This is a genomic window from Sinomonas sp. B1-1, from assembly GCF_050474465.1.
GTDB lineage: Bacteria > Actinomycetota > Actinomycetes > Actinomycetales > Micrococcaceae > Sinomonas > Sinomonas flava.
On record NZ_JBCHVF010000004.1, the window covers coordinates 166,959 to 214,531 of the forward strand.

46 protein-coding genes and 1 riboswitch are annotated in these 47,573 nt (G+C 71.5%); of the genes, 33 read left to right on the forward strand and 13 right to left on the reverse strand.

Translation table 11 applies throughout. The annotated features are described in order from the left end of the window. Window positions 1-362 precede the first annotated feature (362 nt). The 9 genes from ACQ5BE_RS09345 to ACQ5BE_RS09385 all read left to right on the forward strand — a co-directional run bounded on the left by ACQ5BE_RS09345 (window position 363) and on the right by ACQ5BE_RS09385 (window position 12,464). Window positions 363-599, forward strand: a complete 237-nt coding sequence (locus tag ACQ5BE_RS09345; protein WP_430296760.1) for a hypothetical protein — start codon at window positions 363-365, stop codon at window positions 597-599. 116 nt (window positions 600-715) lie between these two features. Further along, complete coding sequence (locus ACQ5BE_RS09350; RefSeq protein WP_430296761.1) at window positions 716-1,570, forward strand: S1 family peptidase; 855 nt, start codon at window positions 716-718, stop codon at window positions 1,568-1,570. 38 nt (window positions 1,571-1,608) lie between these two features. Beyond that, the gene (locus ACQ5BE_RS09355; RefSeq protein ID WP_430296762.1) at window positions 1,609-3,072 is read left to right on the forward strand and encodes a glycosyltransferase family 87 protein; all 1,464 of its coding nucleotides are present in this window, start codon (window positions 1,609-1,611) and stop codon (window positions 3,070-3,072) included. 56 nt (window positions 3,073-3,128) lie between these two features. After that, window positions 3,129-4,142, forward strand: coding sequence for a sensor histidine kinase (locus ACQ5BE_RS09360; RefSeq protein WP_430296763.1), 1,014 nt, complete (start codon window positions 3,129-3,131; stop codon window positions 4,140-4,142). An 84-nt stretch (window positions 4,143-4,226) separates the two neighbouring features. Further along, window positions 4,227-4,342, forward strand: a riboswitch (SAM riboswitch). A 36-nt stretch (window positions 4,343-4,378) separates the two neighbouring features. Further along, complete coding sequence (locus tag ACQ5BE_RS09365) at window positions 4,379-5,719, forward strand: MFS transporter (RefSeq protein WP_430296764.1); 1,341 nt, start codon at window positions 4,379-4,381, stop codon at window positions 5,717-5,719. Then, window positions 5,716-7,086 carry an LLM class flavin-dependent oxidoreductase gene (locus ACQ5BE_RS09370; protein ID WP_430296765.1) on the forward strand — a complete coding sequence of 457 codons (1,371 nt, stop codon included), beginning with the start codon at window positions 5,716-5,718 and terminating at the stop codon, window positions 7,084-7,086. The genes ACQ5BE_RS09365 and ACQ5BE_RS09370 overlap by 4 nt, the downstream gene beginning before the upstream one ends. 46 nt (window positions 7,087-7,132) lie before the next feature. Continuing rightward, window positions 7,133-9,808: an ATP-dependent helicase HrpB gene (hrpB, locus tag ACQ5BE_RS09375; protein ID WP_430296766.1), complete on the forward strand. Its 2,676-nt coding sequence runs from the start codon at window positions 7,133-7,135 to the stop codon at window positions 9,806-9,808. A 36-nt stretch (window positions 9,809-9,844) separates the two neighbouring features. After that, window positions 9,845-10,366: an N-acetyltransferase family protein gene (locus tag ACQ5BE_RS09380; RefSeq protein WP_430296767.1), complete on the forward strand. Its 522-nt coding sequence runs from the start codon at window positions 9,845-9,847 to the stop codon at window positions 10,364-10,366. A gap of 115 nt (window positions 10,367-10,481) precedes the next feature. Further along, window positions 10,482-12,464 (forward strand): penicillin-binding transpeptidase domain-containing protein, encoded by a 1,983-nt coding sequence (locus ACQ5BE_RS09385; protein WP_430296768.1) that lies wholly within the window; start codon window positions 10,482-10,484, stop codon window positions 12,462-12,464. 415 nt (window positions 12,465-12,879) lie between these two features. Here ACQ5BE_RS09385 and ACQ5BE_RS09390 read toward each other — a convergent pair whose 3' ends face one another. Beyond that, window positions 12,880-13,113: a DUF3072 domain-containing protein gene (locus ACQ5BE_RS09390; protein ID WP_430296769.1), complete on the reverse strand. Its 234-nt coding sequence runs from the start codon at window positions 13,111-13,113 to the stop codon at window positions 12,880-12,882. A gap of 157 nt (window positions 13,114-13,270) precedes the next feature. On the opposite strand from ACQ5BE_RS09390, the gene ACQ5BE_RS09395 reads away from it, so the two are divergent. The 8 genes from ACQ5BE_RS09395 (at window position 13,271) to ACQ5BE_RS09430 (ending at window position 22,144) form a co-directional block, all read left to right on the forward strand. Continuing rightward, the gene (locus ACQ5BE_RS09395) at window positions 13,271-14,506 is read left to right on the forward strand and encodes an MFS transporter (RefSeq protein WP_430296770.1); all 1,236 of its coding nucleotides are present in this window, start codon (window positions 13,271-13,273) and stop codon (window positions 14,504-14,506) included. Between the two features lie 10 nt (window positions 14,507-14,516). Next, on the forward strand, window positions 14,517-16,070 hold the full coding sequence (locus ACQ5BE_RS09400; RefSeq protein WP_430296771.1) for a bifunctional phosphatase PAP2/diacylglycerol kinase family protein: 1,554 nt from the start codon (window positions 14,517-14,519) through the stop codon (window positions 16,068-16,070). Between the two features lie 120 nt (window positions 16,071-16,190). Further along, on the forward strand, window positions 16,191-17,183 hold the full coding sequence (locus ACQ5BE_RS09405; RefSeq protein WP_430296772.1) for an ABC transporter ATP-binding protein: 993 nt from the start codon (window positions 16,191-16,193) through the stop codon (window positions 17,181-17,183). Next, the gene (locus tag ACQ5BE_RS09410; RefSeq protein WP_430296773.1) at window positions 17,180-18,040 is read left to right on the forward strand and encodes an ABC transporter permease; all 861 of its coding nucleotides are present in this window, start codon (window positions 17,180-17,182) and stop codon (window positions 18,038-18,040) included. Before ACQ5BE_RS09405 ends, ACQ5BE_RS09410 begins: the two co-directional genes overlap by 4 nt. 29 nt (window positions 18,041-18,069) lie before the next feature. Continuing rightward, window positions 18,070-19,290, forward strand: a complete 1,221-nt coding sequence (locus ACQ5BE_RS09415) for a sensor histidine kinase (protein ID WP_430296774.1) — start codon at window positions 18,070-18,072, stop codon at window positions 19,288-19,290. After that, window positions 19,287-20,000, forward strand: a complete 714-nt coding sequence (locus tag ACQ5BE_RS09420) for a response regulator (RefSeq protein ID WP_430296775.1) — start codon at window positions 19,287-19,289, stop codon at window positions 19,998-20,000. Before ACQ5BE_RS09415 ends, ACQ5BE_RS09420 begins: the two co-directional genes overlap by 4 nt. A 72-nt stretch (window positions 20,001-20,072) precedes the next feature. After that, window positions 20,073-20,807 (forward strand): glutamine amidotransferase, encoded by a 735-nt coding sequence (locus tag ACQ5BE_RS09425; RefSeq protein WP_430296776.1) that lies wholly within the window; start codon window positions 20,073-20,075, stop codon window positions 20,805-20,807. A 38-nt stretch (window positions 20,808-20,845) separates the two neighbouring features. Beyond that, window positions 20,846-22,144 carry a M18 family aminopeptidase gene (locus tag ACQ5BE_RS09430; protein ID WP_430296777.1) on the forward strand — a complete coding sequence of 433 codons (1,299 nt, stop codon included), beginning with the start codon at window positions 20,846-20,848 and terminating at the stop codon, window positions 22,142-22,144. A gap of 15 nt (window positions 22,145-22,159) precedes the next feature. On the opposite strand, the gene ACQ5BE_RS09435 is transcribed toward ACQ5BE_RS09430, so the two are convergent. Beyond that, window positions 22,160-22,834: a DUF1345 domain-containing protein gene (locus tag ACQ5BE_RS09435; protein ID WP_430296778.1), complete on the reverse strand. Its 675-nt coding sequence runs from the start codon at window positions 22,832-22,834 to the stop codon at window positions 22,160-22,162. A gap of 61 nt (window positions 22,835-22,895) precedes the next feature. Beyond that, complete coding sequence (locus tag ACQ5BE_RS09440; protein WP_430296779.1) at window positions 22,896-23,594, reverse strand: hypothetical protein; 699 nt, start codon at window positions 23,592-23,594, stop codon at window positions 22,896-22,898. Window positions 23,595-23,981: 387 nt separating this feature from the next. Here ACQ5BE_RS09440 and rpsF point away from each other — a divergent pair, with 387 nt between their 5' ends. The 6 genes from rpsF to ACQ5BE_RS09470 all read left to right on the forward strand — a co-directional run bounded on the left by rpsF (window position 23,982) and on the right by ACQ5BE_RS09470 (window position 27,874). Further along, complete coding sequence (gene rpsF, locus ACQ5BE_RS09445) at window positions 23,982-24,287, forward strand: 30S ribosomal protein S6 (RefSeq protein ID WP_208710977.1); 306 nt, start codon at window positions 23,982-23,984, stop codon at window positions 24,285-24,287. Window positions 24,288-24,357: 70 nt separating this feature from the next. After that, window positions 24,358-24,963 carry a single-stranded DNA-binding protein gene (locus ACQ5BE_RS09450; protein ID WP_430296780.1) on the forward strand — a complete coding sequence of 202 codons (606 nt, stop codon included), beginning with the start codon at window positions 24,358-24,360 and terminating at the stop codon, window positions 24,961-24,963. 75 nt (window positions 24,964-25,038) lie between these two features. After that, on the forward strand, window positions 25,039-25,278 hold the full coding sequence (gene rpsR / locus ACQ5BE_RS09455) for a 30S ribosomal protein S18 (protein WP_026820365.1): 240 nt from the start codon (window positions 25,039-25,041) through the stop codon (window positions 25,276-25,278). A gap of 18 nt (window positions 25,279-25,296) precedes the next feature. After that, complete coding sequence (gene rplI, locus ACQ5BE_RS09460; RefSeq protein WP_208710975.1) at window positions 25,297-25,749, forward strand: 50S ribosomal protein L9; 453 nt, start codon at window positions 25,297-25,299, stop codon at window positions 25,747-25,749. A gap of 204 nt (window positions 25,750-25,953) precedes the next feature. Next, complete coding sequence (locus ACQ5BE_RS09465) at window positions 25,954-26,619, forward strand: FMN reductase (protein WP_430296781.1); 666 nt, start codon at window positions 25,954-25,956, stop codon at window positions 26,617-26,619. Between the two features lie 79 nt (window positions 26,620-26,698). Further along, the gene (locus tag ACQ5BE_RS09470; protein ID WP_430296782.1) at window positions 26,699-27,874 is read left to right on the forward strand and encodes a dipeptidase; all 1,176 of its coding nucleotides are present in this window, start codon (window positions 26,699-26,701) and stop codon (window positions 27,872-27,874) included. Between the two features lie 55 nt (window positions 27,875-27,929). Here the strand turns inward: ACQ5BE_RS09470 and ACQ5BE_RS09475 are convergent, their stop codons facing one another. Further along, window positions 27,930-28,664 (reverse strand): hypothetical protein, encoded by a 735-nt coding sequence (locus tag ACQ5BE_RS09475; RefSeq protein WP_430296783.1) that lies wholly within the window; start codon window positions 28,662-28,664, stop codon window positions 27,930-27,932. 472 nt (window positions 28,665-29,136) lie between these two features. On the opposite strand from ACQ5BE_RS09475, the gene dnaB reads away from it, so the two are divergent. The 4 genes from dnaB (at window position 29,137) to ACQ5BE_RS09495 (ending at window position 34,094) form a co-directional block, all read left to right on the forward strand. Further along, complete coding sequence (gene dnaB / locus ACQ5BE_RS09480) at window positions 29,137-30,525, forward strand: replicative DNA helicase (RefSeq protein ID WP_344300165.1); 1,389 nt, start codon at window positions 29,137-29,139, stop codon at window positions 30,523-30,525. Between the two features lie 84 nt (window positions 30,526-30,609). After that, window positions 30,610-31,776, forward strand: coding sequence for a GAF domain-containing protein (locus ACQ5BE_RS09485; RefSeq protein WP_430296804.1), 1,167 nt, complete (start codon window positions 30,610-30,612; stop codon window positions 31,774-31,776). Window positions 31,777-31,931: 155 nt separating this feature from the next. Then, on the forward strand, window positions 31,932-33,734 hold the full coding sequence (locus tag ACQ5BE_RS09490) for a flavin-containing monooxygenase (RefSeq protein ID WP_430296784.1): 1,803 nt from the start codon (window positions 31,932-31,934) through the stop codon (window positions 33,732-33,734). Between the two features lie 27 nt (window positions 33,735-33,761). Then, window positions 33,762-34,094 carry a hypothetical protein gene (locus ACQ5BE_RS09495; RefSeq protein WP_430296785.1) on the forward strand — a complete coding sequence of 111 codons (333 nt, stop codon included), beginning with the start codon at window positions 33,762-33,764 and terminating at the stop codon, window positions 34,092-34,094. 4 nt (window positions 34,095-34,098) lie between these two features. Here the strand turns inward: ACQ5BE_RS09495 and ACQ5BE_RS09500 are convergent, their stop codons facing one another. Genes ACQ5BE_RS09500 through ACQ5BE_RS09510 form a run of 3 tightly spaced genes read right to left on the reverse strand, consistent with a single transcriptional unit; the run spans window position 34,099 to window position 35,643 of the window. Then, complete coding sequence (locus tag ACQ5BE_RS09500) at window positions 34,099-34,461, reverse strand: VOC family protein (RefSeq protein WP_430296786.1); 363 nt, start codon at window positions 34,459-34,461, stop codon at window positions 34,099-34,101. Between the two features lie 58 nt (window positions 34,462-34,519). Next, entirely contained in the window at window positions 34,520-35,113 is a 594-nt protein-coding gene (locus ACQ5BE_RS09505) for an N-acetyltransferase family protein (RefSeq protein WP_430296787.1), read from the reverse strand. Next, window positions 35,113-35,643: a dihydrofolate reductase family protein gene (locus ACQ5BE_RS09510; protein WP_430296788.1), complete on the reverse strand. Its 531-nt coding sequence runs from the start codon at window positions 35,641-35,643 to the stop codon at window positions 35,113-35,115. The genes ACQ5BE_RS09505 and ACQ5BE_RS09510 overlap by 1 nt, the downstream gene beginning before the upstream one ends. A gap of 243 nt (window positions 35,644-35,886) precedes the next feature. On the opposite strand from ACQ5BE_RS09510, the gene ACQ5BE_RS09515 reads away from it, so the two are divergent. Beyond that, window positions 35,887-37,323: an amino acid permease gene (locus ACQ5BE_RS09515; RefSeq protein ID WP_430296789.1), complete on the forward strand. Its 1,437-nt coding sequence runs from the start codon at window positions 35,887-35,889 to the stop codon at window positions 37,321-37,323. Window positions 37,324-37,370: 47 nt separating this feature from the next. Here the strand turns inward: ACQ5BE_RS09515 and ACQ5BE_RS09520 are convergent, their stop codons facing one another. Together ACQ5BE_RS09520 and ACQ5BE_RS09525 are read right to left on the reverse strand one after the other, a co-directional pair. Then, window positions 37,371-38,663 (reverse strand): glycosyltransferase, encoded by a 1,293-nt coding sequence (locus ACQ5BE_RS09520; RefSeq protein WP_430296790.1) that lies wholly within the window; start codon window positions 38,661-38,663, stop codon window positions 37,371-37,373. Continuing rightward, complete coding sequence (locus ACQ5BE_RS09525; protein WP_430296791.1) at window positions 38,663-39,265, reverse strand: TetR/AcrR family transcriptional regulator; 603 nt, start codon at window positions 39,263-39,265, stop codon at window positions 38,663-38,665. The genes ACQ5BE_RS09520 and ACQ5BE_RS09525 overlap by 1 nt, the downstream gene beginning before the upstream one ends. A gap of 91 nt (window positions 39,266-39,356) precedes the next feature. Here ACQ5BE_RS09525 and ACQ5BE_RS09530 point away from each other — a divergent pair, with 91 nt between their 5' ends. The 3 genes from ACQ5BE_RS09530 (at window position 39,357) to ACQ5BE_RS09540 (ending at window position 41,777) form a co-directional block, all read left to right on the forward strand. Beyond that, window positions 39,357-40,706, forward strand: coding sequence for an MATE family efflux transporter (locus tag ACQ5BE_RS09530; protein ID WP_430296792.1), 1,350 nt, complete (start codon window positions 39,357-39,359; stop codon window positions 40,704-40,706). 31 nt (window positions 40,707-40,737) lie between these two features. Then, on the forward strand, window positions 40,738-41,367 hold the full coding sequence (locus ACQ5BE_RS09535) for a hypothetical protein (protein WP_430296793.1): 630 nt from the start codon (window positions 40,738-40,740) through the stop codon (window positions 41,365-41,367). 65 nt (window positions 41,368-41,432) lie between these two features. After that, window positions 41,433-41,777 (forward strand): hypothetical protein, encoded by a 345-nt coding sequence (locus ACQ5BE_RS09540; RefSeq protein WP_255405398.1) that lies wholly within the window; start codon window positions 41,433-41,435, stop codon window positions 41,775-41,777. On the opposite strand, the gene ACQ5BE_RS09545 is transcribed toward ACQ5BE_RS09540, so the two are convergent. Beyond that, entirely contained in the window at window positions 41,774-42,319 is a 546-nt protein-coding gene (locus tag ACQ5BE_RS09545; protein ID WP_430296794.1) for a CGNR zinc finger domain-containing protein, read from the reverse strand. The two genes, ACQ5BE_RS09540 and ACQ5BE_RS09545, sit on opposite strands and share 4 nt — an antisense overlap. A 104-nt stretch (window positions 42,320-42,423) precedes the next feature. Here ACQ5BE_RS09545 and ACQ5BE_RS09550 point away from each other — a divergent pair, with 104 nt between their 5' ends. Both ACQ5BE_RS09550 and ACQ5BE_RS09555 read left to right on the forward strand, forming a co-directional pair. Then, complete coding sequence (locus ACQ5BE_RS09550; protein ID WP_430296795.1) at window positions 42,424-43,464, forward strand: EamA family transporter; 1,041 nt, start codon at window positions 42,424-42,426, stop codon at window positions 43,462-43,464. A gap of 10 nt (window positions 43,465-43,474) precedes the next feature. Beyond that, on the forward strand, window positions 43,475-43,747 hold the full coding sequence (locus tag ACQ5BE_RS09555) for a DUF2277 domain-containing protein (RefSeq protein WP_208710960.1): 273 nt from the start codon (window positions 43,475-43,477) through the stop codon (window positions 43,745-43,747). Between the two features lie 251 nt (window positions 43,748-43,998). Here ACQ5BE_RS09555 and ACQ5BE_RS09560 read toward each other — a convergent pair whose 3' ends face one another. The 3 genes from ACQ5BE_RS09560 to ACQ5BE_RS09570 all read right to left on the reverse strand — a co-directional run bounded on the left by ACQ5BE_RS09560 (window position 43,999) and on the right by ACQ5BE_RS09570 (window position 47,080). Next, window positions 43,999-46,404: a heavy metal translocating P-type ATPase gene (locus tag ACQ5BE_RS09560; protein WP_430296796.1), complete on the reverse strand. Its 2,406-nt coding sequence runs from the start codon at window positions 46,402-46,404 to the stop codon at window positions 43,999-44,001. Between the two features lie 3 nt (window positions 46,405-46,407). Further along, window positions 46,408-46,638 (reverse strand): heavy-metal-associated domain-containing protein, encoded by a 231-nt coding sequence (locus ACQ5BE_RS09565; RefSeq protein WP_344300183.1) that lies wholly within the window; start codon window positions 46,636-46,638, stop codon window positions 46,408-46,410. Between the two features lie 109 nt (window positions 46,639-46,747). Beyond that, window positions 46,748-47,080, reverse strand: a complete 333-nt coding sequence (locus tag ACQ5BE_RS09570) for a metal-sensitive transcriptional regulator (protein ID WP_430296797.1) — start codon at window positions 47,078-47,080, stop codon at window positions 46,748-46,750. Window positions 47,081-47,573: the final 493 nt, after the last annotated feature.

The window sequence follows — 47,573 nt, forward strand, 5'->3', positions numbered from 1 at the left end:
CGCGCACACCTGACGGCATCAGCCTCGCCGCGCTTCAGCCCTTCGCGCTTGGGGTCTCCGCGCGAGGCGGCACCCGGACAGGTGTGTCTGCCGCAGTTCCCGCGTTCCGTCCCGCGCCGTCGGGGCCGTTCTCACGGCCACCTACCTCCGCGCGGCCTGGGGCGGCAATTCCTCAGAATTACCCGGCCTTGAATTCCGCGCGGGCATTTTGAGCGACTTCTGCGCCCTTTTCCTGAGTATTTCTGCGCGCCCTACACGCTGTTCTTCTGCGGAATTGCCGACCCTTCTTCCATGCCGTCATCTGCCCTGCGTTGATTCCTGCTGCGCTGATTCCTTGATGGCCTCTTCGAAGGAGCTTCCCCATGCCCTCGCCCGCCCCCTCCATCACGTCGTCTCCCCTGGCGGACTCCGCCCATGCGGTGACCGTCGCGCCGCCGGCGACCGCTGCGCCGTCGTCCGTCCCCCCGATCCGGAAGGAGGTGAACAGCGTGTACCGACTCTTCCGCCACCTGCTGGGCCGCCGCATCGACGAGCGCCGCATCGAGCGTCACCGCGAGGACGCATGGCGCGCCATCGGCATGCCGATGCCCATCCACTGAGCGTGAGGTCCGGGTGCCGGATGTGAGCTGGATCTCACATCCGGCACTTGGCCGGTCCCGGTCTCGTCGTGAAGAATTCTCCCCGTGTGCGCACCGGCGCACGGGGATGGGGAATCATGCGCACCAAACTAGCCGCTGCCCTTGCGGCGCTGATCTCGGTATTCGCCCTCGTCGCGGGGGCAGCACCTGCCCAGGCGAGCACCGGTGGGACAAGCGACACGGAGCACACCGGGGTGGCCTGGATCGTGTCCTATATCCAGGGGCCGCAGGGGACGCAGCGGTCCCGCTGCTCTGCCGTGCTCGTCTCGCCGACGGTCCTGCTGACCGCCGGGCACTGCACCTACGGCGTGGTCGGGAAGACGTACGTGTCGTTCCGGTCCGAGATCTCTCAGGGGCCGACGACCGGACTTCCGCCAGCCGTGAATCCTGCCGTCGGCTACACCGCCGGCGAACTCGAGGGCCAGATCTCCGGCACGGCCCAGACGCACCCCGGCTACTCGCGGTTCACGGACCCGGACAACTGGAACGACCTCGGTGTCATCGTCCTGGACTCCCCGGTCACCCAGCCCGCCTACCCGCTCGCGGCCCTCGGAACGCTGGACGCCATCCGTCCCGGTGACGTGCCCAAGACGATCGTGAGGGCGGTGGGCTACGGCGACGTCATGGGGAAGCCGGATTCTGGCCCCCAGACGCCTACGCCGATTGCCTTCCCGATGGAGCGGCGCTACGTCGACATGCCACTGCAGGGGAAGATCGAGCACCAGATCGTCCAGGCCAACGGCAATGACAACGATGCGCGGGGCACAGGCGGCATCTGCTTCGGGGACTCGGGTGGACCCGTGTTCCTCAACGGGGAGGTCATCGGGATCGTCAGCTTCGGCAGCAAGAACTGCCGGTACACGGCCGGAATCCAGCGCGTCGACATCGCCGAGGCACAGGACTGGCTCGCCCGCGTGACGTCGGCGGTCTAGGGCGGAGGGGCCGTCTGGGGGCCGGTAGGCTCGGGGGCATGGAGTCGAGAACCGACGAGAAGCCCCCCAAGCCGTACCCGGTGATCTCGCCGACCCGCAACGACCCCCTCCTCCACACCCTCTCCGAGTCGATCGGCGGCCCCCTCGGGGACCATGCGGCGCCCGGCCTCGTCAAGAGCGGCTTCTGGACGCCCGAGCGCGTGCTCATCGTCCTGACCGCAGTGGCCGCCATCATCGGCGTCGTCATCAAGGGATACTGCCGGGCCAACGGCTGGAACACGCCCACCCACTTCTACGCCACGTGCTACTCGGACCTGCCCACGCTCTTCAAGGAGCGTGGGCTCGCCGAGGGCGTCCTGCCGTTCTTCACCCAGGACGCCCTCTTCGAGTACCCCGTGATCATGGGGCTCATCGCTGGGGCGACGGCGCTCCTCGTCCCCGGCTCGGGCGTCTCGGACGCGCGGGCCACCACCTACTTCGACATCAACGCAGCCCTCATCACCGTCATGTGGCTCGTCGCGGTCATCGCGACAGCCCGCTCCAACCGGCGGCGCCCCTGGGACGCAGCGATGCTCGCGATCGCGCCCGGCGCCATCCTCTCCGGATTCATCAACTGGGACATGTGGGCCGTCGCGCTCCTCGCGCTGGCCCTCCTCGCGTTCGCCCGGCACCGGCCGGTGTGGGCCGGGGTGTTCATCGGTCTGGGGACGGCCACGAAGCTGTACCCGATCGTCGTGCTCGGCGCCATCCTCGTGCTCTCGGTCCGTACGGGGAAGTACCGCCCGCTCCTGCTCACAGTCGCCGGAACGGCAGGGGCCTGGATTGCGGTGAACCTGCCGATCTTCCTCATGAACCCGCGCGGCTGGGGGTACTTCCTCGACTTCACCAGGGAGCGCCCGGCCGGTTTCTCCTCGATCTACTTCGCCTGGAACCTCATCGCCGAGCGGCTCCACTGGATCATGCTCGACGCCCCGGGCATCAACGCGATGGTCACCGTCTCGCTCGTGCTCCTGTGCGCGGTGATCGCCGTGATCGCGCTCCACGCCCCCAGGCGTCCGCGGCTCGCGCAGCTCGCGTTCCTCGTCGTGGCGGCGTTCATCCTGACGAACAAGGTGTACTCTCCGCAGTTCGTCGTGTGGCTCATCCCGCTGCTCGCGCTGGCTCGCCCCCGCTGGCGGGACTTCCTCATCTGGATGGCCATCGAGGCCGTCCACTGGGCGGCAGTCTGGATGTACCTCGGGCAGTGGACCAGCGGGGGACCGCCCCAGAACAACATCGACTCGCCCTACTATGTCGGCGCGATCCTCGCGCACATGGGCGCGCTCGTGTACCTGTGCGTCAAGGTCGTCATGGACATCTACAACCCCGCGGGCGACCCCATCCGCCGCAGCCGCCAGGACGACCCGCAGGGCGGCGCGTTCGACGGCGCCCCCGACGTCGTCACCCTCGACAGCCTGCGCAGCTGGTGGGAACAGCGCCGGAAGGCTCCTGTCCGTCTCTGAGGAAGCTCCGGGCGATGTCCCGAGCGCGCGCGGCGGCCGCCGGTAGGCTCGGGGCCATGTTCAGCCGCTCAAGCCCCCCAGCAACGGCAGCCCAGACTCCCCAGCCTTCCCCAGATCCCCCCGCGACGCCGGCCGAGCGGGTCCTCCGCTGGCTCCCCACGGCACTGCACGTGGCCTTCGCGCTCCTGCTCCTGATCGGGACTGTTCGCGCCCTGGCCCCGGACGCAGCCGGGGCCGCACCAGGCATTGTGCTTCCCCTCGCCGGACTCCTCGGGGCGGCGTACGCGGCCGGGACCGTGCTCCAGAAATGGCCCGCGAAGGGCCTCCCCTTCGAGCCGGCGCAGTACCGGCTGCACTGGCTCGCGGGGATGTGCGCGCTGTGGGCCGTGCTCGTGGCCGTCAGCGCGGAGTTCGTCTGGGTCGCCATCCCGTTGTTCTTCGTCCAGCTTCAGCTCCCGCTCCCGTCTCAGCCGGCTGACGAGCCGGTGCCGGGATCACAGCCCACCCCACGCGAGGAGCCCGCGCCACCCGCGCCCGTCGAGGCGACGCCTGCCGCCGCCCGGCGCACCGAACCCGCACCCAAGCCGCCGCGGGAGGAGGCCTCGGTCCGGCAGCCGGCCGCGCAGCGCCAGGACCCCCGCCTCGCAGAGGCCCTCCGGACGCTGTGCGAGCGGACCACCGCCGCATCGGCAGCGCGGGGAACGGGCCTCACCTGCCGCTTCGACCTCGAAGGGACCTCCCGCGCCCTGCCCGACGCCGCGGAGGACGCGTTCCTCAAGGCCGCCCAGGCGAGCCTCGCGAACGTCTGGCAGGACGCGCAGGCGAGCACCGCCGTCGTGCGCCTGGCCTACCTCGAGGACGAGGTGACGCTCGAGGTCCGCGACGACGGCGCAGGCTTCGACCCGACGGATGCGGCCGGGGGCGCGGCGCGCGAGAACGGGCTGCGCGTGCTGAGGGAGCGCGTCGAGGAGGCCGGCGGGGCCATGGCGGTCGCCTCGGCACCGGGCGAGGGCACGCGTGTCACCGTGAGCATCGGCACGCCCGGGACCCCCACTGCGGACGGCCACTGACCAGGACCCCGGCCCCGCAGTTTTGCGCTTTGTGACGAGGCGCTTTGCGGGGCCGCGGCGTGCCTCGGAACAATCCTGAAGAAGAATCAAGAGATCCGGTGGCAAGCCCTGGCTGGCCGGACGGCAACCCTCCTGCTGTAGCGGGGTGCTCCAGGTGAGGATTCGACGGCGCCGGCAGACCGGCGTCGTAAGTATGGCGCCCCGCGGAGCTGGACGCCGTGACACGAAGGACCTCCATGGCCACACAGCTGACCGCACCCGCCCGCGCCGGGCTCGGGGCGACGCTCCGCGCCAAGCGGCGCATCCTCGCCTCGGCGTTCGTCGGGACAACCATCGAGTGGTACGACTTCTACCTCTACGGCACGGCCTCCGCGCTCGTGTTCAACAAGCAGTTCTTCCCCGACGCCTCGCCGCTTGTCGGCATCCTCGCCTCATTCGCGACCTACGCCGTGGGCTTCGTGGCGCGGCCCCTCGGCGGGGTGATCGCGGGGCACCTCGGCGACCGGATCGGCCGGAAGGCGCTGCTCGTGTGGTCGCTCCTGACCATGGGCGTGGCCTCGACCCTCATCGGCGTCCTGCCGAACTATGCCGCGATCGGCATCCTCGCCGTGGCCGGGCTCGTGCTGCTGCGGCTCATCCAGGGCCTCTCCGCCGGCGCGGAGTGGGGCGGCTCCGCCCTGCTCTCCGTGGAGCACGCCCCCGCGGGACAGCGCGGCTTCTTCGGCTCGTTCACGCAGGTCGGCTCCGCCGCCGGCATGCTGCTGGCCACCGGTGCCTACGCGCTCGCCCAGGCCTTCCTCACCGCCGACCAGTTCCAGACCTTCGGCTGGCGCATCCCCTTCCTGTTCTCGGGCGCCCTCGTGCTGGTCGGGCTGTGGATCCGTCTCGGGGTGACCGACGCCGACGAGTTCACCGCCGTGCAGGAACAGGACCGCGTCGTGGCGCGGCCGGTGGTCCGGGTGCTCCGCGAGCACCCGCGCGGGATCCTCGTCACGGTCGGCCTGCGCCTGGTCCAGCCGGCCATCTACACCCTCATGACCGTCTACATCCTCGGCTACCTCAAGGACCGCCGCGAGGACACGGCGTCGGGGCTCACCGCCATCCTCATCGTCTCGGCGATCGGCCTCTTCTCGGGCCCGTTCTGGGGCTGGCTCTCTGACCGGATCGGCCGCAAGCGGATCGCCGTGGGCGCCGCAATCGGCGTCGCGGTGCTCATCTGGCCGTTCTTCTGGTTCCTGGACCACGGGAACCTCGCGTTCCTGCCCCTCGTCCTGCTCGTGGGGATGAACATCCTGCACGACGCCATCTACGGTCCTCAGGCCGCGTGGTTCGCCGAGCAGTTCCCCACCGAGCTGCGCTACTCGGGAGTGTCCTTCGGGTACCAGGTCGGCACCGTCCTCTCCGCCGCGATCACCCCGCTCGTCGCTGCCTCGCTCCTGCAGGCCGGCGGCGGTCAGCCGTGGCTCGTGTGCGGCTGGTTCGTGTTCCTCGCGATCCTCACCACCGCCGCCGCACTTGCTGCGAAGGACCCCGTCCGGGGACGCGCTGCCCAGACCGCACTCAAGGAGGCCTCGTGACCAAGCCGCTGCTCCTCAACGCTTTCGAGATGCTCGTGCCCGTGCACCAGTCGCCCGGGCTGTGGCGCCACCCCGACTCCGGGGCGCACCGGTTCGCCGAGCTCGGGTACTGGACGGACCTCGCGAAGGCACTCGAGGACGGCGGGTTCCATGGAATCTTCTTCGCCGACATCCTCGGCCAGTACGACGTCTACGGGGGCTCCGCCGACGCCGCCGTGCGCGGGGGCGTGCAGTACCCCACGCTGGATCCGCTGCTCATCGTCTCGGCCCTCGCGGCCGCCACGGAGCGGCTCGGCTTCGGGGTCACGGCCTCGGTCACCTACGAGCACCCGTACCTGCTCGCCCGCAAGTTCGGCACGCTCGACCACCTCACCGGCGGGCGCGTCGGGTGGAACATCGTGACCTCGTACCAGGAGTCGGCCGCCAGGAACCTCGGCCTCGACACCCAGATCCCGCACGACGAGCGCTACGACCGCGCCGAGGAGTTCATGGACGTGGTCTACAAGCTCTGGGAGGGCTCCGTCCACGACGGGGCGGTGCTCGCGGACGCCGCGGCCAACGTGTTCGTGGACCCTGCGGGGGTGCGGGGGATCGGGCACGACGGCGACGTGTACCGGGTGCCCGGGCCCGCGCTCGTGGGGCCATCCCCGCAGCGGACCCCGCTCCTGTTCCAGGCCGGCGCGTCGGCGCGCGGGCGCGCCTTCGCAGGGCGGCACGCCGAGGCCGTGTTCTTCGCCGCCTCCACCCCGGCCCAGGCGCGCAAGTACACGGACGGGCTCCGCGCCGAGCTGGCCGCGGCCGGGCGCGCCCCGGAGTCGGTCAAGGCCTTCAACATCGCCACCGTGATCGTGGCCGAGACCGACGAGGCGGCCGCGGCGAAGCTCGCCGACTACGAGGCGCACGTGGACACCGATGCGGCGCTGGCGCTGTTCGCCGGCTGGACCGGCCTGGACCTCTCCGGCCTCGACCAGGACGCGCCCCTGACGTACATCAGGAGCGAGGCCAACCAGTCCGCCCTCGCGCAGTTCACCCTGCTCGACCCCGACCGCACCTGGACCCTGCGCGAGGTCGCGAAGTTCGTCTCGATCGGCGGACGCGGGCCGGTGATCGTCGGTTCCCCGACGACCGTGGCGGACGAGCTCGAGCGCTTCGCCGAGGAGGGCGGCATCGACGGGTTCAACCTGACCTCGGCGGTACGCCCCGCGGACCTGCTCGAGTTCGCCCGTCTCGTCTCGCCCGAGCTGCGCCGGCGTGGCCTCCTCGCCGAACCCGCTCCCGGCGCGACGTTCCGCGAGGCTGTCCTCGGGAAGGGCCCGCGGCTCGCCGCGGACCATCCGGGTGCCGCCGCGCGCGTCCCGGTGGGCTGAGGCGGTAGCCCACGGGGCGTACTCGTGGGCGCGGCACAATGGAGCGGTGACATCTCCGGCGGCCCCGAAGCCCTTCGACCTCGCCCGCATCGGTGCCACCCTGCCGTTCGCGGGCTCGCTCGGGGAGCTCGAGGCGGTACTCACCCGGGACACGGGCGTGGCTGCCGTGGTCCAGGCACCCCCGGGGACCGGGAAGACGACGCTCGTCCCGCCGCTCGTGGCGAACCTCGGGCTGCGGGCCCCGGACCGGCCCACGCCCACGGCGCACGACGACGGGGCACCGCCGCGCGTCGTCGTCACCCAGCCACGCCGGGTCGCCGTCCGGGCGGCCGCCCACCGGCTCGCGGCGCTGGACGGAAGCCGCGTGGGGGACCGCTCCGGCTACACGGTGCGCGGTGAGCGGAAGGCCGGCGGTTCGGCCCTGGTCGAGTTCGTGACCCCTGGGGTCCTGCTGCGCCGGCTCCTCGCCGATCCCGGGCTCGACGGCGTGGCCGCCGTGGTGCTGGACGAGGTCCACGAGCGCGGGCTCGAGACCGACCTCCTCGTCGGGATGCTCGCCGAGGTCCGTCAGCTGCGCGGCGACCTCACCCTCGTGGCGATGTCCGCGACCGTCGACGCCCCGCGGTTCGCCGCGCTCCTCGCGGACGACGCCGGCCGCCCGGCCCCCGTCGTCGACTGCCCCTCGGCGCTGCACCCGCTCGAGGTGGGGTGGGCGCCGTCGACCGCTCCGCGGCTGGACGAGCGGGGGGTGACGCGCGCGTTCCTCGACCACGTCGCCGACACGGCGGGCGCAGAGCACGCCGCGGCGCGCGCGGCAGGGCGGGACGTGGACGCGCTCGTATTCGTCCCCGGCGCCCGGGAGGTGCGGCACGTGGCGGACCGGCTGAGATCGCGCGTGCGGGGGACCGATGTCCTCGAGCTGCACGGGCAGGCCCCTCCGGCGGAGCAGGACCGGGCGGTGTCGGGCCGAGGCCCGGGGGACGGGCCCCGCATCGTGGTCTCGACGGCGCTGGCCGAGTCCTCGCTCACGGTGCCGGGGGTGCGGCTCGTTGTCGACTCGGGACTGGCCCGGGAGCCCCGGCGCGACGCATCCCGCGGGATGTCGGGGCTCGTGACCGTCTCGTGCTCGCGGGCCTCGGCCGAGCAGCGGGCGGGACGCGCCGCGCGCCAAGGGCCAGGGTGGGTGGTGCGCTGCTACGACCAGCGGGCCTTCGCCGCAGCGCCAGCCCATTCGACGCCGGAGATCGCCTCGGCGGACCTGACGGAGGCCGCCCTCGTCCTCGCGTGCTGGGGAGCGCCCGGGGGGCAGGGACTCGCACTCCCGGACGCGCCCCCCGGCGCGGCACTGGCCGACGCCGTGGCGGTGCTGTCGGCCATCGGGGCCGTGGACGATTCCGGCCACGCGACGGGGTTCGGACGCACGCTGGCGCTCATCCCGGCTGACCCGCGCCTCGGCCGGGCACTGCTCGAGGGGGCTCCGCTCGTGGGCGCGCGGATGGCGGCAGAGGCGATCGCGATGGTGGCCCGCGACCTGCGGCCGCCGGGGTCCGACCTCGGCCGGCTCCTCGCCGCGCTGCGCTCGGGCCGCGACCCGCAGGCCCGTGCCTGGGCGCACGAGGTGCGGCGCTTCGAGCGCCTCGCCGGCCCCGGCGGTGACGCTGGCCCCGGGGGCGACGCCGGCCCGGCAGTGGCGGCGGCGACCGACGCCGAGAAGGCCGGCGTGGTCGTCGCGCTGGCATTCCCGGGCTTCGTGGCCCGGCGTGTGCAGGGTGACCGCGAGCAGTACCTGCTCGCGTCCGGCACGCGCGCAGGCCTTCCCGCCGGCAGCCCCCTCGCGGGGCACGAGTGGCTCGCCGTGGCCGACGCCGCGCGGGCGGCGGGCCGGGATGCGGCGGGGACGGGCGCCGTCGTGCGTGCGGCCGCCCCGATCACCCAGGAGGCCGCAGAGCTCGCCGCCGCGCACCTGCTCACCGACAGGGTCGAGGCGCGGTTCGAGAACGGCCGCGTCGTGGCACGACGCGAGCGGCGGCTCGGCGCGATCCAGCTCGCCTCCACACCAGTGCGGCCTGGGCGCGAGGAGGGGCACGCGGCGGTCGCCCGCGCGCTGGAGGCCCAGGGGCTCGGGGCGATCGGCTGGTCCGGCGGTGCTGCCGCGCTGCGCCGCCGGCTCGCACTCGTGCGCCGCGAGCTCGGCGACCCCTGGCCCGACGTGTCCGAGCCCGCCCTGCTGGCCCGGCTGGAGGACTGGCTCGCCCCGGAGCTCGACTCGCTGGCCGGCGGGGCGAGCGTGCGGGGGATCGACCTCGCAGAGCCCCTGCGCCGGCTCCTGCCCTGGCCGGAGGCTGCGCGCCTCGACGAGCTCGCACCCGAGCGGCTCGAGGTGCCCAGCGGTTCGCGCGTGCGGATCGAGTACCCGGAGGCTGCCGACGCGGGTGACGACGGAGCGGCCCGCTCTGGCCCCCAACCGGTCGTCGCGGTCAAGCTCCAGGAGTGCTTCGGGTGGGCCGAGACGCCGCGGCTCGTCGACGGGCGCGTGCCGGTGCTGTTCCACCTGCTCTCCCCGGCCGGGCGGCCGCTCGCCGTGACCGGGGACCTCGCATCGTTCTGGTCGGGGCCGTACGCGCAGGTGCGGGCCGAGATGCGCGGGCGGTACCCCAAGCACCCGTGGCCCGAGGACCCGTGGACGGCCATCGCGACGGCCAGGACCACGCGCCGCATGTAGCGGGTGCGGGTTCAGGCTCGGCGTACGATCGGGCCCATGGACGCGCCCCCCATGCCGGCCCGCACTCGGCCCGCCACCGCCGACGACTGGCCCCGCATCCGCGACATCTACGCGGCGGGGATCGAGGCCGGCGACGCCACGTTCGAGTCGGCACCGCCCGCCACGTGGGAGGCCTTTGCGGCGACCAAGGAGTTCGTGCTCGTCGCCGAAGGCTCCACGGACGGCCACACGGCGGACGTCCTCGGCTGGACGGGTGCCGCCCGGGTGTCCGCGCGCGAGGTGTACCGCGGCGTGGTCGAGCACTCGCTCTACGTGGACCCCGCCGCGGGGGGCCGCGGCGTGGGGACCCTGCTCATGGGAGCGCTCCTCGACGCCTCCCGGAACCGGGGGATCTGGACCGTCCAGGCCACCGTGTTCCCCGAGAACCTGCCGAGCCTCGCCCTGCACCGCAAGTTCGGCTTCCGGGAGGTCGGCCGCCGCGAACGCATCGCGCTCATGGCGCACGGCCCACTCGCGGGCACCTGGCGGGACACGGTGCTGCTCGAGCTGCGGCTGTGACGCGTGCGAAACTGCACAACTCGCAGCAGCGACGCCGTTGAACCACGTCGATGCGGCCGCGAGTTGTGCAGTTTGTGACGCAGAGCCGCCGAGCCGGGCACCCTAGGCTGTGGCCATGGGGAATTTCCGTGTGGCCGCTCTCGTCCTCGCCGCCGCGCTGACGGGCGCGGTCCTCACCTCGTGCGATGACGGCCGCCAGACCGGTGCCAAGCAGGCCGCGGGAGAGCTCGCGGCGGCGCTCTCCGCGCTCGACGTCTCGCACGCTCCCCTGAAGGGGACGGACCCCGCGGCGGCCCAGGAGAAGGTCGAGTCGACGGTGAAGGGGCTCGGCGAGGCCAAGCCGACGGTCACCGCCGGCGATCCGAAGCTCGACGGCGACAAGGCCAACGTTGTGCTCGACTACTCGTGGAAGCTTGCCGGGCAGGAGTGGTCCTACCAGACGACGGCGCAGCTCGCCCGGGAGGGGGACCGGTGGCTCACGCAGTGGAAGCCGGACCTGCTCGCGCCCCAGCTCGGCGAGGCCGAGGTCCTCACGCTTGCAACCACCGCCCCGCCGCGCGCGGACATCCTCGGCGCTGGCGGAACTGCCCTCGTCACCGCCCGCCCGGTCCTGCGGGTGGGGATCGACAAGGCGAAGGTCCCCGCCGAGGGCCAGGCCGACGCCGCAGCCAAGCTCGCCGCCCTCCTCAAGGTGGATCCGGCCGAGTACGCGAAGCAGGTCGCCGCCGCAGGGGAGAAGGCGTTCGTGGAGGCCATCGTGCTCCGCGACGAGGCGGGGCGCACCCCCACTGACCTGGAGATCGCCGCCGTCCCCGGGGCGATCACCGTCAAGGACACGATGCCGCTCGCCCCGACGCGCACCTTCGCCCGACCCGTGCTCGGCACCGTCGGCCCTGCCACCGCCGAGCAGGTCCAGACCTCCAACGGCGCGCTCCAGGCCGGCGACACCACCGGAGTCGCCGGCCTGCAGGCGCAGTACGACTCGCAGCTGCGCGGGAAGGACGGCCTCGCCGTCTACGCCCAGCCCGCTGACCTCACCCCCGAGAAGCTCCGCACGACGCCGGGCGCCCGCCGCACGCTCTTCGAGTCCGCGCCCGTGCCGGGCACCCCACTCACGACCACGCTGGACCTCAGGCTCCAGCAGCTCGCCGAGGACACGCTGGCCGGGGTCGGCCCGGCGTCGGCGATCGTGGCCCTGCGGCCCTCCGACGGCGCCGTGCTCGCCGCGGCCTCCGGGCCCGGCAGCAACGGGTACAACACGGCGATGCTCGGGCAGTACGCGCCCGGGTCGATCTTCAAGACGGTCGACTCGCTCGCCCTCATCCGGCAGGGGGCGACCGCCGAGACCCGCGTGCAGTGCACCCCGACCCTCACCGTGGACGGCCGGACGTTCTCCAACGCCCCCGGCTACCCGGCCTCGTCCCTCGGGGACGTGACGCTGCGGGACGCGTACGCGCACTCCTGCAACACGGCCTTCATCGCGCAGCGGGACAAGGTCTCGCAGGCGCAGCTCGAGTCAGCGGCGACGTCGCTCGGCGTGGCCGTGGACGCCCCCAGGCTCGGCGCCGCCGCCTTCCTCGGGTCCGTGCCCGGGGACGCCGCCGGGACCGAGCACGCCGCCTCGATGATCGGGCAGGGCAGGATCCTGTTCTCCCCGCTCGCCGCCGCGGTCATGGCCGGCTCGGTCGTGAAGGGCGCGCCCGTCTCGGCGCAGCTCGTCCTCGGCGGGTCTACGCCCTCTGGCAGCGCCCCCCCGAGCACGACGCCGGCCGGGTCGCCGAGTGCCTCGGCCAGCCCCGCGGCGTCGTCCGCGCCGGCCGGGCCCCCAGTCACCGCCGCGGAGGCGGCTGTCCTCCAGGACCTCATGCGCGCTGTGGTGACGAGCGGGCACGCCGGCTTCCTCGCGGATGTGCCCGGCGGACCGGTCGGGGCCAAGACCGGCACGGCGGAGTTCGGCACCGACACGCCGCCGAAGACCCATGCCTGGATCATCGGCACCCACGGCGACCTCGCCGTCGCGGTCTTCGTCGAGGAGGGAGGGCTGGGAGCGACCATATCCGGCCCGCTGCTCGACCGGTTCCTCACGCAGGCCGGGTAGACGCCGCCGGCGCCCGGCGGGTCAAACCGGGCTGGACGGGGCGATCATAGAGGTAGGGGCAGCTCCCAAGCAGAGGGAGCCCCACGTGGCCTGTTGGGTCTTCCCGCCGGCCGGCCCCTCGTCAGGCAGGCGGAATCCCATGTATCCCGAAACGAAGCGGCCCCGGAATGACGGGCGGGGCCGCAGCCCACGCTTTCCCGCCCTGGCCTTCCGCGAGGACCCCGTCCCGCAGCCGCCGGCAGTTGACCTCCGCTCGTCTCAGCGAAGCAACGAATTGCTCGACTGGCTGCTCTCGGCGGGGCTCAGCGAGGACCAGGCGCGCGCCGAGACTGTGCGCCTTATGGCTGGTGACGTCTGGGGCGGCTAAGACCCTTCACACGAGCTCCGCGGGGGACGCCAGCAGTAGCCGGGCCTCTCAGCCTTCGGAGAGCCGGCCGCTCCTCTTCTGCAGCCTGTCGATGTGCTCGGATGCCTCGGCCTTGCTCAGGTCGGCGGGAAGCTCCTCGCCTGCCTCGCGTGCGAGGGTGTCGAGATAGCTGCGCTGGGCGGCGGTCATCGGCTCGTCCCCGGTCACCCAGTCTTCGGGGTCCCTGTCCAGACCGCCGCGCGGCTCCGGTTCCGGGCTGCCGATCGTCTCCTTGTGATCCATGGACTGGCCCTGCCCAGCGCGGCTGCGGCCCAAACCGGGCGTGTCCGGCGGCCGCTCACCGCCCTGGGCGTGGGGGCGGATATCCTCGTGACCGACCACGGGTCCACACCCACGAGACCGCATCTCCCACCGACCACGGCATCGAGGCACTCACCTCATGAGCTCCCGCACCGCCAGTCCCGCAGCCCTCCGCGCGGCTGCCCTCGCGACCTTCACAGTCTTCGCGACCAACGGCTTCATCTTCGCGTCGTGGGCAGCGCGCATCCCCTCGGTCACCTCGACCCTCGGGATCACGACCGGCGAGATGGGACTCCTGCTCTTCGTCGGTGCAATCGGCTCCCTCATCGCCCTTCCGCTCACGGGGACGGTCGCCGACCGGATCGGCCTCAGGCGGACGGTGCGCTTCGGCGGCGGCCTCGCGATCACCGGCGGCGCCGTCATCGCCGTCGGCCTCCTGATCCGCTCGCCCGTCGCCGTGGCTGCGGGCCTGGCAGTCTTCGGGGCTGGAATCGGATTCTGGGACGTGGCCCAGAACCTCGCCGGCGCCGATGTCGAGCACCGCCTCGGCCGGACCATCATGCCGCAGTTCCACGCGGCCTTCAGCGGCGGCGCGTTCCTCGGCGCGGTCGTCGGCGCCGGGCTCAGCGCGGCGGGCGTGGACCTGCCGCTGCACCTCTTCGGGATCATCCTGGCTGTCGTGCTCGTCATGGCAGTCGCCCCGCGCCACTTCCTGCCGCACACGCACGACGCCGGCCACACCGGTGGCGCCGCCGGCGCGCCCGGGGAGGCGGCAGCCGCCGGCAAGGGGGGCGCGCTCGAAGCGTGGCGGGATGCGCGCACGGTGCTGATCGGCGTCGTCGTGCTCGGGGCGACGCTGACCGAGGGGGCAGGCAACGACTGGATCTCCAAGGGTGCAGTGGACGGCCTCGGGGCCAGCGAGGCCGCGGGCGCCGGGCTGTTCGCCGCATTCGTCGGCGCCATGACCCTCGCCCGCTGGTTCGGGGGTCCGGTCATCGACAGGATCGGGCGCGTGAGCGCGCTGCGCATCAGCATGGTCTCCGCATTCATTGGCCTCGTGGCATATTCCCTTGCCGGCACCTATTGGATTGCGGCCGTCGGGGCGGTCCTCTGGGGGATCGGCGCCGCCCTGACCTTCCCGATGGGCATGTCCGCTGCGGCGGACAACCCCCGCAAGGCCGCAGCGCGCGTCTCGGTCGTCTCAACGGTCGGGTACGTCGCGTTCCTCGCCGGGCCCCCCTTCCTCGGCCTTCTCGGCGACCATGTCGGCCTGCGCCCCGCACTCCTCGCGATCCTCGTGCCCATCGCGGTCGCCCTGCTCCTGGCGGGCGTGACACGGAAGGAGACCGTGACGGCCGAGGAGACTGCGCAGTAGGGTTCTCCCCATGAGCCCCTCCCGCCTCAGCGTCCGCCGGCTGCGGCCGCCCGGCATACCGTTCCACGTCGTGGCGGGCATGGACCGAAGGATCGTCCGCGCGGTTGCCGCAATGCCCGCCGGCCCGTGGGACGGGGCCTTCTCCTGGCTCACCCGCGCCGCCACCCGCTCCGTGCTGTGGATCGCCATCGCGGCGGGCCTCTCGACCAGGAAGGGACCGCCGCGGCGTGCCGCCGCGCACGGTCTGCTCGCGGTCGCGGTCGCCTCCGCGGGCGTGAACCTGATCGCGAAGCGTCTCCTGCCGCGCACGCGCCCCCACCCCGAGAGCCTCCCGGCCCACAGGTTCCTCCACCCGCAGCCGACCAGCTCCTCCCTCCCGAGCGGCCACTCGGCGTCGGCCGTCGCGTTCGCCGCCGGCGTCGGTATGGTGAGCCCAACCCTCGGCGCCGCGCTCGCCCCGCTCGCGGCCGGCGTCGCATACTCGCGCGTGCACACGGGCGCCCACTGGCCGAGCGACGTCGTCCTCGGCTCGGCGCTCGGCGCCGGGGCTGCCTTCGCGACCCGGACATGGTGGCCCCGCCAGGAGGCCGCGCCGGAGCCCAGCTCGACGCCGGCGCCGGCACCCGCCCTCGAGGGCGGTGAGGGCCTCGTGATCGTGGTGAACCCGCTCAGCGGCAGCACGGAGGAGAGCGTCCGCTCGAGCCTGGCGACCCTGTTCCCCCGCGCCGAGGTCCACGAGCTGCGGGAGGACGAGGATGCGGTCGAGGCCGGCCGCGCTCTGGCGGCGCGTCCGGGAGTGCAGGCCCTCGGAGTGTGGGGCGGCGACGGCACGGTCGGAGCCATCGCCGGGGTCTGCGCGGAGACCCGCCTCCCCCTCGTCGTCCTGCCCGGCGGCACCTTCAACCACTTCGCCCGGGACGTCGGCGCGCTCGAGCCCGACGAGGTCGCCGAGGCTGTCGGGGCAGGCCATGCCATCCGCTGCGACCTCGGCCGGGTGCGGGTGGAGCGCGGAGCGCTCGAGAAGCCGGACGTGAGCCACGCCGTCATGCTCAACACCGGCAGCATCGGCGTGTACCCGAACCTCGTGCGCCGCCGCGACCATCTGCTCCGCCGCTTCCCGGCCCTGGGCAAGCGGGGGGCCGCAGCGCTGGCAGCACTCGCCACCTTCTCGGCCTCGACCCCCACACGGCTCGCGGTCGACGGCGGCCGGCACAGGCTCTGGATCCTCTTCATCGGCAGGGGCCGCTACTGGCCGCGCGACCTCGCACCGCTCGAGCGCCCCATCGTGGACGACGGCGTCCTCGACCTCCGCGCGATCGGCGCCGGTCCGCGCTTCGCCCGCCTCAGGGTCCTCGGCGCGGTCGCGACGGGCACCACCGAGAAGAGCCCCGTGACCCACATGTGGGAAGCCGGGACGCTCGACGTCGCCGCGCGCAAGGGCGCGCTCATTCTGGCGGTCGACGGCGAGGTCATCCCCGGCGTTCGCCGCGCTACCATCACGGTCGAGCCGGGCGCACTGACCGTCTACTCACCGCGGGGGGCCGGACCGGATCAGGCGGAGTAGTCCTTCAGGAGGACACGGACGTCCCGCGGGTGCAGAGGTTCATCCTCCCGGGCGTCGCGGCGGTCCCCCGAGCGGCATAGCGTGGAGGTGTCGGTCCACCGCGAACCCAAGGGGAGTGTCATGATCCAGGCCCGAGACCTGGCCAAGGTCTACGGCGCGAAGACCGCCGTCGACGGCGTCACCTTCACAGTCCACCCCGGTCGCGTGACCGGCTTCCTCGGCCCCAACGGCGCTGGCAAGTCCACGACGATGCGCATGATCATGGGATTGGACGCCCCGACGCGCGGCACCGTGACCGTCAACGGCGAGCCGTACGCGAAGCACCGGGCGCCGCTGCGCGAGATCGGCGCGCTCCTCGAGGCCCGCGCCGTCCACCCCGGCCGGAGCGCCTACAGCCACCTGAGGGCCCTCGCCGCGACCCACGCCATCCCCACCTCGCGCGTCGACGAGGTCATCGACATGACCGGGCTCGGCGCCGTCGCCCGCAAGAAGGTCAAGGGGTTCTCCCTCGGCATGGGACAGCGCCTCGGCATCGCCGCGGCGCTGCTGGGCGACCCCCAGGTCGTAATCCTCGACGAGCCGGTGAACGGCCTCGATCCCGAGGGCGTCCTGTGGGTCCGCAACCTCGTGAAGTACCTCGCCTCGGAGGGCCGCACGGTGTTCCTCTCGAGCCATCTCATGAGCGAGATGTCCCAGACCGCGGACCACCTCATCGTGATCGGCCGCGGCAGGATCATTGCGGACGCCCCGATCCAGGACATCCTCGACGGCCGGGGGGAGCTGCGCACCCGGGTCCGTACCGACAGTCCCGAGCAGCTTGCCGCGCTCCTGGCCCGCGAGGGCGTGAGCATCCAAGCCAAGGACCGCGAACTCCTCGAGGTCTCCGGGCTCGAGCCGCGCGAGATCGCCCAGGCGGCGCTCGGCGCGGGCGTCCTCGTCTACGAGCTGACCCCTCTGACCGCAAGCCTCGAGGAGGCCTACCTCGAGCTGACCAAGGACGACGTCGAGTACCGCTCCGAGACCAGCCACGCGCACGACGCCGGCCCCTCGCCAGAGCAGCCCGCCGCGCCCGCCGCTGTGCAGGGCGCCCATCACCAGGAGGCGAACCGATGAGCACTGCAGTCCACCCCGCCCGCCGGGCCGGTGCGCCGGCGCTCACCGGGCCGAACTTCTTCCGGGTCCTGGCCTCGGAGCGCATCAAGCTCTTCTCGCTCCTGTCCACGCGGATCCTCCTGCTCTGCGCGGTCGCGCTCATGGTCGGGTTCTCCGCACTCCAGGCGTGGGGCGTCGGGCAGGCCCTCACCGCGCAGCGCAGCGGTGCGACAGAGCCGCGCGAGGCGATCGACGTCGCCTCGATCGTGCCGCAGCTGCCGTCCGCGGGCGTGTCCTTCTCCCAGCTCATCATCGGCTCCCTGGCCGTGCTGATGATCAGCGCTGAGTTCACGTCGGGCTTGTCGCGCGCCACCTTCGCTGCGGTCCCCAAGCGCTGGCCAGTGCTCAGCGCGAAGGCCGTCTACGCGGTCGTCCTCGGATTCGTCGTCACCTACGTCGGCGCATACCTGGGCGGCCTCGTCGCCCAGCCCATCCTCGGCAACTACGACCTGCACCTCGACATGGCCAGCTGGGACATCCAGCGGCACATGCTCCTGAGCGCCGCGTATGTCGCCGCGGTCGCCCTCATGGGCCTCGGCCTCGGCGCGCTCCTGCGGAATTCGGCGGGCGCGATCGTGCTCCTCGTCGCGGCGCTGTTCGTCCTCCCGATCATCTTCCAGCTCATCCCCGGCGACTTCTTCAAGGAGGCGCGCAAGTACCTCCCGACGAACGCCGCAAACGCCATGATGGAGGCAGGCTCGACCGCCCCGCTCAACACGGCGTACCTCGAGCCGTGGCAGGGCACCCTGGTCCTTGCCGCCTATGTCGTGGCGCTGCTCGTGGCGGCGTTCGCGACGCTCCGGCAGCGGGACGTCTAGGAACGAGCCCGGACAGGCCAGGAGAGGAAGTGCACGCGCCACCCGCGCCGTCCACAGCGTTCGCGGTCCCCCCACGGCGGGGCCGCGTCCGCGCGTATCTCGCCGACCACCCGCTGACGATGGACTGGATTGTCGTGGGTGCCGCGGTGTTCCTTGCCGTGCCGCTGCTCGTCGAGCTTGCCGTGCACGGGCGCTGGTGGCTGTTCGCCCTCCTGGGGATCCAGCAGGTCGCCCTCGCCGGACGGCGCCGCTCCCCGTGGGCCGTCCTCGTCGTCACCGTCGCGATCGACGCTGCCCTGCTCTACCAGTCACCGAACAGTTCGGTGATGAGCGCGGCGATCTTCTTCGCACTCTATGCCGTGGCCGTCGTGGCCCCTGCTCCGGTCGCGTTCGGGGCCTCCGTCCTCGCCTCGGTGCCCGCGTCCGTGTACTACGCATTCGTCTACACCCCCCACGGTCCGGAGATCCCGGACAACGCGCGGTACGTGGGCCTGGTCGCGGCCGTGTCCGTGCTCCTCATGGACCTGCTCGCCGCGGGACTGGGCATCTGGGTCCGCGGCACGCGCGAGCACCAGGCTGAGGTGCGCGCCTGGGCCATGCGGCACGCCGAGCTCGCCTCGGCCCAGGAGCGCAACCGGATCGCCCGCGAGATGCACGACGTCGTGGCGCACTCCCTGACGGTCATGATCGCCCTCAGCGACGGCGCTGCGAAGGTGACGGGGAAGGACCCTGCCCGGGCGCAGGACGTCCTCGGGGAGCTGTCGCGCACCGGCCGCACCGCCCTGTCCGACATGCGGCGGGTCCTCGGGGTCCTGCGCGAGGACTCGGGGGAGGCGAGCCGCACGCCCTCACCTGGGACGGAGAGCCTCCAGTCGCTCGTCGCGGGCTTCCGCACTGCAGGCCTCCCCGCCGCCCTGACCCTCACCGGTGCGCCGCTGCCGGCCGACCCGGCGTTCCAGCTCGCGGTGTATCGGATCGTGCAGGAGTCGCTGACGAACGCGCTGCGGTACGCGCGCGCCGTCGGACGGGTGGGGGTCGAGGTGGCCCGGGAGGGGGGCACCGTGCGGATCCGTGTCGAGAACGACGGCGCCGCGCGGGACGCCGGGTCGGCCCGCCTCGGCACGGGGGGCGGGATCGCGGGCATGCGGGAACGCGCGGCGCTGTACGGCGGGACGCTGCACGCGGGTCCGCGCGACGGGGGAGGATGGGTCGTGGAGGCCACGCTGCACTGGAACGAGGGGGACGCATGACGGAGGCTGGCGGCGGATCCGGGGACGGGACGCTGAGGCTGCTGCTCGTGGACGACCAGCCGCTGCTGCGGATGGGCTTCCGCCTCGTCCTGGAGTCCGAGGACGGCATCGAGGTGGTGGGCGAGGCGGGCGACGGCGCCGAGGCGGTGCGGCTCACCGCGGAGCTCGCGCCCGACGTCGTGCTCATGGACGTGCGCATGCCGGTCATGGACGGGATCGAGGCCACGAGGCAGATCGCCGCGGCCCACAGCGCCGCCCGCGTCATCATCCTCACCACGTTCGACCTCGACGAGTACGCCTTCGCCGGCCTGCAGGCCGGCGCGTCGGCGTTCCTGCTCAAGGACGTCGCCCCGTCCGAGCTCGTGACCGCCGTGCGCCTCGTGGCGAGCGGCGACGCCGTCGTGAGCCCGCGCGTGACCCAGCGGCTCCTCGAGACCTTCGTGCGCGGGCAGGGCGCTGGCCCTCCGGCGGCCCAGCCCGCCCCGGACCCGCTGCTGAAGGACCTCACACCTCGGGAGCTCGAGGTCCTCCGCACCATCTGCGAGGGCCTGAGCAACGCCGAGATCGCGCACCGCTTCTTCCTCTCCGAGGCCACCGTGAAGAGCCACGTGCGGCGCATCCTCACCAAGCTGCACCTGCGGGACCGCGTGCAGGCCGTCGTCTACGGCTACGAGACCGGCCTCATCATCCCCAGCAACCCGGACTTCTGAACCTCCCTGCGCTGAGGGGTCATTTCCCTGCGCCGCGTGACGCGCGGCCCGGCCGGGGCGACAATGGCCCCCATGAGGCCCTTCCTCCTGATCGGCTCCCGGGACCACGACGAGGTCGCCGACGACGAGTACCGTGCCTTCTGCGCCTACGGCGGCCTCGCCCCGGAGCAGCTCCACCGCGCCCGCGCGGAGGCCGCGCCGCTGCCGGAGATCCACCTCGAGGACTACTCGGGCGTGATCCTCGGCGGGAGCCCGTTCACCGCATCCGATCCGGTCTGGGAGAAGTCGCCGCTGCAGAAGCGCGTCGAGGCGGACATCCGGGTGCTCCTGGACCAGATCGTGGCCGAGGACTTCCCGTTCTTCGGCGCGTGCTACGGCGTCGGGCTCCTCGGCACGCACCGCGGCGCCGTCGTCGACCGCCGCTTCGGGGAGCCGGTGGGACCCGTGAAGGTGAGGCTCTCCGCCGTCGGGCTTGCCGATCCGCTCTGCGCCGGCGTGGATGTCGCGTTCGACGCCTACGTGGGGCACAAGGAGGCCATCCGGAGCCTGCCGCCCGACGCCGCGCTGCTCGCCGGGTCGGACACGTGCCCGGTGCAGATGTTCCGCTTCCGCCGGAACCTCTATGCGACCCAGTTCCACCCCGAACTCGACCTCGCCGGCCTCGAACGCCGCATCGACGCCTACCGGCATTCGGGGTACTTCCCGCCCGAGGAGGCGGAGGCCGTCAAGGAGCGGGCCAGGGGAGCGCGCGTGAACGAGCCCCAGAAGATCCTGCGCAACTTCGTGCAGCGGTACGCGCGGCCGTGAGGGGAGGCCAGCCGCTGGCCGCTGGCTAGACTCGGGCCATGCCTACCGCCGCGCACCGCCACGCCCAGGACCTCGGACGTTTCGTGATGGCCTCGCCGTCGAGCTTCCACGCCGCCGCGGAGGGCGCGCGGCGGCTCGCGGAGGCGGGTTTCGAGCTCCTGTCCGAGACCGAGGAATGGCCGAGCGCCCCCGGCGCCTACGCCGTGGTCCGCGACGGCGCCCTCATCGCCTGGATCGTGCCCGACGGCGCCCGGCCCACCACGCCCTTCCGCATCCTGGGCGCCCACACCGACTCGCCCACCTTCAAGCTCAAGCCCAAGCCCACCACCGGCCGCCTCGGCTGGCTGCAGGCCGGCGTCGAGGTGTACGGCGGCCCGCTCCTGAACTCGTGGCTGGACCGCGAGCTGCGCCTCGCCGGCCGCCTCGTGACGCACGACGGCGCGCAGCACCTCGTCGCGACCGGTCCCCTCGCGCGCTTCCCCCAGCTCGCGATCCACCTCGACCGGGCCGTCAACGACGGGCTGAAGCTCGGCAAGCAGCAGCACATGAACCCCGTCTGGGGGCTGGGGGACCCCACCACGACGGACGTGCTCGCGCTGCTGGCCGAGCAGGCGGGCGTGGACCCGGCCGAGGTGGGCGGGTACGACATCGTCCTCGCGGACACGCAGGAGCCCGCGGTGTTCGGGGCCGACGGCGGCTTCTTCGCGTCCGGCCGCCTGGACAACCTCTCGTCCGTCCATGCCGGCCTCGCGGCCCTCCTCCACCAGCACGCGAACCCGGTGGTTGAGCGCAGCCCAGCGGAGTCGAAGCCCATCGCCGTCCTCGCCGCGTTCGACCATGAGGAGGTCGGTTCAGCGTCCCGCTCCGGTGCCGCAGGGCCCTTCCTCGAGGACGTCCTGGGGCGCATCGGCGACGGCCTCGGCGCGTCGGCGACCGAGCGCCGTCGTGCGTTCGCCGCGTCCTGGCACCTTTCCGCGGACGCCGGCCACGCTGTCCACCCCAACTATTCCGAGCGGCACGACCCGGCAAACCACCCTCTCCTCAACGGCGGCCCGCTGCTGAAGATCAACGCGAACCAGCGCTATGCGACCGACGGGCCGGGGGCGGCGCTGTGGGCGCGGGTGTGCGGAGAGGCGGAAGTGCCGTACCAGGAGTTCGTCTCGAACAACGACGTGCCGTGCGGCTCGACGATCGGCCCGATCACGGCTACGCGCCTCGGGATCCGCACGGTCGACGTCGGCATCCCGCTGCTGTCGATGCACTCGGCCCGCGAACTGGCCGGCGTGCAGGACCCGTGGCGGCTGTCCAAGGCGGCGGAGCGGTTCTTCGTCGGCTGAGGCGGGCGGCGGCGTTCAGGAGCCCTGGCCGGCGAGCCCGATCACGAGGTTGATCGTCGCCGCGAGGATGAGGGTCGCGAAGACGAAGGCGAGGATGCTGTGCTTGAGCGCCTCGACGCGGATCTCGTGGCTCTTGATGGCCGTGTCCGAGACCTGGTAGGTCATGCCGAGGCTGAACGCCATGTACGCGATGTCCGTGTACTGGGGCGGGTCGTCCTGGTTGAAGTCGATCCCTCCCGCCGGGGAAGCGCCGTAGTACAGCTCGGTGTACCGGAGGGTGAAGAGCGTGTGGACCATGAGCCAGGACGCGGCGACGACCACGAGGGCGAGGAGCGCGAACGCGGCCTTGGCGGCGCCGTCGGCCTGGTTCCCGGCGACGATGACGATCACGACGGCGATGATCGCCGCCACGTTGGCGCTCAGGATCAAAAAGTCCCGCGTGCTGCGGCGGGGATCCTCCTGGCGGGCGTGGTGACGCGTCTGATCCGGATCCATCGGAGCGATGCGCACCCAGATCCACACGTCGTACAGGATGGCCGCGGCGCCCCAGCCGGCCGCGGGGGCGTACCACCAGGACGTCAGCAGGCCCGTGGCGACGAGGACGACGAGTCCGACGCCGGCCATCCACCACATGCGGAGTCGGGCGACCCGTGCGCGGTGGGACAGCTCGGGGCTGGAGTCAGTGCTCATGCGCCCGATCTTCGCACCTCTTGCTGGACGGGCGATGAACGGTCCAGCCGTGTCTCGCGTCCTACCGGAGCGCGATGAGCAGCATCTCCGAGGTCCCCGGGATGCAGGTCTGCAGGAAGATCGGCGGGTACCCGCCGAGGAAGCCGCCCAGGACGCCTTCCTTCGCCCCCTGCGGGACGACCATCCGCTGGACCGCGGTGAAGGTGCCGTAGCCCTGCACGGAGACAACCGTGTCGGGCTGGATCCAGCCCATCCGGTCCCACCCCCCGCAGAGGTCGTGCTCCGCGATGCTGACCGACACCGTGACCGGGGTGAAGCGGACCGGGCCCGCGCACGCGTCCACTGCGGCCTGGCCCCCGGCCCCGACCACGGGGATGAAGACCGCGGCGGGCTGCGGCGCTGGCATGGGCTGGGCCTCCGGCGCGGGCTGGGCCTGCTGGGCGTCGGCCTGTTGCTGCGCCTCTGCCTGGCGCTGCGCTTCCGCCTGTGCCTCCGCCCGGTGCTGCGCCTCTGCCTGGTGCTGCGCCGCGGCGGCCTCCTGGTCCGCTCGGAGGTCCGGACTCTCTGCCGCGGTGAGGACGGACTCGACGCCGGTGCCGCGCCGGCCTTCCTGCTGGTCCACCCTGACGGCGCCTGACGCAGTGCCGGAGGGCAACGCCGGAGAGACCGGGACGGCGGAGGAGAGTCCCCCGACCGCCAGCAGCCCCGCGGCGGCCGCGGCCGCGAGCCGATGAACCCTGAAGGCTGGGCGTGCCGCCATTCGTCCCCCTGACCGCGGGCCGGTCGGTCTCCGGCCTCTGGTTCAAGGTCCTCAGAAGCAGGGGTGTGCGGTACAGGGGTTCACGGAGAATAGAGTGCGCATCGGAGCAGATTCGCGTGGTCTGCATCGCCGTCCGCACCCGGACCTGCGTACCCGGACCGCCGCCTCGATGGACGGCCGGCTCCGCGGCGGGCACGGGTGGATCGTCCTCCACAGGAGCCCTGCAGTGGGTTGTCCACATGCGCGTCCGTGGGACTGTGGGGCGTCCGGTAAGATAGTGCAGTCTGTGTGTCAGGCCGTCCGCGGCCGGGGGCACGGGCACACGCACATGAACCTCCTGTTGCGGAGAGACCGCAACCGCTTAGCCCAAAGGAGGTGGGTTCACACATGCGTCCTTACGAACTGATGGTCCTCATCGACCCCGAGGTCGACGAGCGCACTGTCCAGCCGTCGCTGGAGAAGTTCCTCTCGGTGATCACCACCGACGGTGGAACCGTCGACAAGGTGGACATCTGGGGCCGCCGTCGCCTCGCGTACGACATCAAGAAGAAGAACGAGGCGATCTACGCCGTCGTCAACTTCACCGCTGAGCCGGCCACGGCCCAGGAGCTGGACCGCCAGCTGTCGCTCAACGAGACGATCCTCCGCACGAAGATCATCCGCCCCGAGGACCAGAAGGTCTCCGCCAAGTAGTCTTGGCGTGATTCCCTCACCCACCAGTACGACGAATCTCTAGTACGCAGGCACGGAACCAGGAGGAAGCATGGCAGGCGAGACCACCATCACGGTGATCGGCAATCTGACGAACGACCCGGAGCTGCGGTTCACACCGTCCGGCTCGGCCGTCGCCAACTTCACCGTGGCCTCCACCCCGCGCACGTTCGACCGCCAGGCCAACGAGTGGAAGGACGGGGAGACCCTGTTCCTCCGCGCGTCGATCTGGCGCGAAGCCGCTGAGAACGTCGCAGAGTCCCTCACCAAGGGCATGCGCGTGATCGTGAGCGGCCGGCTGAAGAGCCGCTCGTACGAAACCAAGGAAGGCGAGAAGCGCACCGTCATCGAGCTCGAGGTCGACGAGATCGGCCCGAGCCTGCGCTACGCCTCCGCGAAGGTCAACCGAACCCAGCGCTCCGGCGGCCAGGGCGGCAACTTCGGCGGAGGCCAGGGCGGGAACTTCGGTGGCGGCGGCGGCAACGCCGGCGGCAACTGGGGCGGCGGCCAGGGTTCGCAGAACCAGGGCGGCGGCTCCGGCGGCTGGGGCGGCAGCTCCGGCGGCGGCCAGCAGCAGGACGACCCGTGGGCGACCCCGGGCGTCAGCAACTCCGGCGGCGGCTGGGGCAACGGCAACGACTCCGAGCCCCCGTTCTGATCCGTCCTTCCACCAACAAACACCAACCATCCCGTGGCGAAGTCCACGGGCTCCAGAGACTGAAGGAGCTCCACGATGGCCAAGGCTGAAATCCGCAAGCCGAAACCAAAGTCCAACCCCTTGAAGGCCGCTGACATCACTGTCATCGACTACAAGGACGTCGCCCTGCTGCGCAAGTTCATCTCGGACCGCGGCAAGATCCGCGCGCGCCGCGTGACCGGCGTGTCCGTGCAGGAGCAGCGCAAGATCGCCCAGGCGATCAAGAACGCCCGCGAGGTTGCCCTGCTCCCCTACTCCGGCGCTGGCCGCGGCTGAGAAGGGAAGCAATAAACCATGGCAAAGCTCATTCTGACTCACGAGGTGTCGGGTCTCGGCACCGCCGGTGACGTCGTCGAGGTCAAGAACGGCTACGCGCGCAACTACCTGCTGCCGCGCGGCTTCGCGCTCACCTGGACCAAGGGTGGCGAGAAGCAGGTCGAGCAGATCCGCGCCGCCCGCGAGGCGCGTGCGCACAAGTCGCTCGAGGCCGCTCAGGCCCAGGCCGCTGCCCTGAACCAGACGCCCGTGCGTCTTGAGGTGAAGGCCGGCAAGGAGGGTCGCCTGTTCGGGACCGTCCGCCCTGAGGCTGTCGCCGGCGCCGTCGAGGCTGCTGGCCTCGGCGCCATCGACAAGCGCCGCGTGCTCCTCCCGGGTCACATCAAGACCACCGGCAAGTACGAGGTCACCGTGCGCCTGCACGACGAGGTCTCGGCTGTCGTCAACCTCGAGGTTGTCGCCGGGAAGTAGTCCTCGCGCGACGCTCCCGCCCTGCGGGACGTTGGACTTCAAGGGCCCCCGCCGCCATGTGCGACGGGGGCCCTTGCGCGTCCCGGCCCGGCTGACCTCTCCCGCGGGACAGGTCCGGGAATAGCGCCCCCCCTTCCGCGGTTGAGCAGGTAGATGCAAACGCATGGATCCGGCGTCCGGGTCCGCCGAGCGAAACGAGGCACCATGGCAGCCACCACGAACATCGTCGTCATCTCCGCGGGACTCGGCGTCCCATCCTCCAGCCGGCTGCTCGCCGACCAGCTGAGCGCGGCCACGGAGAACGCCGCGCGCGAGGCCGGGCTCACGCCCGTCGTCACGACCTTCGAGCTGCGCGACCTCGCCGTCGACATCGCGAACAACTTCGTGACCGGCTACGCCGCGCCCAACCTCGTCGAGGCGACCGCCGCCGTCGAGCGTGCTGACGCCGTCATCGCGGTGACGCCCGTCTTCAGCTCGAGCTACAGCGGTCTCTTCAAGTCATTCTTCGACGTCGTCGACCCGCGCGCGCTCGAGGGAACCCCGGTCCTGCTCGGTGCCACCGGCGGCTCCGCCCGCCACAGCCTCGTGATCGACTTCGCCATGCGCCCGCTCTTCAGCTACCTCCGGGCCCGCATCGTGGCTACGGGCGTGTTCGCGGCGCCCACCGACTGGGGCCAGGGCGAGGGGGAGCGCTCCCTCAACGGCGGCCTGTCCGCCCGTGTGGAGCGCGCTGCCGTCGAGCTCGTCCGGGAGCTCGCCGACCGCGCGGACGCCGCGCCTGCAGCCGCCGTGCGGCTCCCCAAGGTCGCGACGCGGCCCGAAGACAAGTCCTTCGAGGAGCTTCTCGCGGATCTCACCGGCGCGGTCTAGAAACCCCGTCTCGGGGTCACCTTCTGGGGGTCCCATCGGGTGACCCCCGGAAGGTGACCCCCAGACGTACGATGACGTGATGCAGCCTGCCCCCGGTCCCGCCCAGCGCCACCCCGCCCCCGAGCCCCACGCCCCCGAGCCCCACGCTCCGGTCTTCGACGGGCACAACGACCTTCCGTGGGCGCTGCGCCAGGACTTCGGCTACGACGTGCAGGCCGCTGGCCTCGCCGACGGCCAGCCGCTCCTGCACACGGACATCCCGCGGCTGCGCGCCGCCGGGGTCGGCGCGCAGTTCTGGTCCGTCTTCGTCCCGTCGACGCTCAGCCCGGAAGCGTCGGTCGTGGCGACCCTCGAGCAGATCGACTGCGTCCGCCGCATCGTCGAGGCGCACCCCGACGCGTTCGAGCTCGCCACGACCGCCGCGGACGTCCGCGCCGCCGCCGAGCGGGGACGGATCGCCTCGCTCATGGGCGCCGAGGGAGGGCACAGCATCGCGGGGTCGCTCGCTGTCCTGCGCATGCTCGCCTGTCTGGGCGTCCGCTACATGACGCTGACGCACAACGACGACACACCCTGGGCATGCTCCGCGACCGGGGAGGCGATGGGACGCGGCGAGGACACGGGGCTCAGCCCGTTCGGCCGCGAGGTCGTCTCCGAGATGAACCGGCTGGGGATGATCGTGGACCTGTCCCACGTGTCTCCCCGCACCATGGAGGACGCCCTCGACACCACCAGCAGGCCGGTCCTCTTCTCCCACTCCTCCTGCCGGGCGGTCTGCAGCCACCCGCGCAACGCACCCGATGCCGTTCTCGAGCGGCTGCCCTCCAACGGCGGCGTCCTCATGGTCACTTTCGTGCCCAAGTTCGTCTCAGAGGCCTGCCGCGCCCACGCGCTCGCGCTGCGGGACAAGCGCCTCGAACTCGGCCTCCCTGTGGGCTTCCACGACATAGCGCCTGCCGAGGACCCGCAGGCCGCGGCGTCGTTCGCGCAGTGGCTCGAGCGCAACCCCACGCCCGAGGCGACGGTCGACGACGTCGTGCGCCACCTCGAGCACGCGCGCGAGCTCGTCGGTCCGCGGCACATCGGGCTCGGGGGCGACTTCGACGGCACGGTCGACCTGCCGGTGGGCATGGACGGCGTGGCCGGCTATCTGCCGCTTCTGGACGCGCTCGGGGAGCGCGGCTGGTCGCGCGAGGACGTGGATGCCCTGTGCTGGGGCAACGCCCTCCGAGTGCTCGAGGAGACCGAGGTCTAGGGCGGTCCCGAGCCCGGCCGCCTGGACGGAAGAGGGCAGCGCGCTTCGGCCCAGGTCAGAGCAGCGCGACGAACGCGCGGGCCTCATCAATGCTGATGTCGGAGTGCCGGCGCAGCATCTGGGCCGCGTCCTCGGCGTCGCCGATCTGCGCGAGGGCCTTGATCTCCCCGTAGATCTCGTCGTTGAGCATGTTGCTCGCGACCTCGAGGGTCTGGCGCCCGTCGCTCACGATCGCCCGGTAGCGGTACGGGAAGCGCGGCGGCCTCGGCTCGTTGGCGGCGGGTCGGGCTGAGGCGGGCCTGGTCTCGGCTTCGGCCTCGGGATCGCGGCCGGTCGCCTCCGCGGAAGGCACGACGTCGGCGGGCGGCTCGGGTGCCGCGGGTGCCGGGGGCTCGTGGTCGGCTGCAGGCGCTGCCGGCTCAGACGTCGTCGCCGCGGCTTCCGTGGCCTGCTCGGCGTTCCGCGTTGCTTCCCGGGCCGCCCTGCCGCGGAAGGGCTGCGGGTAGCGCTCCAGGAGGAGGACGGCGTTGCGCGCCTCGATCAGGCTGCTGGCCGTGGCCTGCCGGTAGACGGCGATGGCCTGGACGGCGAGCCCTCTCGCGATGAGGGAGTAGATCGCCTGATGCTCGTCTTCGGTGAGCCGGGCCGATGCGGCGGCCGCAGCCTCGGGGCCCCCGGCGATGGCCGTGTCGAGGGAAGCCCGGTTTCTGCGTGAGCCGAGACGGATCAGGATGACGACGACGGCCGCGACGGCAAGGAGGATGAGGAGCGGGGGCAACAGGTTTTCCATCAGGGCTTCTCGGGTGGCGGAAGGGGTGCTTCCAGCGTAGTCGCTGACGATGGGGCCGACGAGGCGGAACGGGCGATATTCCGCCGTGGGCATGGCATAACGGGCCCCGGGATGAATATATGTGGCTCATATCACATTTGTCGCCCAACATGAGCGAAAGCACATCAATCGGCGCCGGGACGAAGTCGCGGGCTGTGGATTGCCCCTGTGGAAAAGAATCTTTGGTCCACATGCTGTGCATCGCGTTTCCGCAGGTCAGAGCGGGGTTATTCGGGATGCGGCGAAGATATCCACAGTTGTCCACAGCTTCTGTGAACAACGACAGCGGCGAGTTCCACAGGTTGTCCACAAGGGGGGTGGACAGTGGGCTTCACGAGTGTCGGAGGGTCCCGTTAGCGTTTCCTCATTCCTCCGGAGAGGCGTCGCGCAGGCGCCGTCTCCGGGACGATAGCTAGTGCCCGAGGTGTTGCCGGTGTCCGCTTCCCACGTCGATTCAGCGCCATCCTTCAGGGACTCCGACGCGGCCCGCACCCCACCGCAGGACATCGTGGCCGAGCAGTCCGTGCTCGGCGGCATGATGCTCTCCAAGGACGCCATCGCCGACGTCGTCGAGGTGGTCCGCGGGGTCGACTTCTACCGGCCCGCCCATGAGGCGATCTACGAGGCGATCATCGACCTCTACGGCCGCGGAGAGCCCGCGGACGCCGTCACGGTCTCCGACGAGCTCACCAAGCGCGGGGAGATCAACCGCGTTGGCGGTCCCGCGTACCTGCACGAGCTCATCCAGTCCGTGCCCACGGCCGCGAACGCCGGGTACTACGCCGAGATCGTGGCCGAGCGCGCAGTCCTGCGCCGCCTCGTGGGCGCAGGCACCAAGATCGTTCAGCTCGGCTACGGGCAGGACGGCGAGGTCGAGGACCTCGTGAACCAGGCCCAGGCCGAGGTGTACGCCGTGGCCGAGCGCCGCACGGCAGAGGACTACGTCCCGCTCTCCCAGGTCATGGAGGGGGCCATGGACGAGATCGAGGCGGCGGGCCACCGCGGCGGCGGCATCACCGGGGTCCCGACGGGCTTCTACGAGCTCGATGAGCTCACCCACGGCCTCCACCCGGGCCAGATGATCGTCATCGCCGCGCGCCCGGCCGTCGGCAAGTCGACCTTCGCGCTCGACTTCGCGCGCTCCGCCGCCATCAAGCACAGGATGGCCACCGTCTTCTTCTCCCTCGAGATGGGTCGCAACGAGATCGCCATGCGACTCATGAGCGCCGAGGCATCCATCCAGCTCCAGGACCTGCGGCGCGGCACGCTGCGGGACGAGCAGTGGTCGAAGATCGCCTCGGTGCTCGGCCCGCTGAACGAGTCGCCCCTGTTCATCGACGACTCGCCGAACATGTCGCTTATGGAGATCCGGGCGAAGTGCCGCCGCCTCAAGCAGCAGCACGACCTCAAGCTCGTGGTCCTCGACTATCTCCAGCTCATGAGCTCCGGGAAGAAGGTCGAGAGCCGCCAGCAGGAGGTCTCGGAGTTCTCCCGTGCGCTCAAGCTCCTCGCCAAGGAGCTGCAGGTCCCCGTGATCGCCCTGTCGCAGCTCAACCGCGGGTCCGAGCAGCGTCAGGACAAGCGGCCCATGGTGTCTGACCTTCGCGAATCGGGCAGTATCGAGCAGGATGCCGATATGGTCATCCTTCTCCACCGCGAGGACGTCTACAACAAGGAGTCGCCCCGCGCCGGCGAGGCGGACATCCTCGTGGCGAAGCACCGCAATGGTCCGACCAAGGACATCGTCGTGGCGTTCCAGGGCCACTACTCGCGCTTCGCCAACATGGCCGCGGACTCGGGCGGCGAGGGAGGCGGGTTCTAGCCCTGTCCAAACGGCCGTGATCCATGCCACTCTGGTGGGACCGCCCCGCCTGGGGCAGGGATCCCGGCCGAGGAGGTGCGCGTGATGCAGTCGCGCCTCGAGGCTGCACTCACGGTCTTCGACGATCCGGCCGCCAAGGCCCGCGAGCTGCTGCGCCTCCACCGCGCCTGGCAGTCCACCAGCGAGATCCCGGGCCTCCTGCGACCGGTGATCGCGCGAGCGTGGCAGCGCCAGGGGAGCCTCCCGCCCCAGCACCGACCCTTGGGGGACCAGCAGGTTTTCGAGCGGCGCGAGCGCGCGGAGGACCTCTCCGCCGTCGTGCCGCTGCTTCAGGAGAGGCTCCTGCCGCTGGCCGCCGAGGCCGGCAATGAGCTGGTCGTGAGCGACGACGGGGGCTACGTGCTCTGGGTGACCGGCCCCGGTCCCGTCCGGCGCAAGAGCGAGGAGCTCGGCTACGTCCAAGGCGCGCGGTGGCGCGAGCAGGACGTCGGCGTGAACGCCCTGGGGACAGCGATGGAGGAGCGCCGGCCCGTCCAGATCTTCGGGCCGGAGCACGGCGACGAGGACCAGCATCCGTGGGTCTGCACGAGTGCGCCGCTCCTCGACCCCCGCACCGGTTCGCTGCTCGGCGTCGTGACGCTCAGCGGCTCCTACCGGACCGCGCACCCTCACACGCTCTCGCTCGTGACAATCGCGGCCCGGGAAGCGACGGACCTCCTCGGCCGGAAGCACGACGGCGAGCTGCGCCGCCTCGCACTCGAGGCCGCCCGCTCCCAGCCCGCAGCCTCTGATAGGACAGTGGTCGTGGACGACGCCGGCTGGGTCGCCTCAGCGGACGGCTTCGGCGTGGGCGAACGGATCCGACTGCCGGCGGGACTCGCGCCGGGACTGACGTGGGTCGCCGGTCTGGGCCGGGTCCAGGCGGAGCCGCTCGCCGGCGGCTGGGTCCTGCGTGCTGCCAGCGGTTCGGCTGAGCTGGAGCTCCGGGCCGCGCCCCATCCCGCCGCCGTGCTCCGCGCTGGTGCGGAGATCACGGAGATCCCTGTCAGCGCCCGGCATTTCGAGCTCCTGGCCCTCCTCGCCGCGCATCCACAGGGGATCGAGACCCGCGAGCTGCTCGCACGGCTCGAGAGTGCCCAGACCGAGGTCACCGTCCGCGCGGAGCTTTCCCGACTGCGCAAGCGCCTCGGCGGGCTCATCGAGAGCCGGCCCTACCGCCTGACGGTGCCGGCCGCCGTCGTGCGCCCCTGATCCCTCGACGCGAGCGACCTGGCTTCCCGTCTCGTGGGATGTGACTCCTCGACGGCCGATGGGCGGGCGTCTGCAACGTTCTGCAACGCTCCCGCGGGTGTGATGCGCGCCATACCGTCGTACGCATCAGCTCAGGCGTTCAAAGGAGAAGTGCAATGAGTGATGCAAGCACATCAGATGCGGCGCTGGAGGGGGCGAGGGCGTGGTTCGCGGACCTCGAGACGGCGTTTGCGGCGGGCGACGTCACGGCTGCCGCCGCGCTGTTTGGCGACGAGAGCTATTGGCGGGACCTCGCGAGCCTCACGTGGAACATCCACACGGCGGAGGGGCGTGACGAGATCGCGGCGATGCTCACCGCCGTGGGGCCGGAAGCGTGGCCGCGCGAGCTGGAGGTCACCGGCGCAGCCGATGCCGACGGCGTGACCGAGGCCTGGTACACGTTCCGCAACAGGGCGTTCCACGGCAAGGGACTCGTCCGGCTCCGCGACGGCAGGGCCTGGACGTTCCTCTCGAGCGCCCAGGGGCTCATCGACTTCCCCGAACCCTCTGGCCGCCGGCGCGAGCGGGGGGCGGAGCACGGCGTCAACGTCTCCACCGAGAACTGGCTCGACCGTCGCCGCGTGCGGGCCGAATCCTTTGGCATCGACGAGCAGCCCTACGTGCTGGTCGTGGGCGGCGGGCAGGGCGGCATCGGCCTGGCGGCGCGGCTCAAGCGGCTTGGTGTCCCGGCGCTGGTGATCGACAAGCATCCCCGGCCCGGCGACCAGTGGCGCTCGCGCTACCACTCGCTGTGCCTCCACGATCCGGTCTGGTACGACCACATGCCGTACCTGCCGTTCCCGGACCACTGGCCGGTCTTCACGCCGAAGGACAAGATGGGCGACTGGCTCGAGCACTACACCCAGATCATGGAGCTCGACTACTGGCCCAGCACCGAGGCCACGAGCGCGTCCTTCGACGAGGACGCGCAGCGCTGGACCGTCAGGGTGGTCCGCGAAGGCCGTGAGCTCACCCTGACCCCGACCCACCTCGTCATGGCCACCGGCATGTCCGGCATCCCGAGCGTCCCCAGACTGCCTGGCCAGGAGGTCTTCCGCGGCGACCAGCACCACTCCTCCCAGCATCCGGGCGGCGCGAAGTACGCGGGCAAGAAGGTCGTGGTGATCGGCTCGAACAACTCGGCCCACGACATCTGCGCCGACCTGTGGCAGAACGGTGCCGAGCCGACCATGCTCCAGCGGTCGAGCACGCACATTGTCCGCTCGGACTCGCTCATGGAGGTGGTCTTGGGCCCGCTGTACTCGGAGGAGGCCCTCGCGAACGGGGTGGACCACGAGACGGCAGACCTCATCTTCGCCTCCATTCCGTACAAGGTCCTCCCGGATTTCCAGCGGCCCGCATTCGACGAGATCCGCGAGCGGGACAAGGAGTTCTACGCCGGACTCGAGCAGGCCGGCTTCCAGCTCGATTTCGGCGACGACGGATCGGGCCTCTTCCTCAAGTACCTCCGTCGCGGCTCGGGCTACTACATCGACATCGGCGCGTCCGAGCTCATCGCCAAGGGTGCGATCCGGCTTGCGAACGGCCAGGTCTCACACCTTGAGGAGGACGCGGTGGTGCTCGACGACGGCACCCGCCTCGAGGCGGACGCGGTCGTCTACGCCACGGGGTACGGCTCGATGAACGGCTGGGCGGCCAAGCTCATCTCGCAGGAGGTCGCGGACAAGGTTGGCAAGTGCTGGGGCCTGGGCTCCGACACCACCAAGGACCCGGGGCCTTGGCAGGGCGAGCTGCGCAACATGTGGAAGCCCACCCAGCAGGAGAACCTCTGGTTCCACGGAGGAAACCTGCACCAGTCGCGCCATTACTCGAAGTACCTGGCCCTCCAGCTCAAGGCCAGGTTCGAGGGGCTGGAGACCCCGGTCTACGCGCTGGCCGAGACCCATCACACCCACTGAACCGCACACCACGTCGGGAGGAGCACCATGAAGGCGGTCAAGGTGAGGGTCGAATGGTGCGGGATCTGCGGCACCGACCTGCACGAGGTACGACGACGGGCCGATCTTCTGCCCGACCGCGTGGCCGTCGAGCCGTATATGACGTGCGGAGTATGCGTCTACTGCCTCCCCGGACGCTACAGCCTCTGGGCAGACCGCGGTGGAGTTCGGCGCGGGTCCCATCGGGCTCCTCCGCTCCGGCAGGATCCCGCCGAGCAGTTCATCACCGGGCGCATCGCCGTGGACGACATCCTCGAGTCCGGCTTCCGCGAGCTCATCCACAACAAGGACGAGAACAACAAGATCCTCGTCCACCCCTAGGGCGTCACGCCTGGCAGAGGCAGAAGGGGTGGCCCGCCGGGTCCAGGAAGACCCGGAAGGTCGTGCCCGGCTGGTGCTCGTGCTTGGTCGCGCCGAGGAGGCCGATGACGGCCTCCTCGGCGGCGTCCAGGTCGTCGACGACCACGTCGAGGTGCATCTGCTGGGGGTGCTCCTGGCCCGGCCACTCCGGCGCGCGGTAGTCCGCCACGCCCTGGAAGTCGATGCGCCGGCCTTCCTCGCCGTGGAGTTCGACCCAGTCGGGTGCCTCCTCCTCGACGCGCCAGTCCAGGAGCGTCCCGTAGAACCGGGCGAGTGCCGCGGGGTCAGGGCAGTCGATGACCAGGGATGGTGTCCGTGCTATAGCCATGGCGCCCACGCTAGCGACGGCTGCGGACAGGGGATGTCCGCAGCGCCGATGGGGAGTGTCAGGCGAGATCAAGGCGCATGAGCACCCGCGGGAAACCGCCGGACACGGACGTCGTCTCCGCGGCCTCGGTGAATCCCGCCTGCTCGAACATGTCTCGCGTGCCGACATACGCCATCGTGAGGTCGACCTTCTTCCCGTGGTTGTCCACGGGATAGCCCTCGATGACGGGTGCGCCGTGGTCCCGTGCGAACCGGACCGCGCCGGCCAGGAGCGCCTGCGCGACTCCCCGCCTGCGGTACCCGGGCCGGACCCGGAAGCACCACACGCTCCACACGGGTGCGTCGTCGACGTGGGGGATCTTGGTCGAGCGGGCGAAGGGGTGGGCCTCCGCCCGCGGCGCGACCGCCGCCCACCCGCACACCTCGCCGGAGAGGTACGCCAGGACGCCCGGCGGGATCCGGCGGGAGCAGAGCCCCCGGACGTACTCGCGCCGCTCGCGTCCTACGAGCGACCGGTTCGTCTTCGAGTCGAGGCGGTGGCTCAGGCACCAGCAGACCGTCGCCTCGGGGTTCTTCGGCCCGAGGATCGTCGCGACGTCGTCGAACCGCTCCGCCGTCGCCGGCCGCACGTCGATGGTCCCGGCGGGTGCCATCAGCGCACCACCGAGTACCGGGCGCAGGCGAAGTCCCGGTTGCGTGCCACGTCCTCGAGCCGGAGCTCGAGGCGCCGCGGCAGGAGAGGGAAGCCTGCCCCGAGTGCGACCGGCGCGTACTGGACCCACACCTCATCCAGGAGGCCAGCGTCTGCGAACTGGCCCGCGAGGTCGCCCCCGCCCACGACCCACACATTCAGCCCATCGGCGGCGGCCGTCATCTCCGCGTGGACCTCGGCCACGGGAGCCGAGGTGAAGCGGATGTCCCCGTCGATGGCCTCGAGGCCGCCGTGCGTGAAGACCCACGTCGGCTGTTCGTAGGGCCAGGCCTCGCCGACCGCCTCAGGGTGGTCCAGGAGCCACCGGTACGTGGTGGCTCCCATCGCGAGGGCGCCCACGCCGGCGATGAACGCGTCGTAGCCCATCGGCCCTGCGGAGTCGACGTCCCGGCTCAGGAGCCAGGAGAGGGACTGTTCGGGATCCGAGATGAAGCCGTCGATGCTGGACGCGGTGAAGAACTGGGTGGCCACGCCGTCAGTATGGCGCGTCCGGCCTCCGCGGTGTGAGCCATGCAACGCGGGAAGGTGGCCGGGGCTACGTTTCATCCACGTTGCAGGACGCTCTGTGGGTAACAAAAGTTGTCTGAATGTAAACCATTTTGGTCTTCTGCATCACGTCAGCCCAAAAAGTTCGTGCAATGTCCACGGCATGCTCGCCCGGCATGGGTTCACCATTAATTCCGGCATTGCACCCCCTCACGGAAGTTGGCCCCCATGGCTTCCCACCCCGAACTCCACAAGACCCTCAAGCCGCGGCACCTGTCGATGATCGCCATCGCCGGCGTCATCGGCGCCGGCCTGTTCGTCGGCTCCGGCGCAGCCATCCAGCAGGCCGGGCCGGGCATCCTGCTCGCCTACGCGGCTGCCGGCGTCGTCGTCATCCTCGTCATGCGCATGCTCGGCGAGATGGCAGCGGCGAACCCCGAGACGGGCTCGTTCTCGTCCTACGCGGACAAGGCCCTCGGTCGCTGGGCCGGGTTCAGCATCGGATGGCTCTACGCCTGGTTCTGGATCATCGTCCTCGGCATCGAGGCGACCGCGGGCGCCGCGATCATGCACCGCTGGATCCCCGGCGTCGACCAGTGGATCTGGGCTCTCGCGCTCATGATCGCCCTCACGCTCACCAACGTGTGGAGCGTCAAGTCCTACGGCGAGTTCGAATTCTGGTTCGCCTCGGTCAAGGTCACCGCGATCGTGCTGTTCCTCGTCGCCGGCGTCGCCGCGATCCTCGGCCTGATCCCGGGCGTCCCCGCCCCGGGCACCTCGAACCTCCTCGGCCACGGCGGCTTCATGCCCAACGGCGCCGACGCCGTGCTCGCCGGCATCCTCGTCGTCGTGTTCTCCTTCTTCGGCGCTGAGATCGCCACCATCGCCGCCGGCGAGTCGAAGGACCCGGTCGCCGCCGTCCGCAAGGCCGTGAACTCGACCGTGTGGCGCATCCTCGTCTTCTACATCGGCTCGATGGCCATCGTCGTCACGCTCCTGCCCTGGGACGATGCCTCCGTCGCGAAGAGCCCCTACGTCGCCGTGATCGAGCGCTTCGGGATCCCCGGCGCCGGCACCATCATGGACATCGTCGTCCTGACCTCGGTGCTCTCGTGCCTCAACTCGGGCCTGTACACGGCCAGCCGCATGATCTTCTCCCTCTCCACCCGCGGCGACGCCCCCACCTCGTGGGCCCGCATCTCGAGCCGCGGCGTCCCCGTCCGCTCCGTGCTCGTCTCCACGGTCGTCGGGTTCGTCACGGTGGGCCTGAACTACCTCTGGCCGGACACCGTGTTCCTCTTCCTCGTGAACACCTCCGGTGCGATCGCGCTGTTCGTCTGGCTCGTCATCTCGATCTCCCAGCTCATCCTGCGCCGCCGCGCGGACGCTGCCGGCACCGAGCTCGAGATCCGCATGTGGCTCTTCCCGTTCCTGACCTGGTTCTCGATCATCGCCATCGCCGCGCTGATCGTCGGCATGGCCTTCTTCGACAGCACACGCGACTCCCTGTGGCTCTCGATCGGCCTCGCCGCGGTCGTGGTCGCTATCGGTGCGGTCCGCTACCGGCGCCAGCGCGGCCCCGTCGGCCCGCACCCGCACACGCCGTCTGAGGACACCGCAGAGGCCCTCGAGGTCGACGCAGAGGCCCACGGCCACGGCGCCTAGCTGTACGCGGCGCTCGGCGTTCCGATGAGCGCGTGAAACTGCACAGCTCAGGGCCGGTGCGAGCCTTCCGAGGCCGCTTCCGGCCCTGAGTTGTGCAGTTTCTGACCCTCGGGGGACGTCGTGCCCAGCAGGGCCTCGACCGCATCCGCTCCGGCCGGAACCCCGCCGGCGGCCTGATAGCCCGCCGCCACACGCCGCGCGCCGTCGGCCATTCCGACCGCCCGGTGGACGGCCTCGCGCAGCCGTTCCGGGGTCAGCTTCCCCTTCGCGACCCGGACTCCGGCCCCCGCATGGACCACGCGCGCCGCCACCTCGAGCTGGTCCCGGCCGAACGGGACCACGACGCACGGCACCCCCGCCGCGAGGGCCTTCTGGGTCGCGCCCATGCCGCCGTGGGTCACGGCGACGGCAGCACGCTCCAGGATCGGACCGTGCGGGACGAACCGCTCCACCCGCACGTTGGGCGGCAGTGGCCCGAGGTCCGCGGCCGCCGCTGGCATCGTCACCACGACCCGGTACGGTTCACCGCCGAGGCCCTTCACGGCCGCCCTGGCCAGCGACTCGTCGGCCTGGTACTCCGAGGACGTTGTGACGAGCACGAACGGATCACCCGGGTCCTCCACCCAGCGCGGCGTTGGGGTCGGCGGCTCCCACGGGAGGGCGCCGATGAGGCGGATCTGCGGCCCCCAGTCCGGGTGCGGGTAGTCGAAGGGTTCCGCGGTTGCCACGAGGGTCACGGGTGCGGACTGGAAGAACTCGTCTACAGTCGCGACACCTGGGAGCCCGTTCGCAGCCAGCACTCGATTGATGCCGGGGCGGAAGCGCTTCTCGAGCTGGCCCATGACAAGAGGCCGCAGCAGAGCGTCGCGGCTCCGCCCCAGAGGCCCCGCGACGGGCGCGAGGCCCGGGCCGAACGGGGGCGTTCCGCGTGAGCTGAGCGGGGGAATGTAGGGGCAGAACGTCACCCACGGACCGCCCCACGCCTGGGCTGCGGCGCGTGCGCCCCAGGGGTTGAGATCGACGATGACTGCGTCCGGGTTGGTGTCGCCGATCGCCGCGGCCAGGTCGGCGCCGTCGAGTGGTGCTCGGCGGACGAAGACCTCCGCGGAGGCCGAAAGGGCTTCGAGGGTATTGCGTGCGCCGAAGTCGTGGTGCTCGATGGCAGCGGTCCTGCCGTCTGTGGGCGCCGCCGCGAGTCCCAGCCCGAGCAGGAGGTCCACTTGGTCGGCCCGGGTGCGCACCTCGACGCGGTGGCCGCGCCGCTTCAGCTCGAGGAGCAGCGGGACCAGGGGATAGAGGTCGCCGATAGAGGGGGAGGTGTAGGCGAGGACGGTGGGCATCATGGCCTCCGGGTGAGGGGCTCGAGGAGCTCGAGGAGCGCCTCTCTGTATTCCGTCGGGCTCAGTCCGGCATCGAGCCGGAGGAGCTTCCAGACGTAGACGTCGCACACGGCGACGAACTGGGCGAGACGGCGCCCGCGCGCGGCGTCGTCCAGCCCCTTGAGGCAGGGCGCGAAGACCCGCTCGCACCACGAGCGGTGGTAGGCGCGTCCGTTGCCGGTGACGGCAGCCATGAATGGCGACGAGGCCTCCTCGGCGAGCAGGCGCAGGGCGAGGCGGCCGTCCCGCTCGTAGTGCTCCGCGAGGTTGGCGACGGCGTCCTTCAGGTCACCCGCCGCGGCGACGTCCCGTTCGGCGGCGACGCGGGCGGCCTGCCGCTCGGCGGTCGCGGCGAAGAGCGCGTCCTTGTCGCCGAACCTCCGCAGCACGGTCTGGACGCTCACCCCGGCACGGGCGGCGACGGCGTCCAGCGTGATGGCGGCGATCGCGGCGCCGTCCTCGAACTCCCCTGCCGCCGCATCGAGGATTCGCTCAGCCGTGGCCGCTGCGGACTCGGCCCGCTTGGTCATGACGTACGTCCGGGACGAGGCCGCGGATTTCATGTCAATAAGACTAACTCCAATATCGTGGGCTGAACAGAGGCCGGCCCCCTCCCTCCGCTTTCTGTCGGCGCCCTCTCATAGGGTTGGTCCCGTGACCCCGTCCACCGCCTCGTCCCGCCTCCAGCCGGGCTCCACTCCCCGCGAGATCCTGCGCCTCGCCGTCCCCGCGTTCTTCGCGCTCATCGCCGAGCCCCTGTTCCTCCTCGCGGACTCCGCGATCGTGGGCCACCTGGGAGTGGAGCAGCTCGCGGGCCTCGGCCTCGCGACCACGGTGCTGCAGACCGCCGTCGGGCTCATGGTGTTCCTCGCCTACGGGACCGGACCGGCGGTCGCACGGTTCCTCGGCGCCGGGAAGGTGGGGCATGCGATGGCGGCCGCGCGCGACGGCGCGTGGCTGGCCCTGCTCCTCGGGGTGGCCCTCGCGGTGCTCGGCTGGGCTGCCGCGCCTGCGGTGATCGGCGTCCTCGGCGGGTCTGCCCAGGTCCAGGCCTACGCGATCGAGTACCTGGTGTGGTCGATGCCCGGGCTCGTGGGCATGCTCCTCGTCTTCGCCAGCACGGGCGCCCTGCGTGGGCTGCAGGACACCCGGACGCCGCTCGTCGTCGCGACCGTCGGTTTCACGGGGAACATCCTGCTCAATCTGGCCTTCGTGTACGGGCTCGGCTGGGGGATCGCGGGCTCGGCGATCGGCACGAGCCTGGCGCAGCTCGGGATGGCCGCGGTCTACATGGGCATCGTCCTGCGCAGGATGCGGTACGAGGGGGTCGGCATGCTCCCGGGCCGCCGCGGGCTCCTCGCAGCCGCGCATGTCGGGTCGTGGCTCATGCTCCGGACCCTCACGCTCCGGGCCGCGATCTTCGCGGCCGTGGTCGTTGCGGCGCAGCAGGGCCCGGCCAACCTCGCCGCCCACCAGCTCGCCATGACCCTCTTCAGCTTCCTCGCCTTCGCGCTGGATGCCCTCGCGATCGCCGCCCAGGCCCTCATCGGCAAGGAGCTCGGCGCCTCGAATGGCGCGCGGGCGCGCGAGCTGACCCGCGTCATGGTGCGCTGGTCGTTGGGCTTCGGCCTCCTCACCGGCGCGATCCTCGCCGCGGCGGCTCCGTGGATCGGCTGGATCTTCACGCCCGATCCCGAGGTCCACGAGGCCCTGTGGCCGGCGCTGCTCGTGCTGGCCGCGAGCCAGCCCGTCTCGGGGTACGTCTTCGTGCTGGACGGCGTGCTCATAGGCGCCGGCGACGCCCGCTACCTCGCCCTCGCCGGCGTGCTCAACCTCGTCGTGTACGCGCCGCTCGTGGTCTGGGTCGGAGCCGCCGGCCTCGCAGGCCCGGGCGGGCTCATGTGGCTCTGGGCGGCCTTCGCCGGCGGGTACATGCTGGCCCGGGCCGTGACCCTCGGCCTCCGGGCCCGCTCGAACGCCTGGATGGTCCTGGGGGCGCACTGACCTGCGGAACAGGGCTCGCTAGACTTGGTCCGTGCCCGACACCCCCTCGACCCCCGCCCCCGGCGTGCCTGCCGACCCGTCCGCTTCGGCCGGAGCGCCCGGCCCGGCCCTGTGGCGTCCCATCGCCCTGCGCGCCGCGGTCGCCCTCGCCTTCGGCGCGGTGACGGTGTTCTGGGGCCAGCCGACCACGGCGGGAGCCGCCTGGGCGCTCGGCGCATACTTCGTGGGGCTCGCCGTCGCGCAGGCATGGCAGCTCAGGGAGGAGGGCCGGTCCGCTGAACCCGAGGCGCGGCCGAGCGGCACCCAGAGGACCATCGCCTCGGCGGCCTACGGGCTCGCGGCAGCCGTCGCGATCGCCCTCGGCGCCGCCCCGGAGCCGGTCGTCCTTGCCGTCGGCGGCGCCGCGGCGCTCGTGCTCACCGGCGCGTCGGACCTCTTCCGCGGCATCGCCGGCCGAGGCCGGAGCCCGCTCGCCCGCGACGAGGTGATCACCGGCGTCGTGCATCTCGGTGCAGGAGCGATCCTGCCGTTCTTCGCCGGTCTCGGAGCCCACGCGCTCCTCGGCGTCTCAGGCGGCGGAGCCATCATCACCGGCGTGCTCCTGGCCATCGCGGGCCTGAGCCTCCGGCATGATTCCTCGCCACGCGGCGTCGTGGCCTAGAATCACTAAGGTTCTACTTCTCGTAGAACACCACGAATCCCACCCCGGCCAGTTCAGGAGGGCCCATGTCCGAATCGCCACGCGGACCGCGCGTCGGGATCAAGGGACCCCTCCTGTTCTCCGCGTTCTTCGCGGTCATCACGTTTTTTGCGGTGCTGTTCTTCGCGTCCGGCGGGACGAACAAGGGCCTCCGCTTCGACCTGGCGTTCAGCGGCGCCGGCATCGCATTCATCGTCTGCCTCGTGGCCGCGGCGATGCTCTCGATGAGCTACAAGGAGAACGCCGACCACCTCGGCAAGGGCTCCGGCATCAACCTCCGCTCCTCCGACCGCACCCAGCCTCGGTCTGAGGGCGGGGACGGCGGTGCCGAGGGCACGGACACGCACGACGGCGGCCCCTCCTCGCGCTAACTGGCCGCCCTGCGCTCCCGATAGGCGCGCACATGCGCGCGGTTGGCGCAGTTCCCGGTGTCGCAGTAGCGCTTCGACCGGTTCTTCGAGAGGTCGATCAGCACTGCCTCGCAGTCCTCGGCGGCGCAGACGCGCAGCCGGTCGAGCTCCTTCGCGCGGATCACGTCCACGAACGCCATCGCGGCCTCGGTCCCCATGCGGTCGGCGAGCGGTGCCTCCGGGGTGGTGGCGTGCAGGTGCCAGTCCCAGTGGTCATGCCTCACGAGCTGCGGGAGCGCCCGGGCCTCGCGCAGCAGGGCGTTCACGATCTCGACCGCCTCGTCCTCCGGGACGTCCCACAGCCGCCGCAGGCGCGACCGCAGGAGGCGGACGGCGGCGAGCTCCGCGTCGTCGTGCGTGCGGGAGCCGCTGAACCCCTCCTCGTCCAGGAAGCGGTCCAGGTCGGAGCCGGTGGCGAGCAGCTCACCGCGGTCGGCGTCGAGGGTGTTGACGAGGTTGACGGCGCTCTTGAGCGCCACCTCCGTGTCATGGGCGAAGATCATGTTGACTCCTGACGGTGCCCGGGTGTCTACTGTCATCACCATACCCATGTTTGACCCCTGACATCACGTATGACTTCTGCCCTGGGAGGTGCTCTGTGCGTGCCGTGAATGGATCCGCCGCGAACCGCTCCGCGTCCGGACTCGTCTTCGCCCTGCTGTCCGCAGCGACATTCGGGATCTCCGGCCCGCTCGGGAAGTCCCTCCTCGAGTCCGGCTGGACTCCGGGCGCCGTGGTGGGAGCGCGCATCACCCTCGCGGCCCTCGTCATGGTGGCGCCGGCGCTGTGGATGATGCGCGGGCAGTGGGGCCGGCTCCGCGCCGCCGTCGGGCTCATGGCCGCCTACGGCGCGGTGGCGATCGCCCTGTGCCAGTTCTTCTACTTCAACGCGGTGGCCCGCATGAGCCCGCCGGTGGCGCTGATGCTCGAGTACCTCGCGCCAATCATGATCGTCGGATGGCTCTGGCTGCGCACGCGTCGCCGCCCCGGCGCGCTCACGGTCGCCGGAACGGCCGTGGCGATGCTCGGCCTCGTGCTCGTCCTCGACCTCCTGACGGGCGCGACCGTGGACCCGATCGGCGTCCTCTGGGGGGCCGCCGCCGCCGTCTGCCTCGCCGTGTACTTCGTGCTGACCGCCAGGTCCGACGGCGTCCTCCCGCCCTTCGTGACCGTGGCCGGCGGCATGGTGTTCGGCGCGGCGACGATCGGAGTCCTCGCCGTGGTGGGGCTGCTGCCGGTCTCGGCGACGTTCGGCAGCGTCGAGCTCATGGGGGGAGAGGTCAGCTGGCTGGTCCCGGTCCTCGGCATCACCCTCATCGCTGCCGTCGCAGCGTACGTCTTCGGCATCGTCGCCGGGCAGAGGCTCGGCTCGAAGGTGGCGAGCTTCGTCTCCCTCACCGAGGTCCTGTTCTCGGTCGTCGCGTCGTGGCTCATGATCGGCGACGTCCCCGGCCCTGTGCAGTTCCTCGGCGGAGGGCTCATCGTGGCCGGCGTCATCATGGTCCGCATGGACGAGCTCCGCGCCCCCGCGGAGCAGTCCGTTCCCGACACGGCGCCGGAGGCCCTGCCGGCAGCTGACCTGGAGGTGCGAGGACTCGGCTCCGAGCTCACGACCGGCGCCCTGCCCATCGTGGAGCGACCCGCCTAGCATTGACGGCATGTGCCGCAACATCAGAGTCCTGCACAACTTCGAGCCCCACGCGACGAACGAGGAAGTTCACGCCGCAGCCCTGCAGTACGTGCGCAAGGTGAGCGGGAGCACCCATCCGTCCAAGGCGAACGAGGAGGCCTTCAACAGGGCTGTCGAGGAGATCGCCCACATCACGGCGCACCTCCTGGATGACCTGGTGACAAGTGCCCCTCCCCGGAACCGCGAGGACGAGGCGGCGAAGGCGAAGGCCCGGGCGGCCGTCCGCTTCGGCACGGCCTGACCTCGCCCCGCCCCCGTTTCGGGTACGCGAAATCACCTCCCCCGCCCCTTTCGGGTACGCGAAATCACCTCCCCCGCCCCTTTCGGGTACGCGAAATCACCTCCCCCGCCCCTTTCGGGTACGCGAAATCACCCTTAGGACGGTCTCGGGTACGAGCCTGCTGAGTGGCCTGTACCCGAGAGGGCGGTAGCGCGTCTTATCCGTACCCGAGAGGGCGGAGGGGCGTCTTATCTGTACCCGAGAGGGGAGGGCTACCGGCCGAAACGCGTGAGCCGCAGCGAGTTCGCCACGACGAGCACCGAGCTCGCAGCCATCGCCGCACCCGCGATCATCGGGTTGAGCAGCCCGAGGGCTGCGATGGGGATGCCCACGGCGTTGTAGAAGAACGCCCAGAACAGGTTCGCCTTGATGATCGCGAGCGTGGCACGCGACAGCTCGATCGCCGTGGCCACCTGTCCCAGGTCGTCGCCCATGACCGTCAGGTCGGCGGCCTCCCTGGCCACGTCGGTGCCGGAGCCCATCGCGATCCCGAGGTCCGCCTGCGCCAGTGCGGGCGCGTCGTTCACGCCGTCGCCGGCCATCGCAACCCGGGCGCCCCCGGCCTGGAGCCGCTTGACCGCCTCGACCTTCCCCTCCGGCCGGACCCCGGCGTGGACGTCCTCGGGGGCAATCCCGACCTCGGCGGCCACGCTCGCGGCGACCGCGGCGTTGTCGCCGGTGAGCAGGACGGGCCTCAGCCCGAGCGCCTTGAGCCGTGCGATGCCCTCCGCGGAGCCGGGCTTCACCGTGTCGCGGAGGCTCAGGATGGCCGCCGGTACGCGGTCGACGACGACCCATACCGCCGTCGCGCCCGCTGCCTCGCGCTCGGCGAACCGGGCCAGTTGGCTGGCCCCCGGCGCTTGGGCGCGCTCCGCGATCCAGTCGGTGCGGCCCACGAGCACCTCGTGCCCGTCCACGGTCCCCTCGACCCCGCCGCCCGCCGACGACCGGAAGCCGACGACGCCGGGCAGGCCCGCGGCATGGTGCGCGACGCCGTCGCGCGCACCCCCCGTGTGGGAGGCTCCCTGAGCGGCAGGCACGTGGGCCCGGGCCGCGTCCACGACGGCGCGCGCGAGCGGATGCTCGCTGCCGGCCTCGACGGCGGCCGCCAGCCGCAGCGCCCCGGCCTCGTCCCAGGAGCCGAAGGCGTCCACGGCATCGAGCGCGAGGCGGCCGGTCGTGACTGTGCCGGTCTTGTCCAGGACGATGGTGTCGACGGTGCGGGTGTCCTCGAGGACGTGCGCGCCGCGGATCAGGATCCCCAGCTGGGAGCCGCGCCCACTGCCCGCGAGCAGGCCGACCGGCGTGGCGAGTCCCAGAGCGCACGGGCACGCGATGACGAGTACCGCGACCGAGGCAGTGAACGCGTCGCGCAGCGATCCGCCGAAAGCGAGCCATGCCGCGAACGTCAGGGCCGCGACGACGAGGACCACCGGCACGAAGACCCCGCTGATCCGGTCCGCAAGCCGTGCGATCGGCGCCTTGCCGGTCTGCGCCTCGGACACGAGGCGCGCCATCGCGGCAAGCGTGGTCTCGGAGCCGACCCTTGTCGCCTCGACCACGAGGCGGCCGGAAGTGTTGACGGTCGCGCCCGTGACCGGATCGCCGGCCCTCACCTCCACCGGCACGGACTCGCCCGTGATCAGTGACGTGTCCACGGCAGAGGAGCCCTCGCGGACGGTGCCGTCGGTCGCGATCGTCTCGCCCGGCCGCACCACGAAGAGGTCGCCGGGCACGAGGCTCTCGGCCGCCACCACCGTCTCGACGCCGCCGCGCAGCACCGTGGCGCGCTTCGCCCCCCGGTCCAGGAGAGCACGCAGCGCGTCGCCCGCGCGCGACTTGGCGCGGGCCTCGAGCCACCGGCCCAGCAGCAGGAAGGTCGTGACCACTGCTGCGGTCTCGAAGTAGAGCCCTCCGCCGCTCCCCGACATCTCCATCCCGGGGTGCTCGGTCATCCGGGGCTCGGCGACAAGCTGGGCGAGGGAGTAGAGGTAGGCCGCGGCGACGCCGAGGGACACGAGAGTGTCCATGGTCGAGCCGAGATGGCGGGCGTTGATGGCCGCGGCGCGGTGGAACGGCCACGCCGACCACGTGACGACGGGCAGCGCGAGCGCCGCCGCCCACCAGCCCCAGTGGGCGAACTGCGCGCCCGGCACCATCGAGAGGACGAACACCGGGATCGTCAGGGCGGCCGCGACCGCGAGCCGGGGGAGCAGGACGTCGGCGCGGCTCCGGGCCGGGGAGGCCGGCTCTGGGTCCGCGTTCGCCTCGCCCGCAGGGTCGGCTGGCAGTGCCTGGGCCGTCGCCTCGGGCGCGGGCACTGGGACGGACGACGGCGTGTGGCCGGCGTCCGGGGTGCCGGCACCCGAGCTGCCGCCGTCCTTGAGCCGGGCCGTGTACCCGGCGGACTCGACGGTGGTGAGCAGCTGCTCGTCGGTCACGCCGACGGGCACTTCGACCCGGGCGGACTCGAGGGGCAGGTTCACCGAGGCGTGGACGCCCTCGATCTTGCCCAGCTTCCGCTCGATCCGGTTGACGCATGACGCGCAGGTCATGCCCTCGATGTCGAGCTCGACGATCCGTGTGGCCTCTGGCGTGGATTCCAGGAAGGTACCCATCGGCTACGCGTCGTTGGCGACGACCAGGTAGCCCGCCTCGGCGACGGCCTCGCTGATGGCCTCGTGCTTGATCTTGCGGTTCGAGTCGATCGTCACCTCTGACACGCCACCGGCCTTGAGGTCGACGGAGACGCTCTCGACGCCGTCGATCGCCTCGAGCTCCTCGGTGACCGAGCTGACGCAGTGGCCACAGGTCATGCCGTCGACGTGCACGGTGGTGGTGAAGTGGGTCATCGCGATGCTCCTTGGCTGGGGAAGGTCTGGCTGAAGGGGTGTCTGGCCTGTTCCCGCCGCGAGGCGGGACAGGGGAATGAACGTGTCTGAGCCGGTGCAGCAGCCGGAGCTACCGCAGCAGTCGTCCGATGGCATCGGAGGCCTCCTTCACCTTGGCGTCGATCTCGCCGGCACGCTTGGCCGGGTCCGGTTCGTTGGCAGCGCCCACCACGCAGTGTCCGATGTGCTCTTCGACCAGGCCGAGGCTCACCGCGTGCAGGGCCTTCGTGACCGCCGACATCTGGGTCAGGATGTCGATGCAGTACTTGTCCTCCTCGACCATCCGTGCAATTCCGCGCACTTGGCCCTCAATCCTCTTGAGGCGCCGCAGGTACGCCTCTTTGTTGGAGGAGTACCCGTACGGCGGTCCTCCCTGCGTCTCGGTGTCCACGACGTGCTCCATGCCGCCAAAGCTATACCCCGGAGGGGTATGGGTCAAGTACCCTGCGGGGGTATCTGGTCGCGGCTGGGGCTGGCGTGTAACGAAGGGCACAGGCCGCGGATTTGGAGGAGGACCGTCGAGGCCGGTAATGTTTTCTGAGTCGCCGGGGCGGCCGAGAGAACATCGAGGCAGTCCAGAGCGGCAAATCCCCTTCGAGAATGGCCCGGATGGCCGCTGCTTGAGCGCGCCTCCGGAACCCTGATCACTCGCAGTCGCGAAGCAGTTTCCAAGAAAAACGGAATTTGCGGAGCGGGTGCGAAGAAGGTAAGATTGAATCTCGTTGCCGCGAGGAGATAAACCGGAAGAAGTCCGGTGGATGCACTTGCGGGGCCTGTTGTTTGAGAACTCAATAGTGTGCCAAGTTCGTTGATGCCATTTTTTTGATGGTGTTGATTGCCTGGTTGCGTGCACCCCCGTGTGCGTGGCCGGGTTTTTATGCCAGTTTTGGATTGTG

Bases quoted from the DNA above. Each gene is read 5' to 3' on its own strand.
- ACQ5BE_RS09345 (WP_430296760.1), top strand. From the start codon at position 363: ATGCCCTCGCCCGCCCCCTCCATCACGTCGTCTCCCCTGGCGGACTCC.
- ACQ5BE_RS09350 (WP_430296761.1), top strand. From the start codon at position 716: ATGCGCACCAAACTAGCCGCTGCCCTTGCGGCGCTGATCTCGGTATTC.
- ACQ5BE_RS09355 (WP_430296762.1), top strand. From the start codon at position 1,609: ATGGAGTCGAGAACCGACGAGAAGCCCCCCAAGCCGTACCCGGTGATC.
- ACQ5BE_RS09360 (WP_430296763.1), top strand. From the start codon at position 3,129: ATGTTCAGCCGCTCAAGCCCCCCAGCAACGGCAGCCCAGACTCCCCAG.
- ACQ5BE_RS09365 (WP_430296764.1), top strand. From the start codon at position 4,379: ATGGCCACACAGCTGACCGCACCCGCCCGCGCCGGGCTCGGGGCGACG.
- ACQ5BE_RS09380 (WP_430296767.1), top strand. From the start codon at position 9,845: ATGGACGCGCCCCCCATGCCGGCCCGCACTCGGCCCGCCACCGCCGAC.
- ACQ5BE_RS09385 (WP_430296768.1), top strand. From the start codon at position 10,482: ATGGGGAATTTCCGTGTGGCCGCTCTCGTCCTCGCCGCCGCGCTGACG.
- ACQ5BE_RS09390 (WP_430296769.1), bottom strand. From the start codon at position 13,113: ATGGATCACAAGGAGACGATCGGCAGCCCGGAACCGGAGCCGCGCGGC.
- ACQ5BE_RS09395 (WP_430296770.1), top strand. From the start codon at position 13,271: ATGAGCTCCCGCACCGCCAGTCCCGCAGCCCTCCGCGCGGCTGCCCTC.
- ACQ5BE_RS09400 (WP_430296771.1), top strand. From the start codon at position 14,517: ATGAGCCCCTCCCGCCTCAGCGTCCGCCGGCTGCGGCCGCCCGGCATA.
- ACQ5BE_RS09405 (WP_430296772.1), top strand. From the start codon at position 16,191: ATGATCCAGGCCCGAGACCTGGCCAAGGTCTACGGCGCGAAGACCGCC.
- ACQ5BE_RS09410 (WP_430296773.1), top strand. From the start codon at position 17,180: ATGAGCACTGCAGTCCACCCCGCCCGCCGGGCCGGTGCGCCGGCGCTC.
- ACQ5BE_RS09420 (WP_430296775.1), top strand. From the start codon at position 19,287: ATGACGGAGGCTGGCGGCGGATCCGGGGACGGGACGCTGAGGCTGCTG.
- ACQ5BE_RS09425 (WP_430296776.1), top strand. From the start codon at position 20,073: ATGAGGCCCTTCCTCCTGATCGGCTCCCGGGACCACGACGAGGTCGCC.
- ACQ5BE_RS09430 (WP_430296777.1), top strand. From the start codon at position 20,846: ATGCCTACCGCCGCGCACCGCCACGCCCAGGACCTCGGACGTTTCGTG.
- ACQ5BE_RS09435 (WP_430296778.1), bottom strand. From the start codon at position 22,834: ATGAGCACTGACTCCAGCCCCGAGCTGTCCCACCGCGCACGGGTCGCC.
- ACQ5BE_RS09440 (WP_430296779.1), bottom strand. From the start codon at position 23,594: ATGGCGGCACGCCCAGCCTTCAGGGTTCATCGGCTCGCGGCCGCGGCC.
- rpsF (WP_208710977.1), top strand. From the start codon at position 23,982: ATGCGTCCTTACGAACTGATGGTCCTCATCGACCCCGAGGTCGACGAG.
- ACQ5BE_RS09450 (WP_430296780.1), top strand. From the start codon at position 24,358: ATGGCAGGCGAGACCACCATCACGGTGATCGGCAATCTGACGAACGAC.
- rpsR (WP_026820365.1), top strand. From the start codon at position 25,039: ATGGCCAAGGCTGAAATCCGCAAGCCGAAACCAAAGTCCAACCCCTTG.
- rplI (WP_208710975.1), top strand. From the start codon at position 25,297: ATGGCAAAGCTCATTCTGACTCACGAGGTGTCGGGTCTCGGCACCGCC.
- ACQ5BE_RS09465 (WP_430296781.1), top strand. From the start codon at position 25,954: ATGGCAGCCACCACGAACATCGTCGTCATCTCCGCGGGACTCGGCGTC.
- ACQ5BE_RS09470 (WP_430296782.1), top strand. From the start codon at position 26,699: ATGCAGCCTGCCCCCGGTCCCGCCCAGCGCCACCCCGCCCCCGAGCCC.
- ACQ5BE_RS09475 (WP_430296783.1), bottom strand. From the start codon at position 28,664: ATGGAAAACCTGTTGCCCCCGCTCCTCATCCTCCTTGCCGTCGCGGCC.
- ACQ5BE_RS09485 (WP_430296804.1), top strand. From the start codon at position 30,610: ATGCAGTCGCGCCTCGAGGCTGCACTCACGGTCTTCGACGATCCGGCC.
- ACQ5BE_RS09490 (WP_430296784.1), top strand. From the start codon at position 31,932: ATGAGTGATGCAAGCACATCAGATGCGGCGCTGGAGGGGGCGAGGGCG.
- ACQ5BE_RS09495 (WP_430296785.1), top strand. From the start codon at position 33,762: ATGAAGGCGGTCAAGGTGAGGGTCGAATGGTGCGGGATCTGCGGCACC.
- ACQ5BE_RS09500 (WP_430296786.1), bottom strand. From the start codon at position 34,461: ATGGCTATAGCACGGACACCATCCCTGGTCATCGACTGCCCTGACCCC.
- ACQ5BE_RS09505 (WP_430296787.1), bottom strand. From the start codon at position 35,113: ATGGCACCCGCCGGGACCATCGACGTGCGGCCGGCGACGGCGGAGCGG.
- ACQ5BE_RS09515 (WP_430296789.1), top strand. From the start codon at position 35,887: ATGGCTTCCCACCCCGAACTCCACAAGACCCTCAAGCCGCGGCACCTG.
- ACQ5BE_RS09520 (WP_430296790.1), bottom strand. From the start codon at position 38,663: ATGCCCACCGTCCTCGCCTACACCTCCCCCTCTATCGGCGACCTCTAT.
- ACQ5BE_RS09525 (WP_430296791.1), bottom strand. From the start codon at position 39,265: ATGAAATCCGCGGCCTCGTCCCGGACGTACGTCATGACCAAGCGGGCC.
- ACQ5BE_RS09540 (WP_255405398.1), top strand. From the start codon at position 41,433: ATGTCCGAATCGCCACGCGGACCGCGCGTCGGGATCAAGGGACCCCTC.
- ACQ5BE_RS09545 (WP_430296794.1), bottom strand. From the start codon at position 42,319: ATGATCTTCGCCCATGACACGGAGGTGGCGCTCAAGAGCGCCGTCAAC.
- ACQ5BE_RS09555 (WP_208710960.1), top strand. From the start codon at position 43,475: ATGTGCCGCAACATCAGAGTCCTGCACAACTTCGAGCCCCACGCGACG.
- ACQ5BE_RS09560 (WP_430296796.1), bottom strand. From the start codon at position 46,404: ATGGGTACCTTCCTGGAATCCACGCCAGAGGCCACACGGATCGTCGAG.
- ACQ5BE_RS09565 (WP_344300183.1), bottom strand. From the start codon at position 46,638: ATGACCCACTTCACCACCACCGTGCACGTCGACGGCATGACCTGTGGC.
- ACQ5BE_RS09570 (WP_430296797.1), bottom strand. From the start codon at position 47,080: ATGGAGCACGTCGTGGACACCGAGACGCAGGGAGGACCGCCGTACGGG.